A 44,188-nucleotide genomic window follows, 5' to 3' on the forward strand; every position below is an offset into this window, starting at 1 on the left:
CGGGGCGTCGCGCAGCATGATGGGCCGGTAGTAGTTGATCCCCAGGAAGTCCAGGGACCGGCCGATGATGTCCAGGTCGCCCTCGGCGCGGTAGGAGCCGTCGGCCAGCGGCCCCCAGGTCTCCTCCTCGCTGTCGGGGTAGGCGCCGGTGAGGATCGGGTCGAGCCAGACCCGGTTGTGCAGGGTGCGGGCCCGCTCCACCGCCGCCCGGTCGGCTTCGGAGCCGGTGGCAGGCAGCAGGTGGTCGGGGTTGAGGGTGATCCCCACCTGCCCGGAGGCGGCCGCGCGCAGCTCCCCGACGGCCAGGCCGTGGGCGAGCAGGAGGTGGTGGGCCGCGGCCAGGGCGGGCGTGCCCTCCCGGGTGCCGGGGGCGTGGCGGCCGACGGCGTGGCCGAGGAACGCCGAGCAGAAGGGCTCGTTGAGGGTGATCCAGCGGCGCACGCGGTCGTTGAGGCGGTCGGCGACGACACGGGCGTACTCGGCGAAGCGGTGGGCGGTGTCCCGGGAGCGCCAACCGCCCCCGTCCTCCAGCGCCTGGGGCAGATCCCAGTGGTAGAGGGTGATGACAGGTTCGATCCCGGCCTCCAGGAGGGTGTCCACGAGGCGGTCGTAGAAGGCCAGCCCCTCCGGGTCGGGGCGCCCCCCGCCGGTGGGCTGGACCCGCGGCCAGGCCACGGAGAAGCGGTACAGGTCCACGCCCAGGTCGGCCATGAGCGCGACATCCTCGCGGTAGCGGTGGTAGTGGTCGCAGGCCACGTCGCCGGTCTCGCCCCGGGCGACGCGTCCGGGGGTGCGGCAGTAGGTGTCCCAGATGGAGGGGCCGCGCGCGCCCTCGTGGGTGGCGCCCTCGACCTGGTAGGCGGCGGTGGCGGTGCCGAAGAGCAGTTCCGGGGGAAGAACGGGGTCGGTCATGGTGGACCCTTCAGGGTTGGGAGCGCTCCCATACTATGTGGGCGGTCCCAGGCCGGAGCCGGGACGGCACGCCGCCAGGACGCACCGACCCCCGACGTGAGCGGTGTCCGCGACCAGCTCGCCGGACTCGACCCCGCGCCGCACGGCCGGGACGAACATGTCCAGGGCGCGTTCGGGGTTCCTCCGGGGACGGTCCCCGACGGGATGTCCCTCGATACCCGCCGCACCGGTGAGCATCCCGCGGAACCGGACGAGGTCCGGGTCCCGGCTGGCACGGCGGACCGCGGCGGCCATCCCGTCGAACAGCTCGCGGACGCTGGTGGGCTCGCGCTCGTGGACCTCGCGGTAGACGTCCTCCCGCAGCTCGACGACGGCGACGAAGAGGTCGCGCCTGCTCGGGAAGTGGTGCAGCACCCCCGCGTCCGTCACACCCGCCTCGCGGGCGATGTCGGCGATGCGTGCGTCTCGTACCCCTTGCGTCCGAACTCCCGGGTCGCGGCGGCGAGGATCGCCGCGCGGCGCGTGTCACCGCGCACGATCCGCCTGTCGTCGATCACGGCCGTTCCGTCCTCGCTCAGGGATGCCGTACGCGGCATCATAGGCCGCCCCGACCCGGGACGGCCTATGTGCCTGGACGGTCGCGAGGTCCGGCGGTCCCGGCTCTCAGTGGAGGCACAGGCAGAAAGGATGGCCCGCCGGGTCCGCGTAGACCCGCCAGTTGGCCTCCGGGTGCAGCTGGTCGGTGCGCTCCAGCACCGTCGCGCCGAGCTCCAGCACGCGCTTCTCGTCCGCCTCGATGTCGTCCACGTCGAAGTCCAGGTGCACCTGCTGGGGCGCCTGCTGCCCCGGCCACTGCGGCGGACGGTAGTCCCGCACCCGCTGGAAGGCCAGCGGCGTCCCCTCGAACCCGCGCACCTCCACCCAGTCCGGGTCCTCCGGATCCACCACGACCTTCCCGCCGAGCAGTTCCGCGTAGAACTCCGCGAGCCGTACCGGGTCCGCACAGTCCAACGCGACAGCCTGAAGCCTGCGAATCATCTCCTGCTCTCCTGCCTCTCCGTCCCTCAGGTCCTTCGGTCCTCCCAGCGGCACAGCCCTACCCGGACAGCCAGGAGAAGCGCTCCGCGTAACGTACAGGGGCCGTCCGACAGATTCCAGGGTCCCGTGAGCGGTTCCGCGGCCGTTCCGCCCTCCGCGGACCGGCCACCGACCCCACGTCCGGCGGGACAGGGATCTGGACGCCGATGTCGACTGGGGCGAGCGGCCGAGGGGAGCGGGCCGCACGGGTCGAAGGCGCGCACCGCCTCGCCTTCCTCCTGTGGGGGTTCACGCGGGAAGCCGCTCGGACGCCTGCGTCACGCCCCCTGTCCCCCGGATCCCAGCCAGGCGGCACCGTCGGCGCCCCAACGGGTGGGCGGGGCGGCCCAGGTCCTGGGGGACCCCTCGTAGCGGACCGGCGGGAGCGCGTGGCGCAGCGGTCCGTAGGGGGAGGCGGTCTCCGTCAGCCAGTCGGCGGCCTCGTAGACGCCCTCCCGCACGGGCTCGGGGGTGACGCCGTGCAGCAGCCAGTCGGCGGTCCCGGCCAGGGAGAACCGCAGGAGGCGGCCCCGGCCGTCGGCCTGCCGGTCGGTCAGCGCCCGCAGCACACCCGCGGCCAGCAGGTAACCGGTGCCGTGGTCCAGCGCCTGGGCGGGGAGTACGCCCGGACGGCCCTCCGGGCCCGCCTCGATCGCCGCGATGCCGCGGGCCGCCTGCACCAGGCTGTCGAACCCCCGCCGGTCGGCCCACGGGCCCGACCACCCCCAGGCGCACAGTTGGGCGACGACCAGGCCGGGTCGGCGGGCCATCAGCTCCCGGGCCGCCAGTCCGCGCCGGTCGAGGGAGCCGGGCCGGTACCCGGTCACGACCACGTCGGCCGAGTCGAGCAGCCCCCGGAAGACGCCCCTGCCCTCGACCGAGTCCAGGTCCAGCAGGGTGGAGCGCTTGCCCCACCCGGTGTCGATGTGGCTGTCGGGGTCCTCGGGGAGTCCGGGTGAGTCCACGCGCAGCACGTCCGCGCCCAGCAGGGCGAGGGTCCGGGTGGCGACCGGACCGGCGATGACCCGGGTCAGGTCCAGGACCCGCACCCCGGCGGCGGGCAGGGGGGCGGGCGGCAACCGTCGCCCACCGGCCCCCTCGGCCGCCCCGGCCTCGGCCAGGGGTTGGCCGCCCGTGACCGAACCCCCATCCGGCTCGGGAGCCACGGCCACCGCCAGTCCGCCGGCCGCGTAGACCCTCTCCTGGACCTCCTGTGCGGGGAGCCCCGCCACCGTCTCGGTGAGCCGCCCGACCAGCGCCGCCCCGCCGTCGTCCTCCCCGGACCCACCGCTCGCGCCGCTGTGGCCCCCACCGCCGTCGATCCCCAGGGCAGCCAGCAGCCGGGCGCGGTGGTGGGGGTAGTTCGCGTGGGTGCGCACCCACCCGTCGGCGGCCCGCCAGAAACCCGACAGGGGCGCGAAGGGGGTCAGCGCGCGGCCGTCCACCAGCAGGTGCCGTTCGCTGACGAACGCGGTGGCCACCGCGGCCTCGTCCACCTCCGCCCCGGGGACGGTCCCCCCGTTGCGCGCGGCCAGCAGCTCGGCCGCGGCCAGCGAGCACACCCCGACCGTCGCGCGGGCGAGTTCCCGCACCGGCAGCACGGCGGGGAGCACCTCCCCCGCGCCCCGGTAGGACACCTTCGCGGTCAGGTGCTCGGGTCCGCCGACCGCCCGCCATGCCTGGACCGTCGTCGCATCGGGTTCGTTCGTCATGGCCTCATACTCTCCGTTCCGCCCCCGCCGTCCCCGCACCGGGGGTGGGACCACGGCCACGGGGGTTCGGGGCGGGGTCCGGCGCACCGGACGCGGAGCGGGTTCCGCACCGTACCGTGTGACCGGGCATCCGGCCACCGCCGCGCTTCCTCGGTCCCGTGGCCGCGGTCGGCTCACAGCACCGCCCCCGCTCACCCATGAGACACCGGGAGAGCGACCGGCCGATACGGTGGCGAACCCGCCGAGACGACGGGACCGTCCACCGAACCGAAGCAAGTTCACCCCGCCGGGTCTTGGCACGCGGGCCGGTGGGAACCATCGTGGAGGAACACGCGCACGCCGACCGGCGCGGCCTGACCCCCGACGGACACGGAGGACTCCACCCCGATGAGCGACACAGGCGGCCCCGCCGCCGTCGACCGGCACTTCCGAGACGCGGTCACCGCCCTGCCCCCGACCGAACCGCGCCCCGCAGCGGCGCCGATCACGCCCGACAGTCAGATCACCGGCGACGACCTGCTACGGATCTTCACCGCCCAGGCGGGCAGTCGACAGCTCGACTTCGCCGCCCGCGAACTGGGCGCCAGGAAGCAGGGCTTCTACAGCATCGGATCCTCCGGCCACGAGAGCAACGCCGCGGTCGCCGCCGCGCTGCGCCCCAGCGACCCCGCGCTCCTGCACTACCGGTCCGGCGCCTTCTTCCTGTACCGCGGCGGCCAACTCCCGGGACAGCAACCGCTGTGGGACGTCCTGCTCGGCGTCGTCGCCGCCGCGGAGGAACCGATCAGCGGCGGTCGACACAAGGTGTTCGGCAGCAAATCCACCGCCGTGATCCCCCAGACGTCGACCATCGCCTCGCACCTGCCGCGGGCGGTGGGGCTGGCGTTCGCCATCGAACGCGCGGCACAGCTCGGGGTGGAGACCGAATGGCCGACCGACGCCGTGGTGGTGTGCAGCTTCGGCGACGCCTCGGCCAACCACTCCACCGCGGCGGGCGCGATCAACGCCGCCCTGCACTCGGCCCACCAGGGCATCCCCATGCCCATCCTGTTCGTCTGCGAGGACAACGGCATCGGGATCAGCGTGCGCACCCCCGCCGGGTGGATCGACAACGCCTACGGCCACCGCCCGGGCCTGCGCTACTTCACCTCGGACGGCAGCGACCCGATGGACGCGTTGACGATGGCCGCACGGGCCGCGGAGTGGGTGCGCCGGAACCGGGCGCCCGCGTTTCTGCGGCTGCGGACCGTCCGGCTGATGGGGCACGCCGGGTCCGACGTGGAGACCGCCTACCGGAGCCGGACCGAGATCGCGGCGGGCCTGGAGCACGACCCGCTCGTGGGCACCGCGCGCCGCCTCGTCTCCTCCGGCGTGCTCACCCCCCAGGAGGTCATCGACCGCTACGACCGCGTCCGCGACGAGGTCACCGAGCTCGCCGAGAAGGCGTGTGCCCGGCCCAGGCTCCGGACGGCGGCCGAGGTCGTCGCGCCGCTCGCACCGCATCGCCCCCGGGCGGTGCGGGCCGACGCCGCGCGCACCGCGCCCGAGGCCGACCGGCGGCGGGCGTTCAGGGGGACCCCGCCCGAGGGCGAGGGGCCGGTGACCCTGGCCCAGGCCGTCAACGGCACGCTCGCCGACCTGCTGTGCCGCGACCGCGACATCCTGGTGTTCGGTGAGGACGTGAGCCGCAAGGGCGGCGTGTACGGCGTCACGAAGGGGCTGCGCAGGCGGTTCGGGGCGCGCCGGGTCTTCGACACGCTGCTGGACGAGCAGAGCGTCCTGGGCGCCGCTCTGGGGGCGGCGCTGTCGGGTTTCGTGCCGATCCCCGAGATTCAGTACCTGGCCTACCTGCACAACGCCGAGGACCAGATCCGCGGCGAGGCCGCCACGCTGTCCTTCTTCTCCCGCGGCCAGTACCGCAACCCGATGGTCGTGCGCATCGCGGGCTACGCCTACCAGAAGGGCTTCGGCGGACACTTCCACAACGACCACTCGGTGGCCGCCCTGCGTGACATCCCCGGCGTGGTGATCGCGTCGCCCTCCCGGGCCGACGACGCCGCCCACATGCTGCGCACCTGTGTGGCGGCGGCGCGCGAGGACGGCCGGGTCTGCGTCTTCCTCGAACCGATCGCGCTGTACCACACGCGGGACCTGCACGAGCCCGGCGACGGCGGCTGGCTGGCGCCCTACCCGCCGCCGGATGCCTGGGGCGCGCGCCACGTCGGACTCGGCCGGGCCCGCACCTACGGCGACGGGACCGACCTGACCCTGGTCACCTTCGCCAACGGGGTGCCCATGTCCCTGCGCGTGGCACGCCGCCTGGCCGAGCGCGGGATCCACGCCCGGGTGCTGGACCTGCGCTGGCTCGCCCCGCTGCCCGCCGCCGACCTGCGCAGGGAGGCCGAGGCCACGGGCCGTGTGCTGGTCGTCGACGAGACCCGCCGCACAGGGGGCGTGGCCGAGGCGGTGCTCGCCGAACTCGTCGACGCGGGTTTCGGCGGCGCGTTGGGGCGGGTGAACAGCCTGGACAGTTTCGTCCCCCTGGGCCCGGCCGCCGACCAGGTGCTGTTGAGCGAGGAGATGATCGAGGAGGCCGCCCGGCGGCTGCTGTCCGCGGACCGCCGGTGAGGGTGGCGTCGAGGCGCCGGCGGGCACCGGAACGGAGACCTCCGCATGGCCACGCCGACACGGACACCGCACAGGGGCGGGAGTGGGTCCCGGGGTGTTCGTGCCGGGTTCTGTGACCGGCCTGCGAGGGGTCCGCTCACCGGCGGGCCCGGCCGGGGGCGCGGGTGCCGCTGGTGCGCCGGTCCTGGCCGCCTGCCTCCGGTTCGGCCAGGGCCCGCCGGTCATCGGTTGCACCCCGGGCGGCGGTTGATCCACGGCCTACGGTTCCGGGCGCGGACTGGCATACCGTGGTGGGACCGGCCCGAGCGGTACGGGTCCGTGGGAGACGGGGTAGGGGTTGTTCCGCCGCGGGCAGCGCAAGGACACCTGGAGCCGCATCTTCGAGCGACTCCAGGCCCGGGCCGCCGCGAAGGAGCTGATCACCTGGGGCATCTCGGTGGACTCCACCATCATCCGCGGCCGGTGCGCCCGTCCAGGCCGCGGTACAGGCACTGGCCGTTGCCCAGGGCTCGGGGGGACGCGCGGTACCCGCCTGAGCCGTCGATGCCCGGTAACGCCATGACGTCGGTGACGCGGCCACTGTGTGGAGCCGCGCCCCACCGGCGCGGAGGTCGGCTGTGAGGAGCTACCGAAGATGTTCCAGGAACTGGTGCGGTATGCGCCCACGGTGCATGACGCGACGGTGCGCGGGGCGCTCTACCCTCGGCGGTCCCTGGTTCTGGTCGCCGGGGTCCCCGGGGCCGGGAAGAGCACCCTGCTGCGGCGGCTGTTCGGTCTGCGCGGGGACGAGGAGCGGACTGTGCTCACCGCGGACGGTGTGCGGGTGATCGACTCGCTGCAGTCGCGGTACCGGCTGGGATCGCTGCTCGGCCGGGTCCCCTACCCACTGTGGCGCTGGGTGGTGCACGTACTGCACCTGACCCGGGTGGCCGCGGCGCTGTGCGGCGGCCCGGTGGTGGTGCACGAGTGCGGGACCCGGCGCCCGGTCCGCGTGCTGCTCGCCCTGCTCTGCCGACTCCGCCGGTACGAGGTGCACGTGCTGATGATCGACGCCACCCCGCAGGAGGCCCGGAGCGGGCAGAACGCCCGGGGGCGGCGGGTGACCGAGCGCAGCCACCGGGTGCATTCGCGGCGCTGGCGGCGGCTGCGCGCGGCCACCCGGCACGGGCCGACGGCGTTCGCGCCGGGCGCGCGCAGTCTGCTCGCGCTCGACCGGCGCCGGGCGCGGGAGCTGGCCTGGATCCGGTTCGGCCCCTGCGCGAACGACCCTAGCCTCCTGCACACCGCGGTGGAGTCGCCCTCCACCCAGCTTGAACTCGTGGTGTCCCCTACCCCGTGACACTGGCTGGTCAGGCGGTACGACGTCTCCATGGGGCACGCACGAGGGGCGGGTTGACGCCCCAGGGGCGACAGCGACGAGAGCAGGTGCGTAGACGGGCGGCCGAGCACGTCGCCCGTGGTGACAGGACCGGGAGCATCACCAGGGAGCTGCGGGTGAGGGCGCGGTCGGTATGACGCTGGCGACGCGCCTGGGTCCTGAGCGGGAGGCGGCCGGTGGCGCGGGTACGCGGCACCGGCTCGGGCACGACCGTCGGCGGCTTGAGCCCGCGCATCGGGTTGGGGATCTCCTCCTCGGCCAACCACCTGACGAACTGCCGCAGGCGTGGAACTGGTGGTCGAGGTAGGAGTCCTCATGGCCGCGGCGGCGCAGCCGCACCGGCCAGAACCGTACTGATCAGCGGGCGTCTCCCCATGAGGGAAAATCCATGAGCCAACGAATAGATCAGGACGGATCACCAGGATCACGTTCCACAATTTCCACGCATGAGTGGGTGGGTATGGGAGAGGCCACCTCCGTCACCCCCTCTCGGCGGACTCGTTCCTCGATCTCGGCGAGGCGTCTTCGCAGGGCATCGATGCCGTCCTGACGGAGTATCTGGATCAGCGGTTCGTTCTCAGTCACAGTCCGAACTCCAGGGACCCATAGGATCGAAGACACCTTCAGGTGATTCGAATTCTTCATCATCCCATTGTTGTGGAATCTGAGCGTAACCCGCGCCCTGCACACCTGATGGTCGTGCCTGAAGGACGACCGCTCCTTCGAGGAGGAGTGCGTGGAGGGCCACGTCCCAGCGGTCCACGAGGGCACGGACACGCCTGAGCCCACCGACTTCGACGCCTGGAGCCACGTCGGTGTGGCGAGCACGCGCCGCTACGCGGTCACCGCCTACACGCGGCCGGGGTTGCTCCGGGGATCGGAGGCGTACCCCGGGTGCCGTCAACGAACGTGGCACCACCCGTGAACGAGAGGGACCCACCGTGGTCTCCTGCCCGCGCATGCCTCCACCAGGCTGGAGCTCCAGGGGACGACGGACGGTGGGCATGGACGAACTCGTCGAGCACTGGACCGTGCCCGACGACGAGCATGACCTGGTCACGGGCAAGCGCCGTGCGACCAGGCTCGGGCCCGCGCTGCCACTGAAGCACCACACACGGCACCAACGCTCCCCCACGACCGAGGCGAACTCCCCGACGAGGCCGCCGAGATCGCCCTCCACGAGTGGTTCGGGCGCATGATCGGGTACCACCGCAAGCAGATCCGCGGCCACCCGGACTTTTGGATGTGCGGGGTCACCGACGCCAACAAGCTCACCGGCTGGCCGGCCACAGGCGTCGCCCACTCCGAACGCAGCACCGACCGGGTGCGCGAGGAGCTGTTCAAGCGCTGCTTCGCCGAGCGACCCCGCTGGGGGACACGTGTCCCCCGCCCCGCCCCTCAGGTGAGGTCCAGACCGCCGTCGAGGGTGAGGACCTGGCCGGTGAGCCAGGTGGTGCCCGGGTCAGCGAGCCGGAGGATCCATTCGGCGAGTTCCTCGGGCTCGCCGCGGCGGCCCAGCGGGATCTGCTGAGCTTCTGTCTCCTTGATCTGGCGCACGGCGGCCTCGGGCAGCCCGGCGGCCGACAACGCCTCGCTCTCGGTGGGGCCCGGGGCCAGGGCGTTGACGCGCACGCCCTCGGGCGCGAGTTCGAGGGCCCACGAGCGCGTCAGGTGCTCGATGGCGGCCTTGGAGGCGGCGTAGTGGGCGGCGCCGGGCAGCGGCCGGTGGCCGTAGGTGCTGGAGACGTTGACGATCGTGCCCCGCTGAAGGCGCAGATGGGGCAGGGCCGCGGCAGCCAGCAGGCTGGGAGCGGTGACGTTGAGCGCGAACAGGTCGCTGATACGGGCGGCCTGGGTGTCGGCCAGCGGCATCATCGCGGTGGCGCCAGCGTTGTTGACGAGCAGGTCGATGCGGCCCCAGCGGGACGCGGCGGCCTCGGCGACCTCGGCGGGCACCTGGGGGGAGCGCAGGTCTGCGGGGTGGATGGCGATGCCGGGATGCTGGGCGGCGGTCTCAGTCAGTGCGTCACGGCGCCGACCCACACCCAGGACGTGGGCTCCGGCGCGGGCCAGGGCGATCGCGGTGGCGCGACCGATGCCCGATCCTGCGCCGGTGACGATCGCGACCCGCCCGCTGAAGCGCTCCTGCTGCTGGTGCTGTGGTGATGTGGTCATACCGACTCCTTGTTCGATGTTCGTTGAACATCGAACAAGCTAGCATAGGAACATGAGGAGAGCACACCATCCAGCGGCCGAGGACGTGGCGTTGCCCGAAATCATGGGGGCGCTCAGTGACCCTCTGCGCATCGGGCTGATACGGGTGCTGGCCGATGGCGGCGAGCGCGGCTGGGGCGAACTCCGGGCGCCGGTCGCCAAGTCGACGCTCAGTCACCATTTGCGGGTACTGCGCGACGCGGGCGTGATCCGTACCCGCCAGGAGGGCACCCGCTGCTTCGTCCGGCTGCGCCGCGAGGACCTGGAATCGCGTTTCCCCGGCCTGATCAAGGCCGTCCTGGCAGCGGCCGACACCGACGGCGTGGGCAACGGTATCGGTCTCGTGTCCGGCGCGTGACCCGTCGAGGGTGAGGACGCCCGGCGCGGCGGCCTCGTCGGGGAGTTCGCCTCGGTCGTGGGGGAGCGTTCGTGCCGTGTCTCGGCCCCGCACCCGCGGGGACAAGTCCCCCCCGGTAGGGCGATACGTGTTCTGGGAAGTGTCCGGGTGCAGAAAGGACGCTCTCACCGAGGCGGGAGAATCGCAGAGGCGACATCCGCTCCCCCAGGAGTCCGGCGGTGGTCCGCTCCGGTGAAGCCGACCGTCGGACGGGCGAATCCCTCGGGGCAGAGCTCCGGCAGCTCACCCGGCCCCACGACCTCCAGGCCGGTGCACAGCGCCGAAATTAAGCGTTCTGCCCATCTTGTGGTGAAAAGTCACTACACATAGCATCAGGCCGACCCCACCGGGTCACCACATGGATCAGCACCCTCACCCCCAGGGAGACCCCCATGCTGAGACGCGTCCTCGCCCCCCTCCTGATCGCGCTGAGCGCGCTGGCGCTGATGCTGGCGGGTGCCGCACCGGCCACCGCGGCACCCACGGAGCAGTCCCAGCCGCTGCGCCAGACCGTGCTGTACTACGACGCCAGCCAGGCCGCGGAGTACACCTCCGCCGTCTCCTCGGCCGTGCGCGTGTGGAACTACAGCGTCAGCAACGTCCGTCTGGAGCCGGCCCCCGCCGGACGGCGTGCCGAGATCCGCATCATCGCCGACAACGGCTGGCCCCGCGCCCAGCTGGGCCCGGTGCGCCCGGGCGGACAGGTCACCGTCTGGATGGGCCGTCAGGGCACCGCCGCGGGCTACGACGCGGTGCGCATCGCCGCGCACGAGCTCGGCCACAGCCTGGGCCTGCCCGACGCCAAGCCCGGCCCGTGCTCGTCGCTGATGTCGGGCTCCACCGGCGGCGTGAACTGCACCAACCCCTACCCCAACGCCTACGAGCGCTGGCGGGTCGAGGCCAACTACGGCAGCGGCCTGGCCGGCCAGCGCGCCGCCGACGGGCAGCTCCTGGTCGACCGCGCCTGAGCGGACACACCGGCTCTCCACAGCCGAGGACCTTCGGCGCCGGCCCGCCGATTCGGGCCGGCGCCGGAGGCGCCACGCTCCCGCTCGCCTCCACGTGAGACCGGCCGCCGCGGTAACGGCACTGATGGTCGGGGTTCGGCGCCGGTTGGTCCGGCGACCGGGCATACACCTGCGTGCCAGCCTCGAGGCCGCGTTCGAGGACGTCGGTGCTGACCCGGAGGAAGGCCCCGCAGACGAAACGGATGCGAACCCGAACGCGACGACGGCGCGGATCCCGTTCGAGCCTGCGACGGGCGCCGAGGCGGTTGTGGCGCCGTTGACCGCCACGTGGGACGCGCCGGAGATCGCGGCGATCCAGGTGGAGGAACAGGGCCGGGAAGGAGTGCGGAACCCGCGAAAGGTCACGTGCCCCCCTCGATGCGGGTGCGACGGCCCCGACGGGCTGTGCGCGGAGGTGGCGGGGGCGGATACGTGGTTCCGCCGACGGGGGCTGCGCTCCACGTCGTACATGATGGACCGGGTTCGGACGCCGCCGTCGCGTCTTCCTCCGTGACCGGATACCCGACGGCGGCGTCTCCGCGCGGCCTCAGTCCTTGAGGAAGTCCAGGCGCGGGTCCGTCAGCCCCGGGGAGATCTCGAGGACCTCGGCCGTGACGACGTCGTTGATCACGAACGGGTCCTTCGCGACCCGCGCGCGGAGGTCCTCCGCTGTGGTCCCCGTGGCGAGCAGCGCGCCGCCCCGCCCCGGCTCGATGCTCCCGGCCAGCAGGAAGACCCCGTCCTCCATACCCTGGCGGATCCATTCCCGGTGGGCCTCCATGTGGTCGGCGGCTTCGGCGCCGTTGGCGGAGAGACGAAGCAGGACGATGTACACGAGGGTCTCCTCACAGACAGGGGTTGGGGGTGAAGGAGGGTACGGAGGTCGCCCGTCATCCGCGGTCGGCGGACACACGGGAGGCCGGTAGCCCTGTCAGCCACGTGTTGATCCGGTCGACCTCGCGGTGGACGAACTCGCTGTCGTGAAAGGCGTTCGACAGCGTGGCGATGCCTTGGCTGGACGCGAGGACCCGCATCGCGAGGTCGTCGGCCTCCGCGTCGAACCCGAGCTCCTCGAACTGCTCGCGCAACCAGGCGCGGAACAGGTCGAAGACGCCCACGGCGTGCGCACGGAAGGGGTGGTCGAGCTTGGCGAGCTCGTTCGTCAGCGTCCCGACCGGACAGCCGCAGCTCTCGATGTCGTCGCGGTTGGTGATGAGGAGCTCGACGAACCGCCGCACGCGGTCGAGCGGGTCCGTCGAGTTCTCCGCCCATGCGGTGAGCATCTCCCGGGTTCTCGCCAGCCGGGCCTCGATCACCGCGTGGAGGATGTCGTCCTTGGTCCTGAAGTGGTGGTAGAAGTTGCCCCGGGAGATCCCGACGGCCTCAGCGATCGCCGCGAACGAGGTCGGCTCGAAGCCCTGCTCGTAGAACAGGCGGTCGGCCGCCTCGACGATCCGCTCGCGCGTCCCCACGGCACCCCCGTTCGACGACTGACTCTAGGACAATCGTCCTAGGTGACGGCCACGACACTAGGACATCCGTCCCAGCCCTGACAAGGGGGCCGCGTCACCGGCGTCGTTCCCGGGGGCCAGCTGCCTCCTCCCCGGAAACGACGCGGTGCTCGACGCGGGTCAGCCGAGCCGGAAGTCGGCGACCCGGATGGGCGTGGACGGCCGCTCCCCGGCCTCCTGGTAGAGGATCGACAGCACACCCTCGGAGGCGACCCTGGACTCGTCCACGAGCACCTCGCCGAACGCGTCGATGTCGGACCCGTCGTGGACCATCGTCCAGTCGGTCCAGCCGGACTCACTGGTCGCGGCCATGATCCGACCGAAGGGCATGACCACGTAGGCGGTGTCCTCCCCGGTCAGGACCAGCCGGGAACGGCCGAAGGCCCGGAGCGGCTCGGGGATCTCGAACTTGTGCCACCGGCCCGCCCCGTCCTGGTACAGGTGGAAGGCGTAGCCCTGAGTGCGGCGGTCGCGGACGAAGTCGGTGGAGCAGTGCCCGAACCGGCCCGGCCGGTAGCTGATCACCACGTGCGGGTTGCCCGCGGAGTCGACCGCCTGCGACTCCTGGTTCATCAGGGCGTAGTTCAGCGGCAGCGGGTCGACCACGTGCCCGGGGGTGTCCACGGACACCCGGTGGGAGGTCCCGGTCACCGCGGCCACGGCGCCGTCGTCGGTGCGCCAGGTGCGCCCCTCATCGTCGCTGTAGACGTAGCCGGTGTCGTGGTTGGACAGTCCGCCCGGGTGGCAGAGGATGTCCCCGCCGGCGGCGGTCTCACGCCAGGTGAAGGACGCGTGCAGGCGCCCGTCGTCCCCGTAGCCGATGCCGTGCAGGTACATGTTGCGGCTGGTGCTGACCGCCCCGTTGGCCGCGTAGGAGCCCTCGGGGGACGACCACGCGCCCAGGTGCGTCCAGCCTCCGTCCCCGTCATACTCGGCCAACTCCAGGGTGCCGTCACCGGAGCCGCCGGTCCGGTAGGCGAGCTGCAGCCCGTCGTCGGGGGCGCTGACGAACCGGGGGTAGGTGATCGGGCCGATGTCCAGGCCGGCCAGGTCCCGGCTGACCGGTTCGAAGGAGTCAGCGCTCCAGGGCGCGTCGCCGGTGAGCAGGCCCACCGCCGAACGCGTGTAGTACACCGGGGTGTTGTGGGTGTCCATGGCCACGTGTAGCCGGTCGTCCTCGGCCGAGACGCCCAGGGAGATGCTGTTGTGGGAGTCGTTCACCGTGAGCCGGTGCGGCAGCTGGACGGTGTGCCAGTCACCGCCGTCGAGGTCGCGTCGGGCCACGACGGCGTGGCGGGACTCGGTGTACCAGGCGGCGTACTGGTAGTCGCCGTGGGTGATGATGCCGGACTGCTGGTAGGAGCCGTTGTTGACCAGTCCGTCGTAGGAGACGAAGTACAGGGCCTGCTCGTCCAGGGTCCGCTGGCCCAGGGGTGTGGCCGAGGGGGCGTCGGCGGCGACCGCCGGGATCGCGGGGGCGACCCCGAGCGGAACGGCCAGGGTCAGGGCCAGGGCCGTGTTCAGGACACGGATCCGGGAGGGGGTGCGAGGGGGCATCGGGGGACCTTTCTGCCGGGGGGTGTCGGGGCGGTGGTCAGGGCAGGTGGAAGATCTCGGTGAGCGGGAGCATGCCCTCGTCGGGCCGTCCGGGCAGGTCCTCGAAGAACGGCGCCATCTCGGCCTGCCAGCGGTCGTTGACGTCGGTGCGGGCCATGGCGGCGCGGGCCGCCTCGAAGTCCTCGGTCTCCAGGTAGCCGACGACCATGCCCTCGTCGGTGCAGAAGAGCGAGTAGTTGTGCCAGCCGGTGGCGCTGAGCGCGGCGCGCATCTCGGGCCACACGGCGGCGTGCCGTTCCTTGTACTCCTCCAGCCGCTCCTTGCGGACCTTGAGGACGAAGCAGACGCGTTGCACGGCCGCTCCTTTCGGTGGAGAAGGGGCGGGCCGGAGGGAGGGGTTCCGGCCCGCCCCTGGGAGAGGGGGCGCCGCGCCGCCGAGGGTGCAGACCCGCCCCCGCGGGCGGCGCGCCCTGGGCGGTGGTGGGTCTAGAAGTCGAAGTCGTCGATGTTGTCCTCGTTGAAGACCGTCGGCGGGCCGAGCACGATCTCGCCGTCCTCGCCGATGGTGTACTCGCCGAGCTCACCGGCGGTGAAGGTCTCCCCCTCGGCGCCGGTGATCTGTCCGGCCTTCAGCGCGGCCCCGGTGTAGCCCGCCAGGTAGCCCAGCTCGTGCGGGTTCCACAGGGCGAACTCCTCGACGGTCCCGTCGTGGACGAACTCGCGCATCTGGTTGGGGGTGCCCAGACCGGTGACGGCGACCTCGCCCTTGTACTCGGAGTCGCTGATGTAGCGGGCCGCCGCGGCGATGCCGACCGTGGTCGGCGACACGACGCCGTCCAGGTCCGGGTAGGACTGCATCAGGCCCTGCATCTCCTGGAAGGACTGCAGGTCGTCGTCGTTGCCGTAGACGGTGTCGACCAGCTCCAGGTCGGCGTACTCGTCCTCCTGCAGGATCTCCTCCATCGCCGCGATCCAGGTGTTCTGGTTGGTGGCGTTGGGGGTGGCCGACAGGATGGCGAAGGTGCCTTCCCCGCCGATCTGCTCGGAGATCATCTCGACCAGCGCGCGGCCGATGAGCTCGTCGGAGGACTGGTTGACGAATACGTCGGTGCAATTGGCGTCGGAGTCGTAGCCGACGATGGCGGCGCCGTTGTCGCGGGCCTCGTTCAGCGCCGGGCAGACCGCGTCGGGGTCGTTGGCGGCGATGACGATGACGTCGCTGGCCGCCTGGCTGGCGGCGTTGATGTACTCGACCTGGGAGTCGGCGGTGGGCTCGGTACCGCCGCGCTCGGTGTACTCCCCGGCCAGCTCCTCCACGGCCTGGGCCCCGCCGGCGTTGACGATGTCGGAGTAGGGGTTGTTCAGCTGCTTGGGCAGGAAGTCGATCTTCAGCCCCTCGGGGATCTCCGCGTCGGGGTCGGCGGTACCGGTCGGCCCGGCGGTGTCGGCCTCCTCGGCGTCGTCGATGGTGGTGCCGCCGCAGGCGGCGGTCGTCAGTACGGCGGCCGCCGCGGCGATCAGGGCCAGGTGGCGCGGGCGCAGGGGATCGGTCATGACTGTTCTCCGGTGCGTGGACGGTCGGTGGAACCGGTGACGGGGACGGGGTTGGGGCCGGGTACGCGTCTGGAGCGGACCCGGGCCACGAGGTTCGGTGCGACGACCGAGGCGATGAGGATCAGACCGGTGACGATCTGGAGCACCTCGCTGGTCAGACCGAAGAGCTGGAGGGCGTTGCGGGCGGTGCCGAGCAGCAGCACGCCGCTCATGACGCCCAGGATCGAGCCGACGCCGCCGAAGATGGACACGCCGCCCAGCAGGACGGCGGCCACGACCTGCAGTTCCAGGCCGAAGGCGGTGTCGGCGCGCGAGGTGCCGTACTGCAGGGTCCAGAACACCCCGGCGCCGGCGGCGACCGCGCCGCTGAGGGTGAACAGCCAGAACTTGGTCCACCTGACGGGGGTTCCGGAGAAGCGCGCGGCCTCGTCGTTGTTGCCGATGTCGAACAGGGAGCGGCCGACGGACGTGGCGTGCAGCAGGACCGCGAACAGCACGGCCAGGGCCAGGACGGCCACGGCGATCCACGGCAGCCCCTCGACGCCCAGGAAGGGGTCGCGGGCCCCGCTGACCCAGCTGCGCGGGTAGCTGGCGACCGCCCGGTCACCGAGCAGGACGTAGGCCAGACCCCGGTACAGGGCCATGGTGCCGATGGTGACGGCCAGGGACGGCAGCCCCAGGACGGTGACCAGGACGCCGTTGAGGGCGCCCAGACCCGCGCCCACCGCCAGACAGATCCACAGCGCGGTCTCGATGGGCACCCCGGCCTCCCAGAGCACACCCAGGGTGGCGCTGCTCAGGGCGAGGGTGCTGGCCACCGACAGGTCGATCTCGCCGGTGATGACGATCAGGGTCATCGGCAGGGCCATCAGGGCGATGGCGGCGATGCTCAGCAGCAGGAAGCTGATGTTGCGCCCGGTCGCGAACATGTCCACGAACAGGGACGCGCCGAGCAGCGTCACGACGAGCACGGCGACGACCGGTGACTCGCGCCGGGACAGCAGCGACACGATCCGCCGCGCGCCCTCCGGCCGGGGGGCGGGGCCGGTCTCCGGGGCGTCGGCCGCCGGGGTGGTGATGACGCGTTCAGGCGCCACGGGCACCTCCTCCTCGAAGCTTGCGGGCCGTGCGCAGCGCCAGCAGGCGGTCCAGGCCGATCGCGGCCAGGATGAGCGCGCCCACCACGGCCTGCTGCCAGAACTGGTTGATCTGCCAGATGGGCAGGGCGGCGGTGATGGTGGTGAGCAGGACCGCGCCCAGGGCGGCGCCGTAGACGGTGCCCACTCCCCCGGCGATGGCGACGCCGCCGACGACGGCTGCGGCCACGACCTGCAGTTCCATGCCGGTACCGACGGTGGAGTCGACGGTGCCGTAGCGGGCGGCGAACAGGACCCCGGCAAGTCCGGCCAGGGCGCCGTTGGCGGCGAAGGCGACGATGACGCGGCGTCCGGCGGGGATGCCGGACAGGCGCGCGGCGTCGGCGTCGGAGCCGATCGCGTAGAGCTCGCGGCCGGAGCGGTAGTTGGCCAGGTAGAACCCGACCGCGATGACCACGGCGACGGCGATCGCCGCGGGCAGGGGCACGCCCAGGACACTGATCCGGCCCAGGGTCAGGAAGGACTCGGGCATGTCGTGGGCGTTGACCTGGCCGCCGCCCGCCCACCAGTGGTTGAGGCCGCGGTAGGCGTACAGGGTGCCCAGGGTGACGACCAGCGCGGGGACCTGGACGGCGGTGACGAGCAGGCCGTTGGCCAGGCCGCACACCAGGCCGATGAGCACCCCGGCGAGCATGACGACGGGCACGGGCAGGCCCGGGAACGTGACGAAGAGGATCCCGGTGCCGAAGGCCGCCAGTCCCATGACGGAGCCGACCGAGAGGTCGACGTTCCTGGTGATGAGGACCAGGGCCTGGCCGACGGCGAGGACGGACAGGACCGTGGCGCCCAGGAACAGGTCGCGGACGCCCTGGCTGGAGAGGAATCCGGGGTTGTGCAGCCAGGTGGCGCCGACCAGCAGGACGACGGCAAGCAGGACGCCGATCTCGCGGACCTGCCGTCGGCGGCCGGACGGGCGTCCCGTGGGTTCGGGCGGAGCCCCCGCCGTGGCGGCGGGCGGCGCGGTGACGGGTGGGTTCATCAGGCGGCCTCGCTCGGTCGCTGTCCGGTGGCCGCGTACATGACCGACTCCTCGTCGGCCTCGTCGCGGTCGAGTTCGGCGGTGAGGCGGCCCTCGTGCATGACCAGGACCCGGTCGGCCATGCCCAGCACCTCGGGCAGTTCGCTGGAGACCATGACGATGGCCAGTCCCTGACCGGCCAGGGTGGACAGCAGACGGTGGACCTCAGCCTTGGTGCCCACGTCGATGCCGCGGGTGGGCTCGTCGACGAACAGCACCCGCGGTTCGGTCGAGAGCCACTTGGCCAGGACGACCTTCTGCTGGTTGCCGCCGGAGAGGGTGGAGACGGGGTCGGTGAGCGCACCGGCCTTGAGCTGGAGTCTGGTCCCCCACTCGCGCGCGCTGGCGCGTTCGGCCCGGGAACTGAGCAACCCCAGTCGGCTGAGCGCCCAGCGGCGGGTGGCGGTGGCGTTGCGCTCGATGGAGGACTCCATGACCAGGCCCTGCTGGCGGCGGTCCTCGGGGACCAGCGCCATCCCGGCGGCCATGGCGGCGCGGGGTCGCCCCGCGGGCAGGTCCTCGCCCCGGACGCGGACGGTGCCCGCGTCGTGGCGGTCGACGCCGAACACGGCGCGCACCACCTCGCTGCGCCCGGCTCCCACGAGCCCGGCCAGAGCGACGATCTCACCGGCCCGCACCGAGAAGGAGACGTCGGAGAAGACGCCGTGGCGGGTCAGGCCCTCGACCTCCAGGACGGTGTCGCCGAACCCGGCCTCCTCCTTGGGGTACAGGCTCGTGACGTCGCGGCCGACCATGCGCCGCACGACGGTGTCCACGTCCAGGTCACCGGTGGGGTCGCAGGAGACGAAGGCACCGTCGCGGACGACGGTGACGCGGTCGCACAGACCGAACACCTCGTCGAAGCGGTGGGAGATGAACAGGAGGGCGGCTCCCCCGTCACGCAGTGCGCGGGCGACGGTGAACAGCCGCTCGGCCTCGACCCCCGACAGGGCGGCGGTGGGCTCGTCCATGACCAGGACGCGGGCGTCGCGGGTGATGGCCTTGGCGATCTCGACCAGCTGCTGGTCGGCGATGGACAGCCCGCGCGCGGGCCGGTCGGGGTCGACGTCCACGCCGAGCCGGTCGAAGACCTCCCGGGTGGCGCGCCGCATGGCGGTGCGGTCGATGGTGCCCAGTCGGGTGCGGGGCTGGCGGCCGACGAAGATGTTCTCGGCCACCGACAGGTCGGGGAAGAGTGTCGGCTCCTGGTAGATGACCGCGACCCCGGCGCGCTGGGCGTCGGCCGGCGCGGTGAACTCGGTCGGCTCCCCGTCCACCAGGACCTGTCCGCCGTCGGGGCGGTGGACCCCGGCGATGGTCTTGACCAGGGTGGACTTGCCCGCCCCGTTCTCCCCCACCAGGGCGTGGATCTCCCCGGCGCGCAGGTGCAGGGACAGTCCTCGCAGGGCCCGGACGCTCCCGAAGGATTTGGTGACGTCGACCAGTGCGAGGGGTGGAGGCACCGGTGATCGGTCGTCCGCCACGTGCGCCCTCCTTCTTCGTGTGCCGGTTCCCGGAGGTCCAGGGAAACCGGAAAAAACGTTTTAATATGGAGTGGATGTTAAGTGGGACACACCATCACGTCAAGGGGACGATCCAAGAAATCCCAGGTATCGCCCTGATAACGACCCGTGCTCGACCCCGGCGGGGCTCGCGTCGCGCTCCTTCGCGGAGGCGGATCCCCGGATGATTATTGACACGTTTCAATCCGGGTGTGAGCATGAGGACCCGGACCGAGCGCCGGGTCAGTACGATGCCTTCGCCTCGCCCCACGACCGACCGTTCGAGCCTGCCCGGGAGAGCCCTTGAGCCCCAGTCCACGCGCCAGCCGCCGCACGGTGGGCATCACCGAGGTCGCCCGGCACGCCGGGGTGTCCCCCGGCACCGTGTCCAACGTCCTCAACCGCCCCGAGCGCGTCGCCGAGGCGACCCGGCGCAAGGTCGAGGCGGCCATCGCCGAACTCGACTACGTGCGCAACTCCTCCGGCAGCAGCCTGCGCTCGGGCCGCAGCGGATCGGTGGGGCTCCTGGTCCTGGACGTCACCAACCCCTTCTTCACCGAGGTCGCGCGCGGCGTCGAGGACGAGGCCGCCGAGTCCGGCCTGGCCGTGGTCCTGCTCAACTCCGCCGAGCAGCGGGAGCGGCAGCGACGCAACCTGCGCCTGCTCGCCGAGCAGCGCGCGGCGGGGACCGTCGTCATGCCCGTGGACGACGACCTGTCCGACCTGGTGTGGCTGAGCCGCCAGGGCACCCCCTGGGTGGCCCTGGACCGGGGCGACGTGTCCGAGGAGGTGGGGTGCAGCGTCAGCGTCGACAACCACGCCGGCGGTCTGGCCGCCGGACGCCACCTCATCGGGCTCGGCCACGAGAGGATCACGTTCCTGACCGGCCCCTTCACGATCGAACAGGTGCGGCAGCGCCACCGGGGCCTGCTGGATGCCTGCGCCGAGGCCGACCTCGACCCCGACGAGACCGTCCGGGTGGTCCAGCAGCCCCAGCTCAACGCGGCCCAGGGCGAGCGCGCCGTCGACGCCGTCCTGGCCGGCGGCCCCCGCCAACGGCCCCAGGCCGTCTTCTGCGCCAACGACCAGTTGGCGCTGGGCCTGATGAAGGGCCTGGGCCAGCGTGGTGTGCGCGTACCCGAGGACATCTCGATCGTGGGCTACGACAACGTCGACTTCGCCGACCTCGTCCATCCCGGCCTGACCTCCGTCGCCCAGCCCAAGTACGAGCTGGGCCGTTCGGCCATGCGCCTGCTCGGCTCCGAGCTGGACGACCCCGGCCACCGGCACGAGCGCGTGTGGTTCACCCCCGAGCTCGTGGTCCGGGGGTCCACCGCCGCGCGCCGGACCTGACCCCCCACCGCGACCGCGCCGCTCCGCCGCCGCGGGGCCCCGGCCGTCGGCGCCGGTTCCGTCGTGCTCCGGGACGACACGCTTGTGAAACGTTCTACTGACCTGCGCTCACCTTCCTTCCCCTGTGCAACAGTGTGCTATTGACAACCCGTTCGCTCTGTGGCTACCTTCGACGCTGGCGAGTAAAAACGATTTAACCCCCTTCGCAAGACGGTCGTCTGAGCCTCGAACGGAGACGTCTCTCGTGTCAGCCCTGCCCCACCTCCGCGCCGGTGTCCTCGACACCCTGCGGCGCCAGCACATCGAACTCCCCTCCTGGGCGTTCGGGAACTCCGGCACACGGTTCAAGGTGTTCGCGCAGCCCGGTGTGCCCCGGGACCCGTGGGAGAAGATCGCCGACGCCGCCCACGTCCACCGCCTGACCGGAGCGGCCCCCACCGTCGCCCTGCACATCCCCTGGGACCGGGTCGACGACTACGCCGCCCTCAGCGCGCACGCCCGCGACCTCGGGGTGGGCATCGGCACCATCAACGCCAACGTCTTCCAGGACGACGACTACCGCCTGGGCAGCGTGACCAACCCCGACCCCGCGGTGCGGCGCAAGGCCCTCGACCACCTCCTGGAGTGCGTCGACGTCATGGACGCGACCGGCTCCCGGGACCTGAAGCTGTGGTTCGCCGACGGCACCAACTACCCCGGCCAGGACGACCTGCGCGCCCGCCAGGACCGCCTCGCCGAGGCCCTCACCGAGGTCTACGACCGGCTCGGCCCGCACCAGCGCATGCTGCTGGAGTACAAGCTCTTCGAACCCGCCTTCTACGCCACCGACGTCCCCGACTGGGGCACCGCCTACGCCCACTGCCTGGAGCTGGGCGAGCGGGCCGTCGTGTGCGTGGACACCGGCCACCACGCCGCCCACACCAACATCGAGTTCATCGTCGCCGTGCTGCTGCGCGCCGGGAAGCTCGGCGCCTTCGACTTCAACTCCCGTTTCTACGCCGACGACGACCTCATGGTCGGCGCCGCCGACCCCTTCCAGCTCTTCCGGATCATGTACGAGGTGGCGCGCGGCGGCGGTCTGGCCGCTGACACCGAGGTCGCGTTCATGCTCGACCAGTGCCACAACATCGAACCGAAGATCGCCGGACAGATCCGCTCGGTGATGAACGTGCAGGAGGCCACGGCCAAGGCCCTGCTGGTGGACGGCGACGCGCTCGCCGGGGCACAGCGCGACGGCGACGTGCTCGCCGCCAACGCCGTGCTCATGGACGCCTTCAACACCGACGTGCGCCCCCTGCTCGCCGAACTGCGCGAGGACATGGGCCTGGACCCCGACCCGATGGCCGCGCACGTCCGATCCGGCTACCTGGACGAGGTCACCGCCGAGCGCGTGGGCGGAACCCAGGCGGGGTGGGGCGCGTGAGCACCGAGCCGGCCGCAAACACCGACCACGACCAGGGAACCGACATGCCCGACTCCACCGTCGCCGACCTGCTGGCCCGGAGCAACACGCTGGGCTCCGACCCGCGCAACACCAACTTCGCCGGCGGCAACACCTCCGCCTCCGGGACCCGTACCGACCCCGTCACCGGGGAGCCGGTCGACCTGCTCTGGGTCAAGGGGTCCGGCGGCGACCTGGGCACCCTCACCGAGGACGGGCTGGCCGTCCTGCGGCTGGACCGGCTCCGCGCGCTCGTCGACGTCTACCCCGGCGAGGAGCGCGAGGACGAGATGGTCGCCGCCTTCGACCACTGCCGGTTCGGCGACGGCGGGGCCGCGCCCTCCATCGACACCGCGATGCACGGGCTGGTCCGCGCCGCCCACGTCGACCACCTGCACCCCGACTCGGGGATCGCGCTGGCCACCGCCGCCGACGGCGAGGAGCTCACCCGCGCCTGCTTCGGCGACCGCGTCCTGTGGGTCCCCTGGCGCCGTCCCGGGTTCCAGCTCGGGCTGGACATCGCCCGCATCGCGCAGGAGAACCCGAACGCCATCGGCGTCGTGCTCGGCGGACACGGGATCACCGCCTGGGGAGCGACCAGCGCCGAGTGCCAGGCCCACTCCCTGGAGATCATCCGCACCGCCGAACGCTTCATCGCCGAGCGAGGCCGCCCCGACCCGTTCGGCCCGGTCGTCAGGGGCCGCGAGCCACTGGAGCCCGACGCGCGCCGGGCCCGCGCCGCCGAGCTCGCCCCCGTGATCCGCGGCCTGGCCTCCACCGACCACCCGCAGGTCGGGCACTTCACCGACCGTGAGGAGGTGCTCGACTTCCTCTCCCGCGCCGAACACCCCCGCCTGGCCACCCTGGGCACCTCCTGCCCCGACCACTTCCTGCGCACCAAGGTCCGCCCGATGGTCCTGGACCTGCCCGCCGACGCCCCGATCGAGGACGCCGTGGCCCGGCTGCGCGAACTCCACCGGGAGTACCGGGACGAGTACCGCGCCTACTACGAGCGCCACGCCACCGCCGACAGCCCCGCCATGCGCGGCGCCGACCCGGCGATCGTCCTGGTCCCGGGCGTGGGCATGTTCTCCTTCGGTAAGGACGCCAGGACCGCGCGCGTGGCGGGCGAGTTCTACGTCAACGCGATCAACGTCATGCGCGGTGCCGAGGCGCTGTCCGCCTACCGGCCCATCGAGGAGTCGGAGAAGTTCCGTATCGAGTACTGGGCCCTGGAGGAGGCCAAGCTCGCCCGTCTGCCCGAGCCCAAGCCACTGGCCACCCGGGTGGCGCTGGTGACCGGCGCGGCCGGCGGCATCGGCAGGGCCATCGCCCGGCGCCTGGCCGCCGAGGGCGCGTGCGTGGTGGTCGCCGACCTGGACGCCGACCGGGCCGCCGAGACCGCCGCCGAACTCGGCACCGCCGACACGGCCGTGGGCGTGGGCTGCGACGTCAGCGACGCCGCCGCGGTCGCCGCCGCCTTCGACGCCGCCGCGCTGGCCTTCGGCGGGGTGGACCTGGTGGTCAACAACGCCGGGCTGTCCGTCTCCAGGCCGCTGCTGGAGACCACCGAACGGGACTGGGACCTGCAGCACGACGTGATGGCCAAGGGCTCCTTCCTCGTCTCCCGCCAGGCCGCCCGGGTGATGACCGCGCAGGGTCTGGGCGGAGACATCGTCTACATCGCCTCCAAGAACGCGGTCTTCGCCGGACCCAACAACGTCGCCTACTCCGCCGCCAAGGCCGACCAGGCCCACCAGGTGCGGCTGCTCGCCGCCGAACTGGGCGAGCACGGCATCCGCGTCAACGGGGTCAACCCCGACGGGGTGGTGCGCGGTTCGGGGATCTTCGCCGGAGGGTGGGGAGCCCAGCGCGCCAAGGTCTACGGGGTACCCGAGGAGGAACTCGGCGCCTTCTACGCCAAACGCACCCTGCTGGGACGCGAGGTGCTGCCCGAACACGTGGCCAGCGCGGTGTACGCGCTCACCTGCGGGGAGCTGTCGCACACCACCGGTCTGCACGTGCCCGTCGACTCCGGCGTCGCCGCCGCCTTCCTGCGATGAGCACCGTCCACGCAGCCGTCGACCTGGGAGCCTCCAGCGGGCGCGTCCTGGCCGGGTACCTCGACCGCGGGCGGCTGCGCACCGAGGAGGTGGCCCGCTTCCCCAACGTGCCCGTCCACCTGCCCGGTCCGGGAGGCGGCACCCTGCACTGGGACGTGCTCGCCCTGTACGCCAACGCCGCCGCCGGTCTGCGCTCCGCCGCCGACCGGTTCGGCCCGCTGGCGTCGGCGGGCATCGACTCCTGGGCGGTGGACTACGGGCTGCTGGACGCCGACGGTTCCCTGCTCGGCAACCCCGTCCACTACCGGGACGCGCGCACCGACGGAGCACCCGACCGGGTGTTCGCCCACCTGCCCTCCGCCGAGCTGTACGGGGTGACCGGCCTCCAGGTGCAGCCGTTCAACACGGTGTTCCAGCTCGCCGCGGCGGCGGCCGACGCCCGGACGGCTCTCGCCCGGCGCCTGCTGCTGATCCCCGACCTGCTCGGCCACTGGCTGACGGGGGCACAGGTCGCCGAACTGACCAACGCCTCCACCACCGGGCTGCTCGACGTCCGCGCCCGCGACTGGTCGCCCCGCGTCCTGGCCGTCCTCGCCGAGGCGTTCGGGGTGGACGCGGGCCCGCTGCTGCCGGAGGTGGTCGAACCCGGCACCGTGGTGGCACCGGTGCGCCCCGGTGAGGCCGTCGGCGCCGCGGCCGGGACTCCGCTGGTGGCCGTCGGCTCCCACGACACCGCCTCGGCGGTGGCCGCCGTTCCCGCCACGGGGCCGGACTTCGCCTACGTCTCCTGCGGCACCTGGTCCCTGGTGGGCGTGGAGCTGGACGCGCCGCTGCTGTCCGGGGAGGGGCGGGCCGCGAACTTCACCAACGAACTGGGGGTGGACCGCAGCGTCCGCTACCTGCGCAACGTGATGGGCCTGTGGCTGCTCCAGGAGTCGGTGCGCACCTGGAAGCGGCGGGGGCGGCGGGTGCGGCTGGACGAGCTGCTCGCCCGGGCCGCCCGCGCTCCGGAACTGGCCTGTGTGGTGGACGTCGACGACCCGCGCTTCCTCCCGCCCGGAGACATGCCCGCGCGCATCGACGCCTACGCCCGCGAGACCGGTCAGCGACCGCCCGCCGACGACGCCGAGACGGCGCGGTGCGTCATCGACTCCCTCGCCCTGGCCTACCGGCGCTGGATCCACCGCGCCGCCGACCTGACCGGCCGCCGTGTCGACGCGGTGCACCTGGTCGGCGGCGGGGCGCACAACACGCTGCTGTGCCAGCGGGCCGCGGACGCCACCGGCCTGCCGGTGGTCGCCGGGCCCGCCGAGGCCACCGCGATCGGCAACCTGCTGGTCCAGGCGCGCGCGGTCGGCGCGGTCGGGGGAGACCTGACCGGGCTGCGCCGGATCGTCGCCGACTCCGTCGGCGTGCGCCGCTACGAGCCGACGGGGAGCCGACGGCCGTGGGAGAATGCCGAGGCCCGGATCGGCGGGAGGCTCGGATGACGGTCGACGGAAGGGGCGCCGGTATGCGCGTGTCGCTCTTCGCCACGTGTGTGGTGGACACCATGGCGCCGCGGGCGGCGTGGGCCACCGCCCGCCTGCTGGAACGGCTCGGCCAGTCCGTCACCGTTCCCGCCGGACAGACCTGCTGCGGGCAGATGCACGTCAACTCCGGTTACCGAGGCCAGGCGGTGCGCGTCGTCGCCAACCACGTGCGGGCCTTCGAGGGGGCCGACGCGGTGGTGGCCCCCTCCGGGTCGTGCGTGGCCTCCATCCGCCACCAGCAGGCGATGGTGGCGCGCCGGGCCGGTGACGAGGGCCTGGCCCGGGCCGCCGAGGAGCTGGCCTCGCGCACCTACGAGCTCTCCCAGTTCCTGGTGGACGTGCTGGGGGTGGAGGACGTCGGGGCGAGCTACCCGCACCGCGTCACCTACCACCCCGCCTGCCACGGCGCGCGCGTCCTGGGGCTGGGCGACCGGCAGCTGCGGCTGCTGCGGGCGGTACGCGGCCTGGAGCTGGTGGAGCTGCCCGGGGCCGACCAGTGCTGCGGCTTCGGCGGCACGTTCGCGCTGAAGAACGCCGACACCTCCGCCGCCATGCTCTCCGACAAGCTCGCCTCGATCGTGTCCACCCGCGCCGAGGTGTGCACGGCGGGCGACGCCTCCTGCCTCATGCACATCGGCGGCGGGTTGTCGCGGCTGCGGGCGGCCACCGGAACCGTCCACCTGGCCGAGATCCTCGCCGCCACCGACGACGCGAAGGAGGCCGCCACGTGAGCCGGACCTTCCTGGGCATGCCCGGCATCCCGCACGGCACCGGCGACCTGGGGGGTGAGGAGCCGTTCCCGCGTTCGGCCGCCCGCCACCTGGCCGACCACCAGATGCGCGCCAACCTGGCGGGCGCCACCGGCACCATCCGGGCCAAACGGGCTTCCGTGGTGTCCGAGCTGCCCGACTGGGAACAGCTGCGCGAGTCCGGTCGCGCGGTCAAGGAGGCCACGATGGCCCGCCTCGACGAGCACCTGGTCGAGCTGGAGCGGCGGGTCACCGAGCGCGGCGGCACCGTGCACTGGGCCCGCGACGCCACCGAGGCCAACCGGATCGTCACCGACCTGGTGCGCGCCACCGGGGCCGAGGAGGTGGTCAAGGTCAAGTCGATGGCCACCCAGGAGATCGGCCTCAACGAGGCGTTGGAGGAGGCGGGCGTCACCGCCTGGGAGACCGACCTGGCCGAGCTGATCGTCCAGCTCGGCGACGACCGGCCCTCCCACATCCTGGTCCCGGCCATCCACCGCAACCGCGCCGAGATCCGGCGGATCTTCCTGGAGACCATGCCCGGCGTCGACCCCGGTCTGACCGACGACCCCCGCCAGCTCGCCATGGCCGCCCGCGCCTACCTGCGTCAGCGCTTCCTGCGCGCGAGAGTGGCGGTCAGCGGCGCCAACTTCGCGGTGGCCGAGACCGGCACGCTGGCGGTGGTGGAGAGCGAGGGCAACGGCCGGATGTGCCTGACCCTGCCCGACACGCTCATCACCGTCATGGGGATCGAGAAGACCGTCCCCACCTGGCGGGACCTGGAGGTGTTCCTCCAGACCCTGCCGCGCTCGTCCACCGGTGAGCGGATGAACCCCTACACCTCGACCTGGACAGGCGTGACCCCCGGCGACGGGCCGCGCGAGTTCCACCTGGTGCTGCTCGACAACGGCCGCACCGCCGCGCTCGCCGACCCCACCGGCCGCCAGGCGCTGCACTGCATCCGCTGTTCCGCCTGCCTGAACGTGTGCCCGGTCTACGAGCGCACGGGCGGGCACGCCTACGGGTCGGTCTACCCGGGGCCGATCGGCGCGGTGCTGTCCCCGCAGTTGACCGGGGTGGCGGCCAACCCGTCGCTGCCGTACGCGTCCACGCTGTGCGGGGCGTGCTACGAGGTGTGCCCGGTGGCCATCGACATCCCCTCGATCCTGGTCGAGCTGCGTAACCAGCAGGTCGAGTCGGGCAGGAAGCCCTCCGCGGAGCGGGCCGCCTTCGGGGCGGTCGCCCAGCTCATGTCCCGTCCCCGCCTGTGGCGGTCGGCGCAGCGCCTGACCCGGCTGGGGCGCCTGCTCGCCCGCGGCCGCGCCACCCTGCCCGCCGCGCTGCCCCCGCCGCTGTCGAGGTGGACCCGCACCCGCGACCTGCCCGCCCCGCCGAGGGAGACCTTCACCGAGCGCTGGGCCCGCGAGCGCGGTGACCGGGCATGAGACTCCGGCCATCCCGTCCCCGGCCCGGGGCAGGGCGCCCCGGAGGTCGCGGACACCGAACAGACGAGGAGGTTCGACCGGTGAGCGCACGTGAGGAGATCCTGGCCCGCGTCCGCGCGGCCAACGGCGCGGCCCGGGCGGCCGAGCCGGAGGTGCCGCGCGCCTACCGGCGGAGCGACGGCCGCCCGCCCGGTCATCCCGAGCTGCTGGACCTGCTGGCGGACCGGCTGGTCGACTACCGCGCCACCGTGCACCGGTGCGGCCCCGGGACGGTGGCCGCGACCGTGGAGAGCGCCCTGGCCGAGGCCCTGGGCCCGGACCGCGCCGAGGTGCTGGCCGCCCCCGGGCTCCCGGAGGGGTGGACGCCCCCGGGCGCCGGCCGCGACGACGGCCGTCCCGCCGTTCGGCTGAGCGGGTGCGGGGCCGCCGTCACCGGTACGGCCGTCGCGGTCGCCCAGACCGGGACGCTCGTCCTGGACGCGGGCCCCGTCTGCGGGCGCCGGGCGCTGTCCCTGCTGCCGGACGTGTGCGTGTGCGTGGTCCGCGCCGACCAGGTGGTGGGCGGGGTTCCCGAGGCGCTGACCCGCCTGGACCCGCTCGCCCCGCTCACGTTCGTCAGCGGGCCGTCGGCCACCAGCGACATCGAGCTGGAGCGGGTGGAGGGTGTGCACGGGCCCCGGACCCTGCACGTCGTGCTGGTGGAGTCGGACTGACGGTCACCGGCCGGGGCGGAGGGGAGGGGCTCCGCGGTGACGTGTTCGGCACCCCGCGTCCGTCGCGGTGGACGCCCCGTCCTGGAATCATCAAAGGGCGGTCGGGACACCGGCCCGCCCGGCGCGGTCAGTCGGACCCGTACCGGACACCCCGAGCGCCATGGACGGGAGCCCATGACGTACCTGCACGTCTTCGACATGGACGGCACCCTGTTGAGGGGAACGACGGCCAGCCTGGAGATCGCACGGATCCTCCGCTGCGAGCCGCGGCTCACGGAGTTGGAGCGGCGCTTCCGGCGCCAGGAGATCGACACCCGCGAGTTCGCCCGGAGCATCCACCGCCTCTGGGGCGCGCTCACCGAGGACGACGTCCGGGCCGCGTTCGACAGCAGCCCCTTCCTCGCGGACATCCCACGGGTGTGCGCCGACATCCGCGCCCGCGGCCACCACTCGATGGTGGTGAGCATGTCCCCGGACTTCTACGCCCGGCTGCTGCTGCGGTTCGGTTTCGACGAGGTGGTCGCCTCCCGGTTCCCCGCGCCTCCCTTCGCCTCCCCCGTCGTCGCGGAGGACATCCTGACCCCGCACGACAAGGTGGGGATCGTCGAGGAGGCGCGCCGCCGCAGGGGCGTGGACCTGGAGAACTGCGTGGCCTACGGGGACTCGATGTCCGACGCCCCGCTGTTCGGGCACCTGGCGAACACCGTCGCCGTGAACGGGGACAGCCACATCGCCGACCTGGCGAGCGCCCGGTACACGGGGACGAGCCTGTGGGAGGCCTATTCGACGGCTTGGGACGTCCTCCGCCGACGCGCTCCCGACACGCCGTGACGGCGGGGCGGGGCCGACGGGACCCCACGCCGAACGCCGCCGCCCCCGCCCGGTCGGACGACTACGCGGAGGCGGTCATGGGGACGCCCTTGTCGGCCGCGGTAGTGACGTCGTCGTCCACGACCACCGCGCGGCGGCCGGCGCGGGCCAGCAGCGAGGCCGCGGCGGTCGCGCGGTAGCCGCTGCCGCAGTGGACCCACACCGCTCCCTCCGGAACCTCGTCGAGGCGCCGGGGCAGCTCGGGCAGCGGGATGTGCACGGCGCCGATGACGTGGGAGTCGTTCCACTCGTTGCGCAGCCGCACGTCCAGCACGGTCGCGGGCGCGGGCAGGCCGTCGGGGACGGCCCCCGCCAGGGCCGCGGCCAGGGCGGAGAAGTCGGCGGTGTCCATGGCGCGGATCTGGTCGGGTTCCGCGGCCAGTCGCTCGGGGGTGCCGGAGGCCGCGGCGGCGACGCGGTCGATGCCGATGCGGACCAGTTCGCGCTGGGCCCGGGCGACCTGTTCGGCGGTCTCGCCGACGAGGGTGAGCGGAGCCCCCCAGTCGATCAGCCAGCCCAGCCAGGTGGCCATCGGGCCGTCCAGGGCCAGGCTGACGGTGCCGGCCAGGTGCGCCCGGACGTAGGCCCTGCGGTTGCGCAGGTCCACGACCCACTCCCCCGCCGCCAGGCGCCGACGCAGCTGCCGCGGATCCGCCGTGGCCGGCGGGCGCAGGTCCACCGGTTCGGGGCCCGCGAGGTTGGTCACCCCCATGTGGGCGTAGTAGGCGGGGTAGACGTCCAGGCCCGACAGGGTCTGGGTGACGAACTCCTCGGCGGCCAGGCGCAGCGCCGGGTTGACCTGCCTCTCGTGTCCCACGGTGGAGGAGTCCCCCTCGGCCTGGGTGGCTGAGCAGAAGCTGCCGAAGCCGTGGGTGGGCCACACCCTGGCCCCTTCGGGCAGCAGGTCGGCGAGCCTGCGCGCGGAGGCGTGCTGGTGTCGGGCCAGGGTCTCGGCGTGCTCGTGGCCCAGCAGGTCGGTGCGCCCGGTGGTGCCGAACAGCAGCGAACCGCCGGTGAACACGCCTTCCGCTCCCCGGGGGCCCTCCAACGCGTAGGAGAGGTGGTGGAAGGTGTGGCCGGGGGTGGCGATGACGCGCACCCGCATGCGCGGCGAGACCTCCACCAGGTCGCCGTCGGCCACCGGCAGGCGCTGGAAGGGCACCTCGTCGGCGGCCGCCATCGCGTAGGCCGCGCCGGTCAGCCGGGACAGTTCCAGCCCGCCGGAGACGTAGTCGTTGTGGACGTGGGTCTCCAGCACGTGGGTGATGCGTGCCCCCAGCCGTCCGGCCAGGGCCAGGACGCGGTCGACGTCGCGTTGGGGGTCGACCACCAGCGCGACCTCGCCGTCGGTGGCCAGGTAGCTGCGGTCCCCCAGTGAGGACGTCTCGATCACCCGGACGTCGATCCCGGACGTCATCGTGGTCACCCTCCCCGTCTCGCGACGCGGGCCCCCTTCGTCGTGGCGGTCCACACCTTCCGTTCTACCCCCCCGGGCCGGTGTGCGCCCCGGTTCCCGCCCGACGGTCGGCGCGGCCGGAGTCCGGCCTCGGTCGGGCGCACCGCCGACGCGTCGGCTCCCCGGTCCCCGACGGGGACGCAGACCAGCCCGGACCAGCGCGGGTTGCGGCGCCTGCGGGCGCGGTGGGCCGCCACCGACGACGCCGCAGTGCTCATCCGCCCGGTCGGGACCGCTCCTCCCCTCCCTCCGAGGCGCCCACCGGGGCGTCCGCCGACGGATCCGCGGCGAGGGCTCCGCGCCCGTCCGTTCCGGTTCCGGCCGCCGGGTCGCGGTGTCGCAGCGAGAGCAGGGAGCCCAGGCCGAGCACGATGGCCACACCGATGGCCGTGTACCAGGTGAACCCGACCAGCCCGCGCCCGAACAGGAACAGCCAGGCCATGGTCGCCACCGCCGCGCAGAACGCGACGAGGGCGTCGGTCTGGCGCGCCCGGCGCACCCACAGGCCCAGGAGGAACGCGCCGAGCAGGCCCCCGTAGGTGAGGCTGGCCACGGACAGGCCCAGCTCGACGACCGGGTTGTCGGTGCCGGTGAACATCGCGGCGGCCCCGACGAACACCAGCCCCCATCCGAGGGTGAACAGCCGCCCGAGCCGCAGCCCCTGGGCGTCGGTGAGCTCGCGGCGGCCGAACCGCGCGTACAGGTCCGTCATGGTCGAGGAGGACAGCGCGGACAGCGACGAGGACAGAGTGCTCATCGCACTCGCCATGATCCCGGCCAGCAGCAGGCCCGACAGGCCGACCGGCATCCCCTCGACGATGAACGCCGGGAACACCTCGTCGGAACCGTTGAGTCCGAGACGGTCGACCGAGGCGCCGTCGAAGTAGGAGAACAGCGCCAGGCCCACGGTGAGGAACAGCGCGAACTGGACGAACACCACGACGCCGCTGCCGATCACCGCCTTGCGGGCGTCGCGCAGGGTGCGGCACCCCAGCAGCCGCTGCACGATGATCTGGTCGGCGCCGTGCGAGGCGGTGGACAGCAGGGCGCCGCCCAGCACCGCGGTGACCGTCGCGTAGGGCGCGGAGAGCGGGTTGGACGTCAGGTCGAGGAACCGCGTCTTGCCCGCGTCGGCCGCCACGGCGAGGAAGTTCACGTCCAGACCGGTGACGATGACGGCCAGCGCGATGACGCCGCCGACGACGTACAGCCCCATCTGCGCCACGTCCACCCAGACCACGGCCCTGATACCGCCGATGAGGGTGTACAGGACCGTGACGACCGCCAGCAGGGCGATGATGGCGACGTAGGACAGGTCCACCCCGTAGTGGTCCAGGACGATCCGCATCGGGATGGCCGCCGCGAACAGGCGCACCCCGTCGGCGAGCAGACGGGTGAACAGGAAGGTGACCGACGCCGTGCCCTGCATGCCGCGGCCGAAGCGGCGGCCCAGGTAGGTGTAGGCCGTGGTCATCTCGCCCCGGTGGTAGCGGGGCAGCAGCACGAAGGCGACGACCACGCGCCCGACCAGGTAGCCGACCGCCACCTGGAGGAACGTGACGTCGCCCAGGTAGGCCACGCCGGGGACGCTGATCACGGTCAGGGCGCTGGTCTCGGTGGCCACCACCGACAGGCACACCGCCCACCAGGGCAGCCGTCGGGCGCCGACGAAGTAGTCCTTCAGGTCGCGCTGGCGACCCGACAGCCTCAGTCCGAGCCACGCCGAGCCCAGCAGGTACACGGCGATGACCACGAGGTCGACTGGTTGCACTGCGGTCCTCCGGGGGTGGGATGCGGGTGGGTCACGCGTCCGACGGGTCGACGAGCAGGCGCCGGGGCACGGTGGTCGCGGGTTCGGGCAGCCGGAGCGGAGCGTGTCCCGGGGTGAGGCGACCGGCCACCGGCGCCCGGCGGGCGCCGGTGCAGGCGGGCAGGGATCCGGGCAGCCCGTGCCAGGTGAGGAAGCCGACGAGGGCGAAGAGGTGGGCCTCCTTCGCGTCGCCGGCCAGACCGAGGTCGTCGGAGGCGCCGAGCCGCGCGGGGGCGATCCGGGCGGCGATCCGCTCCATGAGGGCCGGGTTGCGCACGCCGCCTCCGGAGGCGAGCACCTCGGCCGCCCCGTGGGGGCGCAGGGCGTCCGCGACGGTGACGGCGGTCAGCTCCACCAGGGTGGCCACCAGGTCGCCGGGCTCGGGCACGGCGACCCGCCGCAGCGCCGCGTCCAGGTGGGCGGGGCCGAACAGCTCGACACCGGTGGTCTTCGGGGGCGCGAGGCGGTAGTACGGCTCGGCGAGCAGGTGCTCCAGCAGGGCGGGGTGCGGTCGTCCGGACCGGGCGAGGGCGCCGTCGGCGTCGAAGTCGGCGCGCCCGTCGGTGATCCTGCGCACCGCGGCGTCGATCAGGGCGTTGGCCGGACCGGTGTCGAACGCCACCGGAGGGGAGCCGGGCCGGACGACGGTGACGTTGGCGATACCGCCGAGGTTCAGGGCGGCGGCCGGTTCCGGGCGCCCGCCGAGCAGCAGAACGTCCAGCAGGCTGGCCGAGTTGCAGGGTTCCGTGCACCGCGGTGCCCTCGGCCCAGTGGAACAGGGTCTGGCCGTGGGAGGCGATCAGGTCGGCCCGGCCCCCGGCGAGTTCGTCGATCCCGTGCCGGGCGGCCTCGGCGAACTCGCGTCCGATGCGGGTGTCGAGTCGGCAGACCTCCGCCAGGGTGGTCGCCGCCGGGGGCAGGGCGTCGCGGAGGGCGCGGCGCAGGTCCGACGAGTAGGCGAGAGTGCGGTGGCCCAGCGGCGCCAGACGCACGAGCGGGCCGTCGAGGCGCAACCGCGCGGCGGCCACGTCGATGCCGTCGGCCGAGGTGCCCGAGGACAGCCCGACGACGATCATGAGCCGGACGGCCGACGCGCACGCGGTCGGACCGACCGTCCCGGACCACTGGACGGTGAGAACCCGTCAACCCGCCCGACGCCCATCCACACCTCCGGCTACGCACCGCCTGTCAGCGGTACACCCGGTGTCGCCGCCGCGTCAACCCCCTCTGGTCCCGGGTAGGTCCGTACCCGTACGCGGAGAGCACCGCCTCGGGAGGCGTCATGTCCGGACCCCACGCGGAGAAACCCTTCGACGTGAAGATCGGTCGGCACGAACTGGTCGTCCGGCAGCGTTACGAGGCGGCGAGCATCGCCAACGACATCCTCATCGGCCTGTGGTTCGTCGTGGGCAGCGTCATGTTCCTCTCACCGGCCTGGGCGACCACGGGCACGTGGCTCTTCCTCGTCGGCAGCGTCCAGATGCTCATCCGCCCGATCATCCGCCTGTCCCGCCTGATCCACGTCCGGCGCGTCCGCTCCGGTTCGGGAATGGGACCGGCCTCCCACGAGGCGCCGATGGACTTCTGAAAGGCTCCGGCCACGGCTCGTGCTGCGCCTCGTTCCGGCGCGGGGCCGGGATGTCCACGCGTTCCCCCGGTGCGCGGGTGGCCCGGGCCTAGGCGTGCTCGACCTCCCGCACGACGCGCTCGCAGAAGACAGGCAGGTCACCGGGGTTACGGCTCGTGGTCACGCCCTGGTCGGTGACCACCTCCTCGTCCACGACCACGGCGCCGGCGTTGCGCAGGTCGGTGCGCAGACTCGGGTAGGAGGTCAGGGTGCGGCCCCGGACCACGTCGGCCTCCACCAGGACCCACGGTCCGTGGCAGATCGCGGCGACCGGCTTGCCCCTGTCCACGAACCCGCGCACGAAACGCATCGCGTCGCGGTCCCTTCGCAGGTGGTCGGGGTTGACGGTGCCGCCCGGCACCACCAGGGCGTCGTAGTCGTCGACCACCGCCTCCGACACCCGCCGGTCCACGGTGAAGCGGTCGGCGGGCTCGATGTCGCCGTTCATCGCCTGGATGGTCCCCGGGTGCAGCGAGACCAGCTCCGTCTGGGCGCCCTTCTCCTCCAGAGCCCTCCTCGGCTCGACGAGTTCGACCTGTTCCACTCCGTCCGCCGCCAGGATCGCGACCCGGCGACCGGTGAGCGTGCCAGCCATGCTCTTCCCCCTCGGCTCGGCTCACGGGCACCGCGACCGTACGGCGCCACACCTGCGGCCCTACCCCGCGGCTGCCTCCTCACGCCCGCGCGGACCGGACGGGCCGGACGCTAGGGTCGTGGCATGGGCTCGCTCGAATTCCAACTGGTCCTGCTGCGCAGGATGGCCGACTTCCAGCCGGAGCTGGTGGAGGAGGCGGTGCGCGAGCTCGGCACCACCGCGACCGGGATGCGTGAGGCCAACCGGCGTTGGCAGGCCATGACCCGGGGCGGGCGCGGTTCCGGCGGGCCGGTCCGCCGGTTCACCACGGTTCTCGGCCCCGCCCCGTTGCGGCGCGACGTCATCGTGGGCGGCATGGCGTGCGAGGCCCGTCAGTGGCCGGTGTCGCTCTGGCCGGACCTGCGTTTCGAGGTGGTCACCGCCCCCAACGGCGCCCTGGTCCAGGAGTGGCTCGTGCGTGCCCCGCGGGTACCGGCGCCCCCGCTGCACAGCGTTGACGACCTCCGGCCCTGGTCGTTCGTCATCGACGACGTCGCCCGCGCGCTGCCCTCGACGCCGTTGGAGGGCACCGCACCGTCGCGTTGGCGACTGCTGCTCACCGACTCCGCCGGTGGCCGTCACCTCGCCGACTTCACCTGGGGCCTGTTGCAGGAGGTCACACCGGTCACACCCGCGGACTGACCCTGACCACGCGTCGCGAGAACCAGCCGCTGGGCCAGCACGGCGGCACCGTTCCGGCCGGTGCCACGACCACCGGCGGCGTGGCGTCGCCGACGGTGTCCGGCGCTGCGCGCCACCCACCGGTCGGTCGCCCGCGGCCTCCTGGCTGCGCGGGGTCCCCGACTGCTCGACCGCCCTCCGCCAACCCTCGGGGTCGGCGGACCGGGAGTCGGCGGTGAGGACGACGAAACCCTCGTCGGCCAGGCGCTGGGCCTACAGCCCGCCGGTCTGCTCCTTCACACCGGTCGTCGGGGCCGACCACGACCGCCGGGAGGCGTTCGCCCTCGGTGCGGTTCTGGGGTGCGTAGAGGTGCCCCGCGGGCCTCAGGTCGCCGCTCACGAAGCGCACATCGGTTCGCAGCGCTGTCTCCGTTGACTGGGGCGGGTGTCCTGTCCCGTGCTCGCGGTCCGGCACGGGACCGGCCCGCTGTCCGGTGCCTCCAGTCTGGACCACCCCGCCCACGGCGGAAAGGGCCGGGTCAGGCCAGAGACGGACCCGTCCCGCCCTGGACGGCGCGGCCTCCGGGCACGAAGGAGACCTGGCCCGTGGCACCGGTGGACGCGCACAATGAACCGGACTCGTCGGAAGGGAGGACAGCCACCGTGAAACGCATCGGGATCATCGGGGTGGGCGAGATCGGCCGGGCCATCGTCGACGGACTGTGCGACGGGGTCGAGGAGCCCCCGGAGATCCACCTCTCCCCCCGGGGCGCCCGCACCACCGCGGAACTCGCCGAACGCTACGAGAACGTGCACGTGTGCCCCGACAACCAGGAAGTGGTGAACCGCTCCGGGATCGTCGTCATCGCCGTGCGCCCCCAGGACCGGTCCGAGGCCCTGGCCGGGCTGCGGGTGGACGGCGACACCGTGGTGGTCAACGTGATGGCCGGTGTCGCCAACGACGACCTGCGCGGGACACTCGCCACCGACGCCCCGCTGGTACGGGCCATCCCCCTGCCCGCCATCCGTGAACGCCGCTCCATCACGGTGACGTGCCCGTCGCACCCGGAGGTGGACGCCCTCTTCGAACGCCTGGGCGGATCGCTCCCGGTCACGGACGAGGCCGACCTCAACGTGTTCTCCGCGCTGACCGCGACACTGACCACCCACTACCGGTACCTCGCCACGCTCACGGAGTGGGCCACCAGCCAGGGCATCGCCGCCGACGACGCGGACCGTTACGTCCGCGGCCTCTTCCAGAGCGTCGGCCGTGCCCTGGGCGACGGGAGCCGTTCCCTCCACACGCTCGCGGCCGACCACGAGACCCCGAACGGCATCAACGAACGCGTCCGCACCGCATGGTTCGACCCGGCCAACTCCGCGGCCCTCCGCCGAACCCTCGACGACCTCCTGCGCGACCTGGGGTAGCCGACCGGGGTACCGCACCGGTGGTGGCCCCAGCACGGGACAGGAGGGACCTTCGCCCCTGCCCCCGGGGTCCACCGCCCCCGCTCAGGAGAGCCCGCGTACCCCAAGCTGGGAAGAGTAGGGGGTGCGCTAGACCAGACAGGGGCTGTCATGAACCGGCCGACGACGTGGGCCGCCCCCGAGGTGGCCGTTGAACACCGGGGAGCGGTGCCGCGGGACGCCGCCGACCACGCCCGCTCGACGGTCGCAGCGGTGTCCGGGCGTGCGCCGGAACCGGTGCTCTTCGCCCGCGTGCGACTGACCATGACCGCCGGTGCCGCGGTGGCGCGTCCGGCGGTCGCACAGGCCAACCTGGACGTCAACGGCCGCCTGGTGAGGGCGCAGGTGGCGGCGGCGACCATGCGCGAGGCCGTCGACCTGCTGCACGACCGGTTACTGGTCCGACTCGACCGGATCGGCCGACACTGGGAGGCCCGCCGCGGGGGGCGGCCGACGGCGGGACCGCACGGGTGGCGGCACGGAGCCGAGCCCACACACCGCCCCGACCACTACCCGCGCCCGGTGGAGGAGCGGGAGGTGATCCGGCACAAGTCGTTCACGCTGTCCACGGAGACCCCGGACGAGGCGGCCTTCGACATGGAGATGCTCGACTACGACTTCCTGCTGTTCACCGACGCCGAGACCGGGCAGGACAGCGTCATCTACCGCTCGGACGAGGGATACCGGCTGGCCCGGGTGGCACCGCGTCCCCGCCGCGACGGCACGACCGCCGTCCCCCTGACGGTCAGCCCACACCCCCCGCCCCGGTTGGGCGTTCGGGAGGCGATCGACCGGTTGGAGACCACCGGGCTGCCGTTCGTCTTCTTCCTCGACGCGCGGACCGAGCGGGGCAACGTGCTCTACCACCGCTACGACGGCCACTACGGTCTGATCACCCCCGCATAGCCCCGAGGAGGACACGATGACGGAGTTTCGCGACCGCGTCGACGCCGGACGGCGCCTGGCCGAGCGGCTGGAACACCTGGGCGACGAGGACGTCGTCGTGCTGGGGCTGCCACGCGGCGGCGTGCCCGTCGCCTTCGAGGTCGCTCGGCGGTTGCGCGCGCCACTGGACGTGATCGTGATCCGCAAACTGGGCGTCCCCCACCAGCCCGAACTGGCCATGGGCGCCATCGGCGAGGGCGGCGTACGGGTCGTCAACGACCAGGTCGTCCGGATGGCCGGCGCCAGCGAGGCGGAACTGGACGCGGCACAGCGACGTGAGCGGGCCGAACTTGAGGCGCGGGTGGAACGGTTCCGCCGCGGCCGGTCCCGTGTTCCGCTGACCGGACGCACGGTCGTCCTCGTCGACGACGGCGTGGCCACCGGGGCGACCGCGCGGGCGGCGTGCCGGGTGGCCCGCGCCCAGGGAGCCGACCGGGTGGTGCTCGCGGTACCCGTGGGGTCCCCCGACTCGATCGCGGACCTGCGCCGGGTCGCCGACGAGGTGGTGTGCGTCCAGGAGCCCGAGTTCTTCCACGCCGTCGGCGAGTGGTACCAGGAGTTCTCCCAGACGCCGGACGAGGAGGTGGTCGAACTTCTGGAGCGCGCCGCCCGCACCGACCGCGGTTGAGTTCCCCGCGTGCCCCCGGCGCTCCGGTGGCGGCGGAACGGAACGCCGGGGCGGACCCGCCCCACGGGAGTCCCGCAGGGACACTCGGGAGTCGCGATATCATATGGAGAACTTCATATGAACGAGATCGGTGATGTGGAATGACAACCGTGGGCAGCAGGGCGCGCGGCCTCCCCGAGGAGGTCGCCGCCTATGTCCGGGAGCTCATCCTCTCGGGCGAGGTCCGTCCCGGAGAGTTCCTGCGACTCGAACCGATCGCCGAGGCCGTGGGCGTGAGCAACACCCCGGTTCGCGAGGGGCTCCTCGCCCTGCGCAGTGAGGGCTTCGTCAAGCTGGTGCCCCGGCGCGGCTTCATGGTCGAGACCTTCACGGCCGAGGACGTCCACGACATCTTCTGGGCCCAGGCCAAGCTGGCCGGTGAGCTCGCCGCCCGCGCAGCCAAGCGGATCACCCCCGAGGAGATCTCGCGGCTGGAGGAGATCGTCGACGACTACGAGAAGGCCGTCAAGGCCGAGGACGACGAGCGGATCGGAGCTCTGGGCCACGCGTTCCACCGCCAGGTCAACCTGGCCGCGCGCTCCCACCGCCTGGCGCTGATCCTGGGGTCGATCGTGCAGCACCTGCCCAACCGCTTCTACGCGACGATCGAGGGCCACGTCGAGGCCACCCGCGAGGACCACCGCAAGATCATCGAGGCCCTGCGCTCGGGCAACGTCCGGGAGGCCCGCAAGCTGACCGAGGGCCACATCCAGGAGAGCACCAAGCACCTGGTCGACCTCCTGCAGCGGCGCGGCCTCTGGGACGGACAGGGGTCCGCCTGACCGGTCGCCCACGGAGTTGGGGCGCCGTACATCGGTCTGGATCGAACTCTCGCCCGACCCTCTCCCCGCCTGGGCGGAGGCGGCCGTGGTGGCCTGGTTCTCCCGAAGCTACGGCGAGGGGCAAAGTAACCCGTGAGTAGCTACGATTCATGTACCGACGCCTCGATGTGCTCACCGTCACTCTCACACACCAATACACCGGTGTACCGGGGTGCCAGTACACCGGTGTTTCAGTGGAAAGCGTGTCGTGGAAGGTGAGGGCCGACCCCGCCGGATTCGCCCCTCATGCTGTCCCAGCGGATCGCCGTGTCGGCCGGTATCCGGTGAGCCCGGCGGCGACGGCGGTGACAGCCACTGTGGCGGTGAGAGGACCCCAGGGAATCGCGGGTGGCCAGTCTCCCCACGCCTGCAGTGCCGCGGCCATCGCCACGCTGCCTCCGACCAGGCCCAGGAGCGCGGCCGGAACGGTCAGGGCCAGCAGGCGTGCCGCGGTCATGAGACGCACGAACCGGGGCCGTGCGCCCACCGCCGCCATGACCTCGTCGTCACGGGCGTTCTCCGCGGCCGAGAGCGCGCCGGCGATGGCGGCGGTCCCCACCGCGGTGAGGGCGGCCAACCCGGTGAACAGCCACAGGACGTAGGCGATGTCTGTTCCGTCGTAGCCGCGTTCGACGTAGAGGTTGGCCTGTCCCCCCAGGTGACGGTCGGTCGCGACGTGCGCCGCGTCGACCTGCTCAGGGGTGGGCGTCGTCTGCGCCACCAGCAGGGCCTCACGTACCGGGCTGGTCTCGAGGTTGTGTTCGGCCAGGGTCTGCGGCGATATCAGGGCGTGCGGCAGGCGTGTGTGAACCCCTTGGGGGATCACGAGTTCTGCGTCCAGTTCCACGGCTTGTCCGGAGGAACCGGTGCTTGGACTCAGGAGGGCCCGGCCGGGGCTGTGCTGGAGTGCGTCGTTGGTCAGGACGACCCGGCCGTCCCGGAGCGCGCGAAGGGCCTGTTCTTGTTGGTCCTGTTCAGGGAACAGGGCCAAGACCAGGTTCTCGTCGCCCACCGCGACGGACTCGACGGGTGTGATGCCTGCGGGCAGATCCTGTGCGCACTCCGTTGGAGAGCTGGGACCGTCGGCGGAGGTCGAGCACCGCCACGCGGCGTTGTCCAAGACCAGGCGCACCGGGCCCTCATCGGTGGCCGCCGCAGCGTAGGGGATGCGCACAACCTCCGCACCGCCCAGCGCCTGGGTGAGCGGACTCAGCGCGTCGTCGTCGGAGGGCAGGGGGCCGCTCACGATGGCCTGGCCTTCGAGGAGTTCGGGCACGTAGGTGCGCGCGTTGTACCGGTCACCGCTGTGGATGAGCACTCCGGCCACCGAGGCCGCGGCCATGACCGCGCAGACCGCCACTGCCAGGGGCAGCGACCGCGACCGGCTGCGGGCAGGGCCCCGCAGCGCCACGCGTGCACGTACCGGAAGGCGTGCGGCGACCGCCGACAAGGCGCGCAACAGCAAGCCGCAGGAGCCGAGCAACCCGAGCGCGTAGGTGATGGCCCCCGCTCCCGCGATCGGGACGATCCCAGTGGCCGTGCCGGTGACGAGGACCACCAGTCCCACCGCCGCCAGCACCGGCCACCACCACGCGCCACGCCGATGGGGCACGGAGCGGGGGGCGTCCCGCAGCGCGACGGCAGGGCCTTGGCGTGCCGCCGACCTGGCCGGGAGCCAGGCGGCGACCAGACCCGCCCCCAGGGCCAGGAGCACGATCCAGACGAGCTGGTCGAGGCGGATCACCGGCGTCCCCCAGGACATGCCCGTGATCTGCTCTCCCACCGGTTGGCCGATCAGTGCGCCCGTGATGCCCAGGGCTGTTCCGGCCAGGGCCCCGGTCGCCGCCACGAGCACACCGTGCGCCACCAGGACCCGGCGCAGGTGGGAGGGGCGGGCTCCGGCCGCCGACAGCAGCGCCATGTCTCGTCGACGGCGTTGCGCGCAGAGCGTGAACACGGCCGCCGCCAGCAGTCCGACCTCGCCCAGGCCCAACGCGGTGAACAACAGCACCGCACGGTCATCGTCACGCGTGGTGTCCTCAGCCGCTGGCGGGGCTCCCGGTGTGGGGCCGGGGGTGCGCGGGTCCACGGTGAAGCCGAGCGGGCCGAGCAGCTCCACCAGTTCGGGCTCACGCATATCCGAGGGCAGTCCCCCGATCACCCATGGGCCGCTGCTGCCGTCGGAGGCGGCCAACTCCCGGTCCTGGGGCGCAGAGACGAGGAAGTCACGCTCGTAGTCGGTGGGATCGACCACCAGCCCGGTGACGGTGACCGTGCTGTCCTGGCCCACGGTCAGGCGGTCGCCGACCCCCACCCCCGTACCGTCAGTGAGGTGTTGGCTCACCAGCACCTCACCGGCGCGTTCGGGAGCACGACCGTCGACGATCTCCACCATGCCCTGGGTGAGCGGGTCGGCCACATCCATCAGGACCACGGAGGTGGGAACCGAACCGTGCCCGGTCTCCACGGAAAGCACGGCATTGGGAACCGGCACGATTCTCGCCCGCTCGGGGAGGGCCTGACGCAACAGGGCGAGGGAGGCTTCGTCCGTCTCGGCATACACACGCGCCTGGGCCGCGCCCATGGCCGCTGTCCGCTCCTCCTCAGGAGAAGGTATGCCGGTGCTGTAGAGGATCTGCACCATCACGGCGACGGCCACCGGCAAGCCGAGCAGCCCCGCCCCCAACAGGGCACGTGTACCGTCCTGTCTGAACATGCGCCACGCCAGAACCAGACTGAGCGGCCTGATCACAGCACGCCCCCCTGAACCGGGCCGAGGACGCCGTCGCGCATCACCAGCACCCGATCGGCCAGCGCCGACCACTCCTGATCATGGGTTCCCACCAACACACCCGCGCCGTGTTCCCGCGCCCGAGCCACCAGCGCCTCCCGCACCGCCCGCGACGACGCCGAATCCAGCGCACCGGTCGGCTCATCGGCGACGACCAACCGGCGAGGACCAATCAACGCGCGAGCGATCGCCACCCGCTGACGTTGACCACCCGACATCTCCTCCGGGTAGCGGTCAGCCAGCTGATCGACCCCCAACTCCTCCAACGCGGCAAGGGCTCGGCGCCGCGCTCCACGCGTGCCCTCCAACTCCAGCGGAAGCGCCACGTTCTCCTGCGCGGTGAGCACGCTCAGCAGGTTGTACTCCTGAAAGACGTAGCCGACGCGGCGACGTCGCAGGTCGGCGCGACGCTTCGCACCGATGCCGATGACATCGTCACCGTCGACCCGCACCGTTCCCCGGGTGGGTTCGGCCAGGCATCCGGCGATCTGTAAGAGGCTGGATTTCCCGGCACCGCTCTGGCCGTAGAGCACGACCACCTCGCCGCGTTCGATCCGCAACGACGCGTCTCTCACGGCTACGACCCGGGCCTGGCCAACGCCGTACTCCTGGACCACACCGTCCATGTGCAGAGGTAGCGTCGTGTTCTCGATGTGTACCTGTTCTTCAGTGGTCACCGTCACCGCCCGATTTGTTGGAGCCGTACAGCGGCGGTTCGTGTGCGGTGGTGAAATGGAAGTGCACACAGCCGCCGCTGTACGGTACCTCAATGACTTTCGCCTCCGCGATTCCCTGTTTCAAGGATGTGCTCAGCGAAGACAAAAAGGAGGTCGGTGCGGTATCGGCGGTGGCTAGGCCACGTCGATGCGCGCTGCGCGCGCGTCCCCGAACGTGCAGCTCACGGTGACGTTTCCGTCGCCGTACTGCCAGGCCGAGTAGCGGTCGGGCTGGTAGGGGCAGTCGGCGCGCAGGCGCCACTGCTCGTATGACGCTCCAACGCAGCTCGCGTAGGCGTCGCCGTTGCTGACGCCCTTGACGCAGCTCAGCAGAGCCCCCATGTCTCCGTCAGCGACGCTGTTCGCCGAGGCGGGAACAGCGGCTGCGGCCAGTCCCGCAGTCAGAAACGCGACGGCGGCAGATTTCCTCAGGGTGCGACCAAGTTGCACGAATGCCCCTTTCTTCGTTGCTTGCAGATGCACGAGAATCGTAAACACGTCGCAAATGTGGGTCAATGAGGGTGCGAATCACACTATAAGAGCAGATCACAGAGGTTCTCCGATATCGAAGACGCAGGTCAACCTGTCGGGCGAAATCGGCTGCCTGGGTGAGGATGGCCGGTTACGGCCATCCTCACCCAGCGTCGGTTGCGAACGACCTTTTCGTGTTCTACGCCGATACTCCTGGTGCCGCTGTCAGCAGTTGATGCGTTATTTGCTGTCAGATCTCTTCTGTCCAGTTCCGAGTGGTGTCAGGCAGGTCCTGCTCCCGGGGTGATCCAGGGCTGTTTCAAAGTCGGGGTCGTGGTGCATCAGCGCTGATCACAGCCCTGTAGCGATCCG

General features: G+C 72.5%; 39 protein-coding genes and 1 pseudogene (1 of these 40 cut by a window edge). 19 read left to right on the plus strand and 21 right to left on the minus strand.

What is annotated here, in order from left to right:
• From DVR05_RS11450 to DVR05_RS11465, 5 genes are all read right to left on the minus strand, one after another.
• On the minus strand, positions 1-912 hold the 5' portion of the coding sequence (locus tag DVR05_RS11450; protein WP_116245836.1) for a GH1 family beta-glucosidase. 495 nt of this gene lie to the left of the window's left edge; only the first 912 of its 1,407 coding nucleotides appear in the window; it begins with the start codon at positions 910-912; its stop codon lies off the left edge, out of view.
• A gap of 33 nt (positions 913-945) precedes the next feature.
• The gene (locus DVR05_RS11455) at positions 946-1,341 is read right to left on the minus strand and encodes a hypothetical protein (protein WP_232832087.1); all 396 of its coding nucleotides are present in this window, start codon (positions 1,339-1,341) and stop codon (positions 946-948) included.
• Positions 1,338-1,469 carry a hypothetical protein gene (locus DVR05_RS27735; RefSeq protein ID WP_255423079.1) on the minus strand — a complete coding sequence of 44 codons (132 nt, stop codon included), beginning with the start codon at positions 1,467-1,469 and terminating at the stop codon, positions 1,338-1,340. The genes DVR05_RS11455 and DVR05_RS27735 overlap by 4 nt, the downstream gene beginning before the upstream one ends.
• 106 nt (positions 1,470-1,575) lie before the next feature.
• Entirely contained in the window at positions 1,576-1,950 is a 375-nt protein-coding gene (locus DVR05_RS11460) for a VOC family protein (protein WP_116245837.1), read from the minus strand.
• A 317-nt stretch (positions 1,951-2,267) separates the two neighbouring features.
• Positions 2,268-3,701, minus strand: a complete 1,434-nt coding sequence (locus DVR05_RS11465) for a CoA transferase (protein ID WP_116245838.1) — start codon at positions 3,699-3,701, stop codon at positions 2,268-2,270.
• Positions 3,702-4,088: 387 nt separating this feature from the next.
• Between DVR05_RS11465 and DVR05_RS11470 the strand changes: the two genes are divergently transcribed.
• From DVR05_RS11470 to DVR05_RS11480, 3 genes are all read left to right on the plus strand, one after another.
• On the plus strand, positions 4,089-6,329 hold the full coding sequence (locus DVR05_RS11470) for a thiamine pyrophosphate-dependent enzyme (RefSeq protein ID WP_116245839.1): 2,241 nt from the start codon (positions 4,089-4,091) through the stop codon (positions 6,327-6,329).
• Positions 6,330-6,963: 634 nt separating this feature from the next.
• On the plus strand, positions 6,964-7,668 hold the full coding sequence (locus DVR05_RS11475; protein WP_116245840.1) for an AAA family ATPase: 705 nt from the start codon (positions 6,964-6,966) through the stop codon (positions 7,666-7,668).
• Positions 7,669-8,443: 775 nt separating this feature from the next.
• On the plus strand, positions 8,444-8,632 hold the full coding sequence (locus tag DVR05_RS11480) for a hypothetical protein (protein ID WP_116245841.1): 189 nt from the start codon (positions 8,444-8,446) through the stop codon (positions 8,630-8,632).
• 473 nt (positions 8,633-9,105) lie between these two features.
• Here the strand turns inward: DVR05_RS11480 and DVR05_RS11485 are convergent, their stop codons facing one another.
• Positions 9,106-9,882 (minus strand): SDR family NAD(P)-dependent oxidoreductase, encoded by a 777-nt coding sequence (locus DVR05_RS11485; protein WP_116245842.1) that lies wholly within the window; start codon positions 9,880-9,882, stop codon positions 9,106-9,108.
• 52 nt (positions 9,883-9,934) lie between these two features.
• Here DVR05_RS11485 and DVR05_RS11490 point away from each other — a divergent pair, with 52 nt between their 5' ends.
• Positions 9,935-10,279, plus strand: coding sequence for a helix-turn-helix transcriptional regulator (locus tag DVR05_RS11490; RefSeq protein ID WP_116245843.1), 345 nt, complete (start codon positions 9,935-9,937; stop codon positions 10,277-10,279).
• Between the two features lie 431 nt (positions 10,280-10,710).
• On the plus strand, positions 10,711-11,286 hold the full coding sequence (locus DVR05_RS11495) for a snapalysin family zinc-dependent metalloprotease (protein ID WP_116245844.1): 576 nt from the start codon (positions 10,711-10,713) through the stop codon (positions 11,284-11,286).
• 586 nt (positions 11,287-11,872) lie between these two features.
• Here the strand turns inward: DVR05_RS11495 and DVR05_RS11505 are convergent.
• The 8 genes from DVR05_RS11505 to DVR05_RS11540 form a co-directional block, all read right to left on the minus strand.
• Positions 11,873-12,160, minus strand: a complete 288-nt coding sequence (locus DVR05_RS11505; protein WP_116245846.1) for a YciI family protein — start codon at positions 12,158-12,160, stop codon at positions 11,873-11,875.
• 55 nt (positions 12,161-12,215) lie between these two features.
• Positions 12,216-12,797: a TetR/AcrR family transcriptional regulator gene (locus DVR05_RS11510; RefSeq protein ID WP_116245847.1), complete on the minus strand. Its 582-nt coding sequence runs from the start codon at positions 12,795-12,797 to the stop codon at positions 12,216-12,218.
• Positions 12,798-12,956: 159 nt separating this feature from the next.
• The gene (locus DVR05_RS11515) at positions 12,957-14,393 is read right to left on the minus strand and encodes a BNR repeat-containing protein (RefSeq protein WP_116245848.1); all 1,437 of its coding nucleotides are present in this window, start codon (positions 14,391-14,393) and stop codon (positions 12,957-12,959) included.
• 37 nt (positions 14,394-14,430) lie between these two features.
• Positions 14,431-14,748, minus strand: a complete 318-nt coding sequence (locus DVR05_RS11520; RefSeq protein ID WP_116245849.1) for an L-rhamnose mutarotase — start codon at positions 14,746-14,748, stop codon at positions 14,431-14,433.
• Positions 14,749-14,879: 131 nt separating this feature from the next.
• Complete coding sequence (gene rhaS, locus DVR05_RS11525) at positions 14,880-15,947, minus strand: rhamnose ABC transporter substrate-binding protein (protein WP_116245850.1); 1,068 nt, start codon at positions 15,945-15,947, stop codon at positions 14,880-14,882.
• Positions 15,944-17,050, minus strand: a complete 1,107-nt coding sequence (locus DVR05_RS11530) for an ABC transporter permease (protein ID WP_116245851.1) — start codon at positions 17,048-17,050, stop codon at positions 15,944-15,946. Before DVR05_RS11530 ends, rhaS begins: the two co-directional genes overlap by 4 nt.
• Complete coding sequence (locus tag DVR05_RS11535; RefSeq protein ID WP_369974522.1) at positions 17,034-18,083, minus strand: ABC transporter permease; 1,050 nt, start codon at positions 18,081-18,083, stop codon at positions 17,034-17,036. The genes DVR05_RS11530 and DVR05_RS11535 overlap by 17 nt, the downstream gene beginning before the upstream one ends.
• The gene (locus tag DVR05_RS11540; RefSeq protein ID WP_232832088.1) at positions 18,083-19,606 is read right to left on the minus strand and encodes a sugar ABC transporter ATP-binding protein; all 1,524 of its coding nucleotides are present in this window, start codon (positions 19,604-19,606) and stop codon (positions 18,083-18,085) included. The genes DVR05_RS11535 and DVR05_RS11540 overlap by 1 nt, the downstream gene beginning before the upstream one ends.
• A gap of 321 nt (positions 19,607-19,927) precedes the next feature.
• Between DVR05_RS11540 and DVR05_RS11545 the strand changes: the two genes are divergently transcribed.
• The 8 genes from DVR05_RS11545 (at position 19,928) to DVR05_RS11580 (ending at position 29,751) form a co-directional block, all read left to right on the plus strand.
• Entirely contained in the window at positions 19,928-20,977 is a 1,050-nt protein-coding gene (locus DVR05_RS11545) for a LacI family DNA-binding transcriptional regulator (RefSeq protein ID WP_116245853.1), read from the plus strand.
• A 244-nt stretch (positions 20,978-21,221) separates the two neighbouring features.
• The gene (gene rhaI / locus DVR05_RS11550) at positions 21,222-22,400 is read left to right on the plus strand and encodes an L-rhamnose isomerase (RefSeq protein WP_116245854.1); all 1,179 of its coding nucleotides are present in this window, start codon (positions 21,222-21,224) and stop codon (positions 22,398-22,400) included.
• Complete coding sequence (locus DVR05_RS11555) at positions 22,388-24,481, plus strand: bifunctional aldolase/short-chain dehydrogenase (protein ID WP_369974523.1); 2,094 nt, start codon at positions 22,388-22,390, stop codon at positions 24,479-24,481. Before rhaI ends, DVR05_RS11555 begins: the two co-directional genes overlap by 13 nt.
• The gene (locus DVR05_RS11560) at positions 24,478-25,971 is read left to right on the plus strand and encodes a rhamnulokinase family protein (RefSeq protein WP_116245855.1); all 1,494 of its coding nucleotides are present in this window, start codon (positions 24,478-24,480) and stop codon (positions 25,969-25,971) included. Before DVR05_RS11555 ends, DVR05_RS11560 begins: the two co-directional genes overlap by 4 nt.
• A 23-nt stretch (positions 25,972-25,994) precedes the next feature.
• On the plus strand, positions 25,995-26,744 hold the full coding sequence (locus tag DVR05_RS11565; protein ID WP_116245881.1) for a (Fe-S)-binding protein: 750 nt from the start codon (positions 25,995-25,997) through the stop codon (positions 26,742-26,744).
• A complete protein-coding gene (locus tag DVR05_RS11570) occupies positions 26,741-28,207 on the plus strand; it encodes a LutB/LldF family L-lactate oxidation iron-sulfur protein (RefSeq protein ID WP_116245856.1) in 1,467 nt (488 codons plus the stop codon). Before DVR05_RS11565 ends, DVR05_RS11570 begins: the two co-directional genes overlap by 4 nt.
• An 80-nt stretch (positions 28,208-28,287) precedes the next feature.
• Positions 28,288-28,920, plus strand: coding sequence for an LUD domain-containing protein (locus tag DVR05_RS11575; RefSeq protein ID WP_116245857.1), 633 nt, complete (start codon positions 28,288-28,290; stop codon positions 28,918-28,920).
• Between the two features lie 174 nt (positions 28,921-29,094).
• Positions 29,095-29,751, plus strand: coding sequence for an HAD family phosphatase (locus DVR05_RS11580; protein WP_116245858.1), 657 nt, complete (start codon positions 29,095-29,097; stop codon positions 29,749-29,751).
• 61 nt (positions 29,752-29,812) lie between these two features.
• On the opposite strand, the gene DVR05_RS11585 is transcribed toward DVR05_RS11580, so the two are convergent.
• The 3 genes and pseudogenes from DVR05_RS11585 to DVR05_RS11595 form a co-directional block, all read right to left on the minus strand.
• Positions 29,813-31,207: an MBL fold metallo-hydrolase gene (locus DVR05_RS11585; RefSeq protein ID WP_116245859.1), complete on the minus strand. Its 1,395-nt coding sequence runs from the start codon at positions 31,205-31,207 to the stop codon at positions 29,813-29,815.
• A 253-nt stretch (positions 31,208-31,460) separates the two neighbouring features.
• Positions 31,461-33,017, minus strand: a complete 1,557-nt coding sequence (locus DVR05_RS11590; RefSeq protein WP_116245860.1) for a sodium:solute symporter — start codon at positions 33,015-33,017, stop codon at positions 31,461-31,463.
• 31 nt (positions 33,018-33,048) lie between these two features.
• Positions 33,049-34,132: pseudogene (locus tag DVR05_RS11595) on the minus strand (anhydro-N-acetylmuramic acid kinase).
• A 206-nt stretch (positions 34,133-34,338) separates the two neighbouring features.
• Here DVR05_RS11595 and DVR05_RS11600 point away from each other — a divergent pair.
• The gene (locus DVR05_RS11600) at positions 34,339-34,644 is read left to right on the plus strand and encodes a YrhK family protein (protein WP_116245861.1); all 306 of its coding nucleotides are present in this window, start codon (positions 34,339-34,341) and stop codon (positions 34,642-34,644) included.
• A gap of 88 nt (positions 34,645-34,732) precedes the next feature.
• Here the strand turns inward: DVR05_RS11600 and DVR05_RS11605 are convergent, their stop codons facing one another.
• Positions 34,733-35,278 (minus strand): type 1 glutamine amidotransferase domain-containing protein, encoded by a 546-nt coding sequence (locus DVR05_RS11605; protein ID WP_116245862.1) that lies wholly within the window; start codon positions 35,276-35,278, stop codon positions 34,733-34,735.
• Positions 35,279-35,401: 123 nt separating this feature from the next.
• On the opposite strand from DVR05_RS11605, the gene DVR05_RS11610 reads away from it, so the two are divergent.
• The 5 genes from DVR05_RS11610 to DVR05_RS11630 all read left to right on the plus strand — a co-directional run bounded on the left by DVR05_RS11610 (position 35,402) and on the right by DVR05_RS11630 (position 39,799).
• Entirely contained in the window at positions 35,402-35,959 is a 558-nt protein-coding gene (locus DVR05_RS11610) for a hypothetical protein (protein WP_116245863.1), read from the plus strand.
• A 642-nt stretch (positions 35,960-36,601) separates the two neighbouring features.
• Complete coding sequence (locus DVR05_RS11615; RefSeq protein WP_116245864.1) at positions 36,602-37,366, plus strand: NAD(P)-binding domain-containing protein; 765 nt, start codon at positions 36,602-36,604, stop codon at positions 37,364-37,366.
• 150 nt (positions 37,367-37,516) lie between these two features.
• Positions 37,517-38,311, plus strand: a complete 795-nt coding sequence (locus DVR05_RS11620) for a sigma 54 modulation/S30EA ribosomal C-terminal domain-containing protein (protein WP_116245865.1) — start codon at positions 37,517-37,519, stop codon at positions 38,309-38,311.
• Between the two features lie 16 nt (positions 38,312-38,327).
• Positions 38,328-38,978, plus strand: a complete 651-nt coding sequence (locus DVR05_RS11625; protein ID WP_116245866.1) for a phosphoribosyltransferase — start codon at positions 38,328-38,330, stop codon at positions 38,976-38,978.
• Positions 38,979-39,118: 140 nt separating this feature from the next.
• Positions 39,119-39,799: a GntR family transcriptional regulator gene (locus DVR05_RS11630; RefSeq protein ID WP_116245867.1), complete on the plus strand. Its 681-nt coding sequence runs from the start codon at positions 39,119-39,121 to the stop codon at positions 39,797-39,799.
• A 283-nt stretch (positions 39,800-40,082) separates the two neighbouring features.
• Here the strand turns inward: DVR05_RS11630 and DVR05_RS11635 are convergent, their stop codons facing one another.
• From DVR05_RS11635 to DVR05_RS11645, 3 genes are all read right to left on the minus strand, one after another.
• Positions 40,083-42,554: an FtsX-like permease family protein gene (locus tag DVR05_RS11635; protein ID WP_157982429.1), complete on the minus strand. Its 2,472-nt coding sequence runs from the start codon at positions 42,552-42,554 to the stop codon at positions 40,083-40,085.
• 32 nt (positions 42,555-42,586) lie between these two features.
• Positions 42,587-43,312, minus strand: coding sequence for an ABC transporter ATP-binding protein (locus DVR05_RS11640; protein WP_232832089.1), 726 nt, complete (start codon positions 43,310-43,312; stop codon positions 42,587-42,589).
• Between the two features lie 168 nt (positions 43,313-43,480).
• A complete protein-coding gene (locus DVR05_RS11645; RefSeq protein WP_116245869.1) occupies positions 43,481-43,687 on the minus strand; it encodes a hypothetical protein in 207 nt (68 codons plus the stop codon).
• Between the last annotated feature and the right edge of the window lie 501 nt (positions 43,688-44,188).

Source organism: Nocardiopsis sp. FIRDI 009 (assembly GCF_003386285.1).
Taxonomy (GTDB): domain Bacteria; phylum Actinomycetota; class Actinomycetes; order Streptosporangiales; family Streptosporangiaceae; genus Nocardiopsis.

What these genes read in the sequence shown, in the direction of transcription:
- DVR05_RS11645 (WP_116245869.1), bottom strand. Translation starts at nt 43,687, where the DNA reads ATGGGGGCTCTGCTGAGCTGCGTCAAGGGCGTCAGCAACGGCGACGCC.
- DVR05_RS11465 (WP_116245838.1), bottom strand. Translation starts at nt 3,701, where the DNA reads ATGACGAACGAACCCGATGCGACGACGGTCCAGGCATGGCGGGCGGTC.
- DVR05_RS11560 (WP_116245855.1), top strand. Translation starts at nt 24,478, where the DNA reads ATGAGCACCGTCCACGCAGCCGTCGACCTGGGAGCCTCCAGCGGGCGC.
- DVR05_RS11490 (WP_116245843.1), top strand. Translation starts at nt 9,935, where the DNA reads ATGAGGAGAGCACACCATCCAGCGGCCGAGGACGTGGCGTTGCCCGAA.
- DVR05_RS11495 (WP_116245844.1), top strand. Translation starts at nt 10,711, where the DNA reads ATGCTGAGACGCGTCCTCGCCCCCCTCCTGATCGCGCTGAGCGCGCTG.
- DVR05_RS11635 (WP_157982429.1), bottom strand. Translation starts at nt 42,554, where the DNA reads ATGTTCAGACAGGACGGTACACGTGCCCTGTTGGGGGCGGGGCTGCTC.
- DVR05_RS11565 (WP_116245881.1), top strand. Translation starts at nt 25,995, where the DNA reads ATGCGCGTGTCGCTCTTCGCCACGTGTGTGGTGGACACCATGGCGCCG.
- DVR05_RS11470 (WP_116245839.1), top strand. Translation starts at nt 4,089, where the DNA reads ATGAGCGACACAGGCGGCCCCGCCGCCGTCGACCGGCACTTCCGAGAC.
- rhaS (WP_116245850.1), bottom strand. Translation starts at nt 15,947, where the DNA reads ATGACCGATCCCCTGCGCCCGCGCCACCTGGCCCTGATCGCCGCGGCG.
- DVR05_RS11585 (WP_116245859.1), bottom strand. Translation starts at nt 31,207, where the DNA reads ATGACGTCCGGGATCGACGTCCGGGTGATCGAGACGTCCTCACTGGGG.
- DVR05_RS11630 (WP_116245867.1), top strand. Translation starts at nt 39,119, where the DNA reads ATGACAACCGTGGGCAGCAGGGCGCGCGGCCTCCCCGAGGAGGTCGCC.
- DVR05_RS11460 (WP_116245837.1), bottom strand. Translation starts at nt 1,950, where the DNA reads ATGATTCGCAGGCTTCAGGCTGTCGCGTTGGACTGTGCGGACCCGGTA.
- DVR05_RS11625 (WP_116245866.1), top strand. Translation starts at nt 38,328, where the DNA reads ATGACGGAGTTTCGCGACCGCGTCGACGCCGGACGGCGCCTGGCCGAG.
- DVR05_RS11515 (WP_116245848.1), bottom strand. Translation starts at nt 14,393, where the DNA reads ATGCCCCCTCGCACCCCCTCCCGGATCCGTGTCCTGAACACGGCCCTG.
- DVR05_RS11475 (WP_116245840.1), top strand. Translation starts at nt 6,964, where the DNA reads ATGTTCCAGGAACTGGTGCGGTATGCGCCCACGGTGCATGACGCGACG.
- DVR05_RS11485 (WP_116245842.1), bottom strand. Translation starts at nt 9,882, where the DNA reads ATGACCACATCACCACAGCACCAGCAGCAGGAGCGCTTCAGCGGGCGG.
- DVR05_RS11605 (WP_116245862.1), bottom strand. Translation starts at nt 35,278, where the DNA reads ATGGCTGGCACGCTCACCGGTCGCCGGGTCGCGATCCTGGCGGCGGAC.
- DVR05_RS11600 (WP_116245861.1), top strand. Translation starts at nt 34,339, where the DNA reads ATGTCCGGACCCCACGCGGAGAAACCCTTCGACGTGAAGATCGGTCGG.
- DVR05_RS11535 (WP_369974522.1), bottom strand. Translation starts at nt 18,083, where the DNA reads ATGAACCCACCCGTCACCGCGCCGCCCGCCGCCACGGCGGGGGCTCCG.
- DVR05_RS11580 (WP_116245858.1), top strand. Translation starts at nt 29,095, where the DNA reads ATGACGTACCTGCACGTCTTCGACATGGACGGCACCCTGTTGAGGGGA.
- DVR05_RS11620 (WP_116245865.1), top strand. Translation starts at nt 37,517, where the DNA reads ATGAACCGGCCGACGACGTGGGCCGCCCCCGAGGTGGCCGTTGAACAC.
- DVR05_RS11610 (WP_116245863.1), top strand. Translation starts at nt 35,402, where the DNA reads ATGGGCTCGCTCGAATTCCAACTGGTCCTGCTGCGCAGGATGGCCGAC.